Source organism: Klebsiella sp. 28, assembly GCF_018223905.1.
Classification (GTDB): Bacteria; Pseudomonadota; Gammaproteobacteria; order Enterobacterales; family Enterobacteriaceae; genus Klebsiella; species Klebsiella pneumoniae.
In genome coordinates this window covers 1-51,743 of the sequence record NZ_JAGRQY010000064.1, presented here as the reverse complement: position 1 = coordinate 51,743, position 51,743 = coordinate 1, and the positions used below count along the sequence as shown (strand labels likewise).

The following is a 51,743-nucleotide window of genomic DNA, read 5'->3' as shown; positions in this document are numbered from 1 at the left end:
AGATGATTCAGGTGCTGTGGCTGGGGGACCAGCCAGATCTGGCAGTGGAGCTGGCACTGGACGTGCTGATGCTGCGGGAGAGTAGGGCAGTAAAAACCCGGCGCGGTGGCCGGGTTTAGATTAGGTTAGTTAGTTCTAGATCAGGGATGGGCAAGTATTTTCTTCGCGAAATTAATAGTTTCATTATGATTATCAGCAGAAGTGTGATTAATCTTCTTCGCGTCCATTGTTCTCTTGATTGTATCAATTACTTTTCGCTGCCCAGAGCTTGGAGAGTCAGGAACCTCAAGAGTGAACAGAATGTCTTCTGTTGCCAGTAAGTTTTCTTCTGCCGCTCGGGTTATCCTCATTACCCATGTGTCACTGTGCTCCATCATTTTTCCTGGCTCGGATTGCGTGAAGGCCAATGGTTTGATTGCACACTGAATTTTATTCTGTTTTTTGGCAACTAATGGCATTGTGAATTTTGCATAAAACCCATCAATAGATTCTGGTTTGAAGGCGTTTTTTAACCCATCAATTCGATCGATGCTTCGCTTTATCTCTCTTGCCAAAACATCTTCCCTGCGCTCTTTGGTGTAGTCAGAGTGGTTTACATATCTATTGTAAATATGTTCCAGCTCTTCCTTAGGATCAGCGCTAAGCACCACCCTTGTGGAGCTAAACTGGAAAATTGACTCTTTCTTGGAGGTAAAGTACCGAAAAAACTGCGCAAGTTGTTGATGCCCAACAATTTGGCTAGCCTGAGCTTTTGCAAACTGCAACTCTCTCTGGATAGTATCTTTCGCTACAGGGAAAATACAATCGTCATGGAAAAAGCTTCGAACACGAGAGTCGTTGCGCTTAGTTATCTGAAAGTCAAAGAAGTTTTCTTTTGGTGCGCACATGACTACGCCAATGTTTGCGAATTCTTCAGTCTCCGCATAAGGCGCATATCTAACAATGCTATATAGGCATGGTGTGGTCATGCTATCGCACTCCAAAATTCATCACGGTCGCCTTTCTCTAAGGTGCCATTGACGAAAGGTAAAAAATCATCATCAACTACCCAGTCATCTGGTACATCGCCAAAAATCTCCGGGACTTTGCATAAACTATCAACAACTTTTTGGCGGTACTCTACGCGATCAATCAAATCATACTGCCACTTGCGATTACCCGGGCCATAGACATGAACAAGAAAATCATCTGGTTCTGCATTTTGATCAAAGGATAGATTATGGTCAATTAGATAATACTTATCGTTGCCAACATCATAAATGATATTGACGTTGCCGCCTTTATCCGTAAGTGTTCTGTCTGCATTTAATACCCATTTATCAAAAACATAGATTAATTTCTGCTGTTCTATGGGTATGATCGCCTCGTTTCTTGACTGAATAAATGTTAGGGCAACGGCGCCGTCAATGTACTGTGATGCAAACGCATGACCGGTAGAAATTTCACGTTTTAATTCAGGTGTATATTCTATTAGTTCTTCAGGAACAAACACGACTTTAAAGTCTGGTATCGGAAGTCCGATATCACTCGCCAAACAACCAGCAACAAACTCAGCAACAAGATTCTTTGGCGGCATTGAAGGTTTTGATTTCAAAACATACAGTTTCCCATCATCACACTTACAAAGAAACGGCTGAGTCGACCCCTCGTTGATACGGCGAATTATTTCAATGACATGGGGGATTGTACCATCATTATTTTTTTGGAGTTCCATCACCAGTCCTTAAAAGAATAATCACCCAAACACCCCGTTTATGCACCTAACTTAAGCTTTATTGCCCTTCTTGGCTGCAAGCCACCGGGCAACGGTCTTACCCATGCTTCCTGTACGTCTTCGGCATTACCAAAAACACATCGAACTACCGGTCTGGCTTATTCAAAGTCATCCCGCTCATCCCTTCGCTTGAAGAAAATCTTATCTAGCCTGAGCACGATCCCAACCAGTCCGATAATCAGCAAAGTAATGAGTATTGGGATAATCAGATCAGACATGCTTCCTCTGCGTGCTAAGGCTTTACCCATGCTTCCTGTACGTCTGCGGCATGCTGCCGATCACCTTGCCGAACACGAACACCCGGTTCATCTCGTCTTTTTCGATCGGGTCCCAAGCTGCATAGCTTTTGTTATCTGAGATAACCAGCAGCTTGTCCTTCATCTTCTGCAGGCGCTTGACGTGAGCAGTGTCGTCGTACAGGAAGGCGTATATCCCGTCGCCGTCGAAGCTCTTAACGCTGATGTCGACGAACAGCAGATCACCCGGCTCAATCGTGCCGGACATGCTGTCACCCCGGACGTTGATGATACGGATGTTCTCAGCCTTACGCCCATCGAACATGTGCCGGGCTTCCGCTGGCGCATACTCAACCGAGTGGAGGATCTCCACGAACTCCTGATTCACAATGCCCGGGCCGGCACTGACGGCCAGATCCAAAATGTCGACCCTGAACACATCATGATTTATGTGTGAAGGCTTCTTGTCATCTTCACCATCAGCCCTCATGGCGCCAGTTCCCGAAGAAAGCCACTCAGGTCTCACCCTTAAAGCCTTGGCTATATCGAGCAATTTTGTGGTCTGAGCAGCCCTTCCAGTTTCAATCTTCTGGATCGCAGCCTGACTAACTCCAACAGCATCTCCCAGAGTCTTCTGGGTCATGCTGGCAGCCTTTCTGGCTTCTCTTAATCGTTCTGCAAGTGTCGTTTTCATCTTCTCAATTTACAACCATGGTTTTATATCGGCAAACGAAAATGGTTGTTGACTAAATACAACTAAGGTTTTATTCTTTGTTTGTATTTACTACGGAGGTTGTCATGAACCCAACCATTAAAACCGCAATTAATATTGTCGGCTCTCAGAAAAAGCTTGGTGAAGCCTGCGATGTTTCTCAGCAGGCGGTTTACAAGTGGCTCCACAACAAGGCAAAGGTTTCGCCTGAACATGTAAACAGCATCGTAAATGCAACTAATGGGGAGGTTCAGGCGCATCAAATTAGACCAGACCTTCCAAAACTATTCCCTTCTCCGAAGGGCGTTCCGGCCGCCTAACCAGCGGCCTCCCAATCAACACCAGAGGAAGTATCACAGATGGAGAGTTCAACGACACGCAACAAAGTGGAGGCTCGCAGGATAGAAAGCTGGTTACACAGTCAGATAGCTGAACTGGGGACCACAAATATCGCCAAAGTGGCCGGAGTGAATAAGTCGACGGTGAGTCGCTGGCGGGAAAGCCTGCTGCCGAACATGTCGCTGCTGCTGGCCATCCTGATTTCTAACAGGCCGGGAGAGAAAGGTGATTTTGAAGCATGAGTGGGAACAGAAAGGCGAAAGCCGCAGTGCGCGAACACTGCGGCTTTCTACGCGAATTAACTGGATCAATTCACAGGAGTAATTATGCCTAAGAGCAACAGATTTTACCAGGCGCAAACACACAAAAATGTTACTCGTGACCGTTTTGTTCGCTCGGTAAATCCAGTGGTGGCCGAAAAGATGCGCGCCATCCTGGAAGAGCTGAAACGGAAGGAGGAAGGCCGTGAGTAACGTTCTCCGCATATCCGATTTTAGAGGGTCTCAGAAGCCCATGGAGAAACCTCAGCCATCAGGGCAGGGGTTGGTATTCCTGCACCGTAAAGTAAGAGAGCTGCCGTTCTACAAGACCGACAGTGAAGCCGTCCATCTGTGGATCCATCTCATCATGGAGGTGAATTCAGCTGACGGGATGGTAACCACAGAGTTTGGTGAGTATCCGGTTTCCCGCGGTCAGGTGATCACCGGGCGACATACCCTGTCGAAAGACACGGGAATAGCACCTGACAGGGTTAAGTACCTGCTGAACAAGTTCGCTAAAATGGGCATGATCACCACCCTGGCAAACAAGAAATTTACACTCTTAACCGTCACCAAATATGACGATTATCAGCAATTTTTTGTGCCAACAGAATGCCAACAAAGTGCCAACGCAAACCCAGTAACCACGCTGCGTACCGGGGAGGTTGTGCCAACAGAGTGCCAACAAAGTGCCACAAACAATATATTAAATAATATCTCTTCTACTGACGTAGAAGAGAGTGCATCAGCATCGCAAAAATCAGAACCGAAAAAACCGTCTCTCAGCTGTGAGCAGGTTGTTGAGGTTTACCACCGTGTTCTGCCAGAAGCACAAGGCATCAGGATCCTCACTGACAAGCGCCGCAACCTGATCCGCTCGTTTTGGCAGAAAGCCAACAAAATTACCCGTCAGCTTGATGGCCACTGCTTTACCCTGGCCGACTGGGAGTCTTACCTGAGCTACATCGCCAGTAACTGCCGCTGGATGCTTGAGAATCGCCCTGATCAGCGCACCGGGAAAACCTGGCGCCGCAAGTCGCTGGAATACTTCCTGAACGTCGATGTCTACGCCAAAACGCGCGAGGGGGCCTGTGATGACCTCTGATTTCATGACCCCTCCGCACAGCATTGAAGCAGAGCAGAGCGTGCTGGGCGGGCTCCTGCTTGACGATGACAACAGTGAGCGTACTCAGAAGGTGCTTTCGATTCTCAAGCCAGAATCGTTCTACGCGCGCCCTCATCAGGTCATTTTTGCTGAAATGCGCCAGATGTACCGCGACCATAAGCCTGTCGATCTGCTGACCCTGTTTGATGCTCTGGAAAGCAAGGGGCTGACAGAGACCGTTGGTGGCTTTGCATACCTGGCTGAAATGTCGAAGAACACGCCAAGCGCGGCGAACATCGTGGCATATGCGATGCGTGTTCGTGAGACCGCTATGGAGCGCTACGGCATCGAGAAAACAACGAAGGCGATCGAGTTGCTTTATGCCCGCAACGGCATGACGGCAGAACAGAAGTTTGACGCAATTCAGGGATTATTCACTGAGATAACCGAGCACGTAAAAACAGGGCGACGGACTGGGCTTCGCACGTTCTATGACGCTGTTACTGACTGGTCAGCAGAATTCGACGAAAGGCTCAAGCCGGATGGCCGTTCCCGCGGGTTGTCGACCGGGATCCGCTCTCTGGATGAACTTCTCGGTGTGAAGCGCATTGTGCGTGGCAGCCTGTTTGTTATAGGCGCACGCCCGAAGATGGGTAAAACCACGCTCTACACCCAGATGGGGATCAACTGCGCGACGGTCGAGAACGAGCCGGCCCTTATGTTCTCCCTCGAAATGCCGGAAGGGCAGATGGTGGAGAAAATCACTGCGCAGAAGGGGAGGATCTCTCCAAACCTGTTTTACCCGGACATGACTAAGGATGACTACGGCTATCGCGGGGACTGGAACAGCGATCTGCAAAAGGCCACCGGTGTAATGGGCGCCCTTATTGAAACCAACAATCTCCTGATTGATGACACACCGGGTATTTCACTGGCGCATGTCATGGCTGAGTCACGTCGCATCAAGCGCGAACGCGGCAAGGTCGGAATGATCCTTGTTGACTACCTGACGCTGATGACTGCCGATAAGGCAGAGCGAAATGACCTTGCTTACGGGCTGATCACCAAAGGCCTGAAGATTCTTGCTAAGGAGCTGGATTGCGTCGTCGTTCTCCTGACTCAGCTCAACCGGGATCTGGAGAAGCGAACCAACAAGCGACCGCTGCCGAGCGACTCCCGCGACACAGGCCAGATAGAGCAGGACTGCGATTACTGGCTGGCCATATACCGGGAGGGCGCCTACGACGAGAACGCAAACCAGAGCGACACAGAGCTCCTCCTGCGCCTTAACCGGCATGGTGAGACTGGTGTTGTCTATTGCGAGCAACGTCACGGAGCGATTTATGACTGCGATCAGGAGGCTGCCAGTCAGCGCCGGCGCGAGAAAGAGGAAAAGCCAACCAAGCGGGGTGGATTTTGATGAAAAAGAACTCGGGCAAACAAGCCGTAATCAATTACGTCGGCCAGAACCCTGGCTGCAGCTTTCAGGATATCCGCCGCGGTACCGGGCTTGACTCTTCAGTGGTCAATTCCTCCCTGTGGCAGATGCACCGTGACGGACAGGTTAAGCGAGAGGGTGAGTGCAGGAACTACCGCTACACCCTGATCGACACAACAGCCGTAACCGATAGCGATCCGTCTGTTCAGTATCGCCAGCGTCCTGGCGGTGTAAACCCAATGACCAACCTGTTTAACCAGTGCCTGGCGGGAGTAAGAAAATGAAAAACGAAGTCGAACAGATTGCACTGCAAAACGATATGAGCATTGAATTCGTAACCTGGTTCTTTAACGAGAAGAAGGTGGGGTGCGGGAATGTCTGGTTCATGATGATGGCTGCAATGTGGGAGGGCTGGAAAGGTCGTAGCATCGAAATGGATAAGCTGGCTACGGAGAATGTAGCGCTGAAGAATGTATTTAGCCAGAAGGAAATCCCATCCGAAGCAGTCGATGCATTCATGGAAACCGCAGTAATGGATCATGACTGGAATGAAACCTCCGAGTGGTCATGGGTTGAAAACGAAACAGAGGTTATTCACGCCGTTCTGGACGCACTTAAGCCAGGCACCCCCGCCACCGATCGCATCGTAGCCGGGATTAAGGCTGATGGGGTGGAGATGTTCGCTCTGGTGTTTGCTGAAGAGGCAATCAAAGACAACAACATCACAACCGGCTGGAAAGCCAGAGCAAGCAGAGCTGCCTCTGAATACGCAGAGTTGCTGCGTGAGGGGGCCGACAAATGAGCAACCGTTTGGAAATTCTACAATCTTCACTCGCCAAAAAAGAGAAAGCATTTAACGAGCGGCTTCAGAACCATTTCGACACTGTGAAGCAAGCTAATGGTCAACCTCTCAATGATAAGCGCAACGGGCGAGCAACATTGAACAAATGGGATAGGCAGAGCGACGCTCTTCGAAACCTGGAAAGCAGCATTCAGCGCACAAAAGATGCGATTGAACGCGAAGAGATGAAGATCGCATTGGTTGAGTCTGTAGATATTCCTGATTTTATGCTGCAGGCGATTAATGACGGTCGCATCACTCAGTGGCGTAAGCATCCGAGATTTTTCTTTGTTACCGGCGTTAAGCATGGGCGCATCGTCCTCGACGAAAAAACGGGAATGATAGCCCATCGGTATCTAAGCAAGGTCTCTAAGGATGAATACCCAATATTTCGGGATGTATTTAACAGCCTGAATAAGCAATGTCGGGAATTGCAGGAGCGTGCCGCATGACTGATATCACCGAACTGGCGCTGATTGCCAAAATTAAAAAACAGCTCGAAAACTTTGAAACAGTAGTGCTGAAAGAGGGTGAAGCCGTCGCGCTGGTAGAGGCGCTGGAGTATTACAAGTCACGTGAAGAGCGCGTGACAAGTCTGGTGCGCGACAACTCAAAAAGTTGGGATGAGCTGTATCGACAGGTTGAGGCCAAAGGAAAACGAAACGTTGAGCTGGTAGAGGCACTGGAATCAGAGAAACGTATTTGCGCAACGTGGAGAAAAACAGCTGAGGCTAACAGCGAAAAGCTGGAGAAGGCGCAGCAGCAAATGACTGAAAGCGAAAATCGCGTTCGCAAGCAGAATCGCCACATCTGTGAGCTGTTCGACGATAACACAGCACTGCGCCAGCGCATCGCCGGGCTGGAGGCCCGCACCGTGAAGCTGCCAGACTTACGGCAGATTGTATCTGGGGACAGATATGTCTGGTCTGATGGCGTTTATAACTACAGCCAAGACGTAAAGGTAGCGCTGGCCGCCGCTGGCATCAAGGTGGAGGCTGAGTGATGTTCAAAATCGAAAGTTCCGAACAGCGCCTCAAGCGGGTTCTCACAGAAAACGCCGGTAAATTCACCATCGACGAAGACGGCGGAATCCATACCAACTGGCAGCATCCAGAAGTGCAGGAAACCATGCGCAGGCACTTTGAGGCGCTCAGCAAAATTAAGGTGGACCGGAAATGAGCGAATTTTCACGAGAAACACTACTCAACATTATCGAGACTGACCATGTGCAATGCGGTGAGGCTTCGGCATTGGCCCGCATGGCGCTGGCCGCAATGGACAGCAGCGAGTCGGTTGAACTGCCTCTTGACTACCTGCAGGGACACAAAGACGGTCTGGAGTGGGCCGCTCGACTGGCAGAAGCCAATCACCCTGAGACCGGAGACTGGCTTTACGATGACCCTATCGAGCTGGCAAAAGCTATTCGCAAAGGTCCAGATATGCCGCCAGTGCAGCCGGCGCCGGTAGTGCCTGACGATGTGCTGAAGGCGTTGCAGAAGGTTGCGCGAATACGCCTCGATATGGATGGCTTCGACGGTGATCGCCGTGGCATCGCTGATTGCCTGTGTGATGCCGAAGAGGCGTTAATCGAGGTGGTAAACCGACGTGCCGCCATGTTTAACCATCCCGAGCAACACCTCGACATGGTAGACCATTCTGGTGATGTCAACGAAAAGGGTGGGGATGGCAACTCTCCGGTAATTCCGGATGGTTGGACATGCAACGATAAAGCAAACGCAGCGCTGATGATGCTTGATCGGATTGAAACGGTAGACCCTGTTGATGATGACCGTATCGACGGCATTAAGCGCATTGTTCGTGAGCTCGCAGCCGCCCCGCATGATACCCCCGCTCTCAACTCGATACAGAGCGTCGATACTGTTGCAGATAGATGGATTCCGGTAAGCGAGCGGATGCCGGAAAGCAACGGCGTGTATTTTGGCTGGGATGGAAAGCGAGTGCTGGAAGTTAATTGTTTCTTTGGTGGCTTCTCGGCAAATCAATTCATCCACGGAGAGATAACCCACTGGATGCCGCTGCCAGCCGCCCCGCAGGAGGTGAAGTGATGGAATGGTATTTCTCCATCGGTCTTGTTTTGTGGATTTTGGCGCAAATAACAAGAGTGGATGAAACAACTGGCATTAAGAATAACATACTGTGCTTGCTGCTCTTCATTGTGTTGTGGCCAAAGATCGTTGCGACCCTTGCTTACAAACTTATTGTGAGGGAGGAGTAATGCCTAAATCCCCAGCAGAACGCAAAGCCCAGCAACTACCCGGCAGTGACCTCGCTACCGTGCTGGGTAAATGGATTCCGGTAAGCGAGCGGATGCCGATAGAGTTTGAGGCAGTTATCGCTTTCGATGGAGATCAGGTTTATGGCGAGGCCATGTATAGCTCTGATGATGGATTTACCATTGATGGCTATGAGCCATGCGACAGATTGAATTTGCAAAACGTAACCCACTGGATGCCGCTGCCAGCAGCGCCGCAGGAGGTGAAGTGATGGGTCGTTCAAGTTTTGATGCTCGACTTGATAAGCGCGTTAATATTGAGAGGCTTGAGGAGCAAGGTCTTATCGCTGACAGCATGGATGTGCGCAAGAACCTTGTTGAGCGCGTCTTGAGAGGTGAAATAACACCTGAGCAGTCCAGGGAAGAGCTGAGGCGCATTCAGCGCAATGCTAAGCGGAATGGACTGAAAACACGCAATCAGGCATGGAGGGAAGGTTGATGCCTAAATCCCCCGCAGAACGTAAAGCCTCCAGTTGAAATCAAACCCCTCTCTGGAGGGGTTTTCTCGTATATGCTCATTTTGCTTTTATCCCCGTGACGGGCGATAATTACTTAGTCAGTCTGGACAACTGACAACTTTACCCCGGCGCCAAGTGGGGACACATGGCGCAAACACTGCAATTTGAGAAGAGTTATCAAAACGTACTGATTCCCGCAGAACCGGGAACCAGCGAATACCTGCAACTTATCCCCGTAGGGCAACTGCTTTGCGGTGAGTTCCGCAAGCCCCGGAATTACGCATTCCACAAAAAGTTCTTCAAGCTTCTGACTCTCGGGTATCACTACTGGACCCCTTCCGGTGGTCTCATTGAGCCCGCGGAGCGTACCCTCATATCCGGGTTTATCGACTTCCTTTCATCCGACTTCGATCAGCGCGCTGCGCTCCAGAACGCCTCCGAGATGTATCTCTCATCGGTCGGTATCTCCCGTTCCCGCGATATGGCGCTGCTGAAACACTTCGAATCCTTCCGCGAGTGGGCAACCATTCAGGCTGGCTTTTACGACGAATACCAGATGCCTGACGGTAGCCGTCGTCGTGTCGCAAAGTCGATCTCCTTCGCCAGCATGGACGACAGCCAGTTCAACGGCGTCTACAAATCAGTGCTGAATGTGCTCTGGAACTACATTCTGCGTCGCAAATTCCACTCGCCGACTGAGGCTGAAAATGCCGCCAGTCAGTTGCTGAGCTTTGCGGGGTGATGGCTATGCAATGTCTTCTCGCCAAAGTAATGGAGCGCGGCATCTTCCGCGTGCCGGCGCGCCGCAAGCGCAAGGTCGAAGTTAAGCCTTCCGACATCCCGACCCTGAAAGACTACACAGCCCGTCTGGTCGATAAGAAGTGGCTCCGCCTGAGAGCAAGGAGGCCACATGCGTAAACCTTCACGTCGTAAATGCGCTCACTGCCGCGAATGGTTCCATCCTTCCCGGGAAGGGCAGGTGGTATGCAGTTTTGAATGCGCCAGCGCGATCGGCAAAAAAAAGACAGCAAAAGCCCGGGAAGCCGCTAAGCAGAAGGAGGCTCAGCGCCAGCGTACCGAAGAGAAGGCGGGGCGCCAGCGCCGTAAAGCAAGATTGGCTGAGCTCAGACCTAACGGTTACTACAAAGCCCAGGCTCAGAAGGCATTCAACGCCTACATCCGCGCTCGTGATGCTGGTTTGCCATGCATCAGTTGCGGCGAGACCAACCCGCCTGATCTGCATGGCGGCCAGTGGGACTGCGGCCACTTCAAAACGGTTGGCGCTTACCCTGAGTTGCGTTTTGAAGAGCGCAACGCTCATAAGCAGTGCAAATCGTGCAATGCCGGGGCCGGTAAGTACACCGCCAAAGAGTCGACGGTTGCTCAGCAATACGAAGCTGGCCTGGTCGCTCGTTACGGACAGGAGTATGTCGATTGGCTTAACGGACCCCACGAAATGACCAACTACCGCCGTGAAGACTTTATTCGTATCCGCGATGAGTATCGCGCCAAGCTCAAAGCACTGAAAGAGCGGGAGGCCGCATGAACCACGACGTTATCGAACGCATCCGCGAACGCTGGCAAAAGCTCCGCCTCTGCCGGCACCGCGGCACCGTACTGGTTGACTACCGCATACTGAGAAATTTCGTTCGCATCTATCAGACCCTGGGAGAGACAGCATGACAGCTCAATACTTGGAATTTGTTCGCCAGCAGCTGATAGTGGCAACCGCCGATCTGAGCGGCGCGACGAAAGGGCAACTGGTGGCATTTGCAGAGAACGCACAATTCACCGCTACGGCGCGCAGCCGTGGCCGGAAGAAGGTATATAGCGAGGTGAAGCAAAAAATGGTTAACCCGGACGGGCCGCCGATGAGCGGCAGCCAGTCCCGCGCTAAGGGTTCGTCGATCGCTCTCGTTCTGCCTGTTGAGTATTCGACGGCAAGCTGGCGCCGGGCTCTGCTGTCGCTGGAAGAGCATCAGAAAGCGTGGCTGCTGTGGAACTACAGCGAGAACATCCGCTTTGAATATCAGGTAGCGATAACGCAGTGGGCATGGGAAGAATTCCGTGATCAACTCGGCGCTAAGAAAGTGGCCGGCAAGACGATGGTGCGGCTGAAGAAACTGATATGGCTGGCGGCGCAGGACGTGAAAGCAGAGCTGGCTGGTAAGTATGTATACCAACATCAGGATCTTGCAGCCCTGTGTGGCGTTAAGCCTGATAACTGGTGCCATAACTACGCTGATTACTGGCGGGCTATGTGCGCCATTTTTAAGCGGCTTGATAGCGACTCTCTTCTCTGTGCCGTGAGAACGCGATCACAACAAAAAGCGACTTTTTCGCAGCAGGGTCTTGCAAAAGTCAATTAAATACGTCATATTTGAGTCTACTTTTATATGCTGCCTTAACTTTAAGTGGCGGCATGAAGATGATAGTCACATACCAGTTTGTAAAATTAGCCTCGGCATCCCGCCGGGGCTTTTTTATGCCTGCGATCCGGTCAGGGCTCTTGGGTAGAGACGTGCTGCACGACACGTCGACACCCGCCGCGCAAGAGCCCTGAACCAGATTGAGGGTCGATCGTATAAAGGTAATTACGGCAGGCTGTTAACCTGCTTATCGTGGTTCGATTCCACGTCGTCCCGCCAAATTACGGAGCTCTGGCGTAGATGGTTCGCGCGGATGCCTGAAGAGTATCAGGAGATGGTTCGATTCCATCGGGCTCCACCAAATTAGCCGGCTTAGCTCCAATGGTAGAGCAGTCGCCTTGTAAGCGAATGGATAGCGGTTCAAATCCGTTAGCCGGCACCAATTCAGCGCCATTAGCTCAACCGGAGAGAGCAATAGCCTTCTAAGCTATCGGTTTCAGGTTCGAGTCCTGAATGGTGCGCCAGATAATGGCCTGACCTGATGACGGACTCATAATCCAATCCATCAGGGGCGATGCTGCAACAGCGTCGCAGGCCGCCAGACCCAGCCAGGGTATTTTCGGGCATCACCGACATTGCTATTACCCTCATGCTTATTGCCCGCCTTTTTGCGGGCTTTTTTATTTTCAGGGTCGCGGGAATCACCCTCGACGCTTTGTTGGTAAATCAGCCCGACGGCCCTGAACCTTTTCAAACACGCACAGCACCCGCTAACAACGCGAGGTGAGAGTATGTATCGCATGGAAAAGATAACCACTGGTGCTGCCTATGGCGCTTCAGCCGGGAGCATCCTTAACGGCATGCTAAATGCCTACAGCCCCGAGCAGTGGAATGCCATCGGCGTACTGGTGGGCATTGTCATCGCCGTACTTACGTATCTGACGAATTTGTATTTCAAGATTCGCGAAGACAACCGACGCAGCAGGAGCCGAGATGAACCCGACGCTGAGGAATAAGCTGATTGGTGCGATCGCCGGCGGTTCGGGCGCGATCGCAATTGCTTCTGTCATGCTTGGTAATGCTGACGGCCTGGAAGGAAGGCATTATTACGCCTATCAGGATGTTGTCGGCGTCTGGACTGTTTGCGATGGCCACACTGGCGCCGATATTCGCCGCGGACATCGTTACACCGACAGGGAATGCGATAACCTGCTGAAAGCAGATCTGCTAAAGGTGGCAAACGCTATTGACCCACTCATCAAAGTCCGCATTCCTGATCCTACCCGCGCCGCGCTTTACTCATTCACCTACAACGTTGGATCTGGCGCTTTCGCCAGTTCCACGCTGCTGAAGAAACTGAATGCTGGAGACGTTCCGGGAGCGTGCAAGGAGTTGCAGCGCTGGACTTACGCTGGCGGGAAGCAGTGGAAAGGCCTTATCTCAAGGCGCGAGATTGAGCGAGAAGTTTGTATGTGGGGGCAGAAATGAGCCGATTAACCGCCATTGTCAGCGCCGTAGTGATCTGCCTGATAGTCAGCCTCGGCTGGCTGGCCAGTCACTACCACAGCAACGCGACCGAGTTCAAAAGGCAGCGCGATAAAGCTACTGAGCAACTCAGCCTGGCGAAAGACACCATCGCTGACATGCAGGTCAGGCAGCGCGATGCTGCAACGCTCGATGCCAAATACACGAAGGAATTAGCCGATGCGAAAGCTAAAAATGATGCTCTGCAGCGCAAGCTTGATAATGGTGGTCGGGTGCTCGTCAAAGGCAAGTGTCCAGTGTCAGCCGCAACCCAAACCACCGGCGCCGCCAGCATGGGCGATGATGCCACCGTCGAACTCTCTGCAGTTGCTGGACGAAACGTTCTCGGTATTCGGTCCGGAATCGTCAGAGACCAAACAGCCTTGAGGGCGCTGCAGGAATACATCACCACGCAGTGCCTGAGGTAAGGCATTACAGAGCCACTCGGCAAATTTCTTTGATAATACTTTTCTTGGCTTATTCTTAGATGTAATCTGCAATCACAAACTGTGGAATGGAGATTGCAATGAAGCATGAAATTACCAAAATTGGCTATGATTGGTCAAAACTACATGAAAATGATCTGTATATTATATTCAGAGTAGTATGCAGTTTGGAAACGTCCAACAACCAGGCTAGCAGTGCCAGCCATATTTTCACGATGCACAAGAGCAGCGAATCGCGTAATGAAAATCGCGCTGAGCTTGAGGCATTTCGTAACGCTGCAGAACAGATCGGATTAGAAATTGAATAAATACTAGTCAGGTAGTACGATGTTTTTTCTTATTGCCATCACAAAGGCCACCTTCTGGTGGCTTTTTTAATGGCTAGGCAAAATGCAGACACACCGATCCCCGGAATGGAGGCTCCGTTCACGTGGCAGGCTGGTCTGGAGTTAAACGCGAAGCTTTACTCTGCGCTGGGGCAGTGCAATCTGGATAAGGCGGGGATTAGGAGCGTCGAGAAAGGTCGGCAATCAATTGCCGGAAAGCCAGAGTGAATTCAATCATTGCTTTAGCCATCGAAAAATATGCGGTGATTAATAAAACTACCTCGAGATGAGACATAAAACCTCCTTGGTTGGTTGATAGTGTGGTGCGTTCTATTGTGTTGACTAATCCTCCGCGTGGCTGTTCCTACTCCGGTAACTTTAAATTCCTACGCGGTGGTTTGCCCTTCTATACTGGCCACTATTAAATGTCCAACACGTTGGACAAGGCCTCTCTCTATAGTGAGTCGCATTAACTTCTGAATAGCTTTTGTCTCTTATAGGAGACAAACCCACTCACGCTGCCAGGCGAAAAGAAAGCAGCAATGGCGCTGCTCTTAGAGAGGTGCCGAGCAGATAAAATAAGGAATGGAGCATGAGAAAACCCGACTGGGAGGCCATCGAGACGGCGTACCGGGCCGGGGTGATGTCCCTCCGTGAAATCGCATCGCAGCACGGCATTAGCGAAGGCGCTATCCGTAAGCGTGCAAAGCGTGACGACTGGTCGCGTGACCTGAATGCGAAGGTGAAAGAACGAGCTGACGATCTGGTACGCAAAGCAGAGGTACGCAAACAAGTACGCAGTAAAGTCACTTTGAACGAACGCGTACTGATTGAAGCGACTGCAGAGGTAATCGCCAGTGTCCGCATGGAGCATCGCGGTGATATCAAGCGCGCCAGGCAGATAACGAACGCGCTGTTTGATGAACTAGGCGCTGAGTGCACTGATGTGGCCGCGCTGGAGAAGCTCGGAGAGTTGATGTTTGCCCCAGACGACAAGGGACAGGACAAGCTCAACGAGATTTACCACAAGGTCATCAGCATGCCGGAGCGCGTTAAATCGGTGAAGGCTCTCAGCGAAGCGCTGAAGAACCTGATCGGACTTGAACGCCAGGCCTATGATATCGACGGGCCGGAAGGTGACAATTCTGTTAAGCAACTCTCTGAACTGATGGATTCCTTGTCTCAGGGGGCGTAATGAAGCCTGAGCATCTCAAGCTGCTAGCTGATAAAGACTGGCGGCTGAACAATCTTTACTGGATCACCGACAAAGAAGGTAAGCCGACTCGCTTCAGAATGACGCCGGAGCAGCGGGAATATTTCGAGGGGATTCATACCCGCAATATCATTCTGAAAGCTCGCCAGCTCGGATTTACCACAGAGGTGTGCATCATCCAGCTCGATGCGGCGTTGTTCGAGTCGGCAAAGTGCGCGCTGATCGCCCACACGCTGAATGACGCAAAGCGCCTGTTCCGGGAAAAGGTGAAATATGCCTACGACAAGCTGCCGGCGGAGATAAAGGCAGCCAATCCGGCGAGCAACGACTCAGCCGGCGAGCTGGTCTTTAAGAAGGGCGGATCACTCTACGTAAGCACCTCATTTCGTGGCGGCACGCTGCGTTACCTGCACGTTTCCGAGTTCGGAAAGATATGCGCCAAGTATCCGGATAAAGCCCGTGAAATCGTCACTGGTGCGTTTGAGGCGGTATCAACAGGTTGTTTCGCAACTATCGAGAGCACCGCAGAGGGCCGGGCGGGTTACTTCTTCGATTATTGCCAGACGGCAGAGAAAGCACTGCTGCAGGGCAAGCCGTTATCTGCGCTGGACTGGAAGTTTTTCTTCTTCTCATGGTGGAAGAATCCGCAATACGCAATTGACCCGGTAGAACCTCTGCCGGCGCGCCTGCTTGAGTACTTCGCTGAGATGGAGGCGAAACACGGCATAGTCGTTAACGAATGTCAAAAGGCGTGGTATTACGCCAAAGAAAAGACGCTCGGCGACGACATGAAGCGCGAATACCCGACCATTCCGGCCGAGGCGTTCCAGCAGTCGGTCGAGGGCGCGTACTACGCCAAACAATTCCGCTGGCTCTACACCAACAAGCGGATCGGCCAAATTCCGGATAACTCACATCTACCGGTTCACACGTTCTGGGATATTGGTGTGGGGGACTCCACGGCGATCTGGTTCGTTCGCGAGGTCGGCGAAGAGTTTCACATCATCGACTACTACGAAAACTCCGGCGAGGGGCTTCGGCACTACATGAAGGTGCTGAAAGACCGCGGCTATGAGTACGGTGAGCACTGGGGTCCGCACGACATCGAGAACCGCGAGTTTGCAGCTGATGCGAAGTCTCGCAAAGAGCTGGCGCGCGAGGGCTACGAGATTGACGGCCGGATGTATTCGATGAACTTCCGCGTTGTGCCGAAAGCGGGGATCGACACCGGCATCGAGTCGGTGCGTGAAATCCTTAAGTCCTGCGTATTCGATGAGGAGAAGTGCGCTGTTGGCATCTCCCACCTCGAAGGTTACCGCAAGGAGTGGGACGACAAGCGCGGCTGCTGGAAAGACAAGCCCCTTCATGACTTCACATCGCACGGCGCCGACAGCTTTCGCTACTTTGCCGTGGCGAAAAACAACCGCAAGCAGGTCGGCACAGTATTCTTCTAAGGAGCATCGCCAGTGAGCGAACAAGATAACGGCCTTCAACTGGCTGTGAACAATCTCGCCACTGAGATGCGGCGAGCGAATTACCTTAACGCCATCGGTATCGGCGGAGGTAACACCAAACGCCCCACGCTCTATCAGGAGTTTGGCTACCCGCGCACCATTACCTTCCATGACTTCTACAACATGTACCGGCGCAACGCCGTCGGCTTCGCTGTGGTGCATCGCCTTCTGGACGGTTGCTGGCAGGACTATCCGGTCATCGTTGACGGTGATGAGTCCCAGGAGGCGAAGAAAACTAACCCGTGGGAAAAGAACGTCACAAGATTCATGAAGAAATGGTGGCCGAAGGTGAAGGATGCCGACCGCCGCAATATGGTCGGGCGATACTCCGCACTGCTGCTGCAGGTGAAAGATAACAAGCCATGGAGCGATCCAGTTGATACCAGACTGGTGAAATCCCTGGGCGAGTCAGCGCTGGTAAAACTTATCCCGGTATGGGAGCCACAGTTAACTGTCGCAGAATGGGATAACGATCGCCAGTCCGAGACGTTCGGCCAGCCGAAGATGTTCAACTTCAACGAGCAGCCGGTTGGAGACGAGGCTTTCGTCGGTCCTACGCGCGGTGAGCCAGTCCATCCGAGCAGGGTGATCCTGTTCTGCGAAGGCTCAGAGGATGACAACGTTCTGTCGGGTATCCCCCTGCTTGAGGCCGGATACAACAAAGGACTCGACCTTGAGAAGATTTCCGGCGGTGGCGCTGAGGGCTTCCTGAAAAATGCCAGCCGGCAGATCGCGGTCGAGTTCAGCAAAGAAACAGACATGGCTACGCTGTCCGATCTGGCGAAGAAAGCTGGTTATGCTGACCTCGGCGAAGCGATGGGCGACAAAGTCAACAAGCTTAACCGCGGCACCGATGCGGCGGCGGTCATGCAGGCCGGACAGATGCACGTCCTCAGTGTAACTCCTGGCGACCCGGGGCCGACGTGGGAGGTCACCGCCAACGAACTGGCGGCATCAGTTCAAATCCCGTTCACCATCCTGTTTGGACAGCAGACCGGGCGCCTGGCGAGCGATGAGGATAAAACCGACTGGGCCATTCGCCGCAACACCCGCCGCAACGGCTTCCTGACCGACCGAATCACAGCTTTGCTGGAACGCTTCTGGACCCTGGGCATTATCGATCCGCCGACAAATGGAGAGGTCACCATTTCATGGTCCGACCTGATGGCTCCTGGCGAGAAGGAGAAAATCGAGAATGCTTCGAAACTAGCTGATATCGTTCAGAAAACCTCAGGCTTCTACGGTGGCGAACCGCCATTCACGGCCAACGAACTTCGCGAGATTGTAGGCCTCGACCCTCTGTCTGAGCCAAAGCAACCACCTAACCCGAATGACAAGGTAACAACCGATGATCCACTGGCCGATGACACCGGAGCAGACGGCAAAGGTGGGGCTGCCGATAGTTCCGCGCAGCAAGGTTGACCCGACGCGCTCGGCGAAGCAGGTCAGCGCAATGTTCCGGGATATCGAGGACCGGTATCTCGGCATCAAGCGCGCACTTAAAGCGTTGTTCGACCAGCGCCTGACCGGGAGAGAGCGAGAGGTTAACAGCCATAACTGGCACTTCCTTTGCCATGACCACGGCGAGGATGTGAGGCTCTACCAGGTCAATGCCGGCAAGTTCATCTACGACATGTCGGCGCAGGAACTGGCGGACCTGCTGGAAGCGGTGCAGGCCATTCTCGACGATTACCTGCTGGATGGTGGCGAGCAAAACCTGTGGGCGATGGATTACGTCGCCAAAGAGGCGCAGCGCGGCACGCTGGAGGCATTCAACAACCTCTCGCAACAGTCGCAGGTATATGCCAGCCAGACGACGCTTCAGCAGCTTTTAAACAGCCCCGGTTATCTGAACCAGATAGCGGCGGCCAGGCTGACTACTTTTAGCGACTGGAAGGTCATCAGCGACACCGCCCGCGGCGATCTGACCAATATCATCACTGATGCGGTCGCGCGCGGGGTGAATCCTCGCGAGACGGCCAGCGTCATCAGCAAGCGCCTCGATGTTTCGATGTCGAAGGCCAAGACCATAGCTCAGACTGAACAGGTCGGTGCGCTGCGGCAGGCGCAATGGAACGAAACGGACTGGGCGGCTGATCGGCTTGGCCTGAATACCGGCCTTCTGTGGCTGTCGGCGCTCAAACCGACGACGCGCAGCTGGCACGCCAGCCGTCACGGCAAGGTCTACACCACCGAGCAGGTGCGAGACTTCTACGCAGAGAACGGCAATCGTTACAACTGCTATTGCAGCCAGATTCCGGTACTGCTAAACGACGACGGCAGCATTTTCAATCATGGGCTTGCTGAAAAACTGCAGAAAGAAAGAATAAATTGGAGTGGCAGGTAAGTTGCCTTTATAGTCCATTTGCACATGATTTCATATCTAAGTGGAGTGAACTATGGAAGAGGTTATCCAGGCAACACTGAAAAGTTTTATTTGGCTCGAGGGAAGAACCCAGTTTCGTGTAGAACTTTCAATTGATACTGGTGATGAAGAGATCTTTGATGTTTCGATTTACTTCAATAATGGAGAAGACGCCTTCTACACGAGATATTTTAAGACACTCACTGAAGCTTGCGCTGAATTTAACGGGATTGTAACTGCAGCGAAGGGCAAGATTTAGCTATCGTTATTTTATAAGGTCGCTCCGGCGGCCTTTTTTATTGCCTGAAATCCACCAATGAGGACCCAGCATGAAACGCAACCGCGTTAACGTGCTGACCGTCGTCAACTCCGCTTCAAACATCACAACTGAAACCATCGACGGCAAGCCACATATCGTGGTTCGCGGCATCACGCCTGTCGTGGACGATATCGTGATGAACCGGAAGTTGTACCCGGCAGCAGAAATCGAAAAGGCCTACAACACTCTTGAGCGTAACCCGATGCCGCTGGGCCACCCGAAGGTTGACGGCAAGCATGTGTCTGCTCGCGATGTTCGGGCGGTGAATGAATATCACGTAGGCGCATGGCTGCAGAACGTCAGCCACGAAGGTGGGAAGGTGACGGGCGATATGTACGTTAACCGCCAGTACGCCGAGTCAAGCGAGAAGGGCAAGCGCCTGATTAACCGCCTTGATGAGATGATCGCCGGTACCAACTCAGAACCCATCCACATCTCCACAGGGCTCCTGTATTCCGGCATTGCCGCTAATGGCGAGTCGAAGGGCAAGAAGTACAACGAGATCGCCACCAACATGATGTTTGACCATGTGGCGGTGCTGCTCGATGAGCCTGGCGCCGGAACTCCGGAAGAAGGCGTGGGCATCTTCGTTAACTCAGAAGGTCATGAGCAGCAGATCGAAGTTGCTCGCCTTGCTGATGGTATCGACTGCACACGCGAAGGCCTGCTCAACAAGACCAAATTCTTCTTCACCAATGCATCCAACTTCTCTTTTGACGACATTTCACGCGCTATCAGCGACAAGCTTCGCGAGGGTGACACAGAAGATAAGTGGCTATGGCCAGAAACGGTGTGGCCAGACAGCTTCATCTACCGCGATGACACCAGATACCTAAAGCAGAAGTACCTCATCGATGATGACGGCAAAGCCGTGTTCGTCGGCGAACCTGTAGAAGTCGTGCGCAAACCCATTGAGTACGAGATTAAAACCAACGGAGAGAACGATCCGATGAAAGAACTGATTATCAATGCGCTGCAAGCCGCGGGTAAGCCGACTGAAGGCAAGTCCGATGCCGAACTGATGGACGCTTACAACCAGCTAGCGGCAGAGAAGGCGGCAGCCAAGAAAGATGGCGGCGACGAAATCGATCCCGCCACCGGCAAGCCTAAGAAAAAAGAGCAGGCCAACAACAGCGAAGAAGCGCCGGCATGGTTTAAGCCATTTGCTGATGATTTGGCAGCCGTTAAGTCAGGCCTTGCCGTGAACGCTGACAAAGAGAAAGGCGAAAAACGCGCTGCCGTAAAAGCGAAATTCGGGCTGGATGACCTGGCGGTGAATGCGCTTGACGGCGCCGCCCTTGATGGCCTGTTTGCTCAGTGCCAGACCTCTACCGGCCTGAATGGTGCATTCCGTCCGGTCAACAACAACGATTCTTTCAGCGAAATGCCGGAGTAAAAAATGGCTAAAGACGGGAAACACGTAATTCACGCGGGCGGGATTTTCCCCAACCCGCAACTTAATCGTGAAGGTTCTGCGGCCGCAGCGTTTCTGCCGGGTACCGTTATCTTTTTCAGTGCAGCCAAGCCTACACCGTCTGTTGATGGCGCTGAAGACGCGATTCTTTACGTTGCTAACTACGACTATTTGCGCTGCAAAACGGTTGACGATGCCTATGCGATCGGTGACTGGGTGGTAAACATCCAGCCAACGCCGGGCGTTTTCCTCAACGTTCGCGCTGCCGCTGGTACCTACACCAAGGGCCAGCCGGTTTCTGTGGCCAATGGCCAAATTAAAGCACTGGCAGAAGGTGAAACCATCTTTGCCTATGTCGAAGAAGACAAGTCCCTGACTGCCACAGCAGGCGATCTGGTTCGCGTCGTGTTCAAGTAAGGAGAGACTGAATGTTTGTATTTTCCACCCGACGCGCGACTGAGACGGGCAACCTCGAAGCGAACCAGGCGCAGTTCAATGAGCTGCAACTGGCGCGCAATATGAGTGCTCAGGCCGTTGCTGATTTCGTATCCCGCACCCGCTGGCGTGGTGATGCGGCAAACACTCCGGCACTGGACGCGACGAACGCTGTCGACGATATCCGCCGCCTGTATCGCGCTTATGATCAGACTGTGCTGGCTGAATTCGAACCAACTACTGAATTCACTCTGCTTAACGACCTGATCCCGTTGTCCCGCTCTGTCCGTCTTGAAGAGTCCGTGTACGAGTATGCTCGCACCGGTGGCCGCGGCTGGGCGCATACCTCCATGTCCGGCCAGATTGGTGCGGCGCTTGATGCGCGCGCGTACACCTTCGACGGTACGATGGTTCCGATCCACGACTCTGGCTTCAAATTCCAGTGGCGTGACCCTATTTTCAACAAAGGCTCCGCTCTGGCTTCTCTGGCCGACGCTCAGCGCGGCTCTGTTGATGATGTTCGTCGTCAGTACGTTGATTACGTCTTCAACGGTTTCCGTGACTCTGCTGGCAACTATATCGCTTTTGATGGCAAGACCTGGAAGGGGGTGAAAGCCGATGAGCGGGTGCAGATTGTCGATCTCAGTGCTTCCGGCCTGAATATCGACTTCACCAGCTCAAGCGCAACGGCTGAGCAAATCCGCAATGCAGCCATTGCTCTGCGCGACGTGATGAAGCTGACCAACCTGCAGTATGCACAGCAGACCTGGTATGTTTCAGGCGAGATCACCTCAAATCTGGAACGCTACTTCAGCGACAACTACCAGTCTGACACCATCCTGCAGGAGCTGCTGAAGCTTTCTGGCATTGCAGCCATCAAAGAAGATGCGCAGTTATCTGGTAACCAGATCCTCATTGTTCCGCTTACCGCCGGCGTTATCGCTCCGATTGTCGGCCAGGCGGTCGGCACCGTTGCTGACCCTCGTCAGTTCTATAACAGTGACTACGTCTGGCGCACCTGGGGTGCGATGGGCTTGATGGTTAAGACCGACATCAACAATCGCAAATCTGTTATTTACGCGCACAGCTAAGGGGTAACTATGGCACTGGTAAAAGTGGTTCGCGATAACCTGCTTTCCGGTGCCAATCTCCAGAAACTGGAGGTTGGTGCTCAGGTTTCGGTAAGCGGCGATGTCGCTAAGCGCTGGGTGGCAGCCGGTCTGGTTGAAATCATCAGTGATGACGACCAGACACTGGAAGTGGCTACGCCGGGTAATGATGCTGCAGAGCAGGCAGAGCAGGCAGAGCAGGCAGAGCAGCAGGAAGAATCTGCCAGCAAATCGAAGAAGGCGAAATAACCATGGCTGACCCAATCACAGCGGCAGACGTGCAGGCGTTCCTCGGTGAATTGGGTTACGCCATTCCCTCCTCGCTGCTCGATCCGATTCTCTGCGTGGTGAACAAGATTATCCCGTGCCTCGATGGTGCGGGATATGACGACTGCACGGCAAAGCTCATCCTGATGTATGCCGCTGCGCTCATGGCGACGTCTTCCGGTGCCCGGCGAATAAAATCGCAAGGGGCGCCATCAGGAGCGTCGCGCTCGTTCGATTACGGTGACGATGGCATTACCTGGCTGCGCGACTCTCTGGCGAAACTGGATACCAGCGGCTGCACCGGTGAGTTGCCAATCAGCGCCGGCAACAGTGTGGGCCTGTTTATGGTGGTCGGGGGCTGTTAATGGCGTGGATTTCAGTTCAGCAACGGCTGCCGCGGGCGTTTACCCGGGTGTGGGTGATCACCGATACCGGCCAGCAAACTACGGCGTACGTGAAAAGCAATGGTGAGTGGTACATCAACTGCGACCGCATACGCGCCACAGGCGCCGTTGTGCTGCGATGGAGGGAGTGAGAATTGGTGTATAAAAAGCCAGCAAATGGTAAAATTAACGAGCCGGGGAATGCGTCAACATTGCCACCGGCTCTAACCATCATTACCTATTGCGGAGGTAACTCATGGCTCATCAAATCTTAAGCCATCAGCATCATAATGCGCCATCTTATAATGGCGTGGCAGGCGTTTATCAGATTACTAACACCATCACTGGTGAGGAGTATATCGGTTCCACGGTTAATATTTCAGGACGGTGGGCGAGTCATCGCTATAAGTTGCGGAAAGGAACTCATGGGAACAGAAATCTTCAGGAGTCATGGAATAAGTATGGAAAAGGCTTCTTTGAGTTTTCCGTTCTGGAAGTAGTGAGTGATAAATCCGAACTTATTGCAGCCGAACAGCGATTCTTTCGCGAATTAAACCCGTCTTTCAACATTGCGCCAAACGCTGGGAGTAGCCTCGGAGTTATACACACCGAAGAATCCAGGGCGAATATGGCGGAAAGTCGGCGTGGAGATAAGAACTGCTGGTTCGGCAAAGTTCCGGCCTGTGCAGGTATGAGCAGACAGCCTGAAGTCAAAGCTAAGATATCAGCCAAGAATTCAGGCTCTGGTAACCCTATGTTCGGTATTACCCCGCCACACGCCAAGTTCACTGATGAGCAGGTGCGCGAAATTCGTCGCGCCATTTCTGAAGGTTATTCACTCACTGTTATCGCTAGCAAGTATGGTGTTTCAAAAGCGACTATTGCTCATATCCGGCAGGGTCGATCCTATACGAGGGTGGTGTAATGTCGTCTACGGCTCTCTGGTCATACAACAAACCATGTACTTTTTGGAAGAATCTTGGATTTGATGAATATGGTGACCCATTGGGGTATGAACCTCCAATTATCATCATGTGTGATTACATTGGCGGAATGTCCGCAAAACTTGGCCAGATTGGTAAAGAGGTGGTTGCAAAAAATACTTTTTTTACAGCTTTCGCACTTGCTGAAGAGGGTGATTACATTCTTATTGGAACCAGTGCCGAACTTGATCCATTAAACACTAAGGCAGATGAAATACGAGCTTCTACGCGTTGGAATGACACACTCGATGGTCTTGAAGATGACTGGGCTATAATTACGGGAGTCTGATGATGGCAGGGCGAGTCCGCGGCATGAAAGAGGCTAAGTCCAAAATGGACATCCTCATTAAAGACATTACTGGACGAAAGGCAGTCCGCGGCATTCAATCGGCAATATTGATCCTTGGCGCTGCTTCCGCAAAAGAGGTGCCTCGTGATACCTCAACGTTACTGAATAGCCAATTCCGAGAAATTGACTTCAATGGGACTCTGATAACCGGACGGGTAGGGTATTCAGCGAATTATGCAGTTTATGTGCATGATGCTCCGGGTAAATATTTAAACACCCAGACGGATCGCCCAGTAAAGGCCGGAGAGGCTCCTGGTTCAAGAGGGGTTATATGGGGGCCTAATGGTAACCCTAAATTTCTCTACTGGCCTGCGAGAGATAACGAGAAAGCCATGTATGAAGCATTCAAGAAGGAAATGACCTTATGATGCCCATGATGCATGAGCGGGTGCGGAACATGTTTGTTGATGCAGGGCTAACCGCCGGTTTCACAGTGCAGCAGCTTATGTATGACGACCCTAGTGATCTGTCGAAGGCAGTCATGGTATTCAGGCCAAACGGTGGCTCGAATGTCCGCACCAATCTCGGAGCTGAGTATCATGTGCTCGTCGATGTCGTTGGCGCGAAAAATAATCGCAAAGACGCGCTCAGCGCCGTGCAGCGCATCGTCGATTACGTCCAGGCCAACCCCATGGCTGACGAGTGCGTCGGCTACATCCAGAACATGGGCGCAATCCCCGCGCCGGTGCTCACAGAAGAAGGGCGAATAGTCTTCCGACTCCAGTTCGCCTGTACTTACGGCGAATAGCCATTCCAACCAAATAACCCGCTTCAGCGGGTTTTCTTTTATACGTCAAAGAGGAGTTTCACATGGCTAATTGCCAGAGCTCTAACGAGCGCCTGTTCGGCGGAGCGGTCGTGCTGGAAGTCGCCGATGGCTGTCCGGATGTCAAACCACTCGAAACGGAGTGGATGGCGCTGGCTGCTGGTACGTCCAAGGGCTTCGACTTCAACCCGAACTCGGTTACCTCGGATGCGGATGACGGTGGCGGCTATGTCGAGACCATCATCACCAACAGTGACTTCACTCTGAGTTTTGAAGGCGAAGTCCGCAAGAAGGACAAACTGGATCAGTATGGCGTCGGAAAATTCATCAAGTATTTTGCTGACGAACTGAAGGCCAGGCGTCAGCCCGGTATTTGGGTTCGCATGGACTACGGCCCGGTCGAATTTATCGGCTACATGAACATCACGGCGCTGAGTTCCGACGGTGGCACCAACGACATCGTTACGTTCTCCACTGAGTTCAAGGTCGGGGATGCCAGCACTATTGAAGTTAACGAAATGACAACCGTTCCGGTTACTGGCGTTACGGTTTCTCCTGCTACAAGCACAGGTGCCGCTGGCGGTAGCAGTACCTTTACGGTGAATATCGCACCAACCGGCGCAACCAACAAAGACTTCACTGTTGCGACTACTGATGCGACCAAAGCAACAGCTACTGCCTCCGGCAATACCGTTACCGTGACGCGCGTCGCCACCGGCAGCGCGCAGATCATCATCAACACGGAAGACGGAAACTTTGCGGCCGTGCATACGGTTACCGTTACCTAACGGACATTCCAAAGGGTGGCGTGCTGCCCTTGATAATGACCATTATTGGAGTTAGCTATGGCGGTCTTGAAAGACATAGGAGAGCTCGGCATAAGCGATAGTCGCGAGGGCGGGAGGGATTATGTGTTGCGTCCATCTTTCGAGGCGATGTCGAGGCTTGGGGAGCCAGAAGAAATAGTAAGGTTGTATGCTGAAATAAATGGAAGTGATGTGCAGAGGGCTTTTTATGACTGCGATGAAGCCTTCGGTGGAGTACCGGACTGGATGTTGCCAGTAATAAATAACCTTTCTGACAAAATCCTGTCTGCCTCTATGCTGGTTTTGCAGGCCTGCTGTGAAGAGGATTTGACTCGCGCGATTGGCGAATGGTGTGAGAGGGAGGGTAAAATAGTGTACCTGCCGGGCATCATGCCCAAAGAGGATATCGTTACTCTCGCTAAAGAGTTAATGCTGCACGGCATTATAGGGAACGCCAAAGTTAGGCGCCTACAACGACATGAAGCAAAGGAAACTACAACTGAGTTTAATGCGGCTGAGTACATCGCAGCCGCTCAGACCCATTTCAACATTGGACTGAGAGAAGCTTCTCAACTGTCGATGACGGCTTTCCAGTTGCTGCTAGCTGCAAAATATCCTGATCAAAAAGGCTTCACTCGCGATGAATATGATGCGATCGCCAACGAATATCTTGCCAGACAGGCAACCAGGAGAGGGAAAGCAAAGGCGATCAGACAATCATCGGCAGCTGAAGGTTAGCAATTCGTGCGGTGGATAAAAATTTTTTCATTCATTCTGGTTCACCATAGTTAATCACATCTCATCATAGTTAATGATAGATAACTTAGCGTAACTTAATGAAATTTATGACCTATTTACATGAGCGAAGGCAGGCGCTTTAATGGCTCTGTCGTCGCTCTTTAACAGTCATGTTTGCTTGTTTTTTTTCCACTTGTTAACAATTGCTTCTATTGTCTTGGAGTCATGATTTTTCCACCAAGCTTGCGCATCAGCACTTAACTTGTCGTCTCCAGTTATATTCAATAGTTCAAGGTTTTCTTCGATATCACGTAGTGCCTCAGCCATTCTGATGCGCGCGATCATCGTTCTTCTCACAATAAGATCATGCCTAATTTGTTCTGGCATATTCTCAAGATTTTCTTTCGTAGCAATCTCACCAAAGAGACTGTTAGTTAAAGCATCTTGTAAGATTTGGACTATTTCGGCGTTCATAGATCTGCCATTGCGCTTTGCTCGTTCGGCTATAGCGTCTCGCATCCCATCCGGCATTCTGACGGTGAATCGCTCTACAAAGCTAGGGTTATCTTTTTCAGTCATTTTCATAAACCATAAATTTTAATAGAAACACGGTAGCATCATATTGACATTACCCACAATGACATCCTAATGATGTTAGGCATCAAAATGATGTCATCAATCATAAGGAGACTTGTTAATGAGTGATGTTCTTTATACCGGCCGTAAAAATGATAGCTTCCAGCTACACCTGCCAGAGCGAATGAAGGAGGATATCCGGCGCTTAGCTGAGATGGATGGGATTTCGATTAATTCGGCGATTGTGCAGCGCTTGGCAAAAAGCCTGCGTGAGGAACGCGTGAATGGCCAGTAAAAATAGCGAAGCCCAGAAGTGCGCTAACACCCTGGGCCTCTTATCGAACAAATCCCGCGAAGGAAATATCGACATGAACAGTGTACAGAACAAAGAACTAAGTTTCCACAATACCAATTTTGCTTACATGGAAATGGGCGGTCAGGTCTGGCTTACGGCTACCGAGGTTGGTCAGGCACTGGAGTACGCTGACGATAAAGCCGTGCAGCGCATCTACTCACGCCATGCTGATGAATTTACAGCACAAATGACAGGGGTGGTCAAACTGACCACCCCTTCAGGAAAGCAGGAAGCGCGCGTTTTTTCTCTGCGTGGCGCCCATCTTGTAGCGATGTTTGCTCGCACGCCAAAGGCCAAAGAGTTCCGCCGCTGGGTGTTGGATATTCTGGATCGGGAAGTGGCACATTCGCCGATTGCGAAGCAGTTCAGTGACGAAGAGCTTTGCTCACTGTCTTACCTGTGGAGATCAAGCGCAGTTATGTACGAAGCCTGTCATAACATTTACCCGTTATTGCTGGCCGCAGAGCACAAATTACTACCTCGCTTTGCCTCGATAGTGACCAACCATGCGAGGACTATAAACAGGACGCGAGATCTTCTTCGCCGCGAAACGAAACATATTGAAGAGCATCCATGGGGGGATACTAACTGGAAAAATGTATTTTCATACGGGACGGGAGTATTGCAGTGATGCAAAAAGAAAAACCGCCAGTTGGCGCTGGCGGCTTATGTCACACCCTTACTACCATATAAGGAATGTCGAATGACTTCTAAGAATGTAGCAAACGTAGGTTCAATTGTCACTGATAAAACCATTGACAGCCAGTCACTGCTTGAAATGGTCAATCAGGCGCGTAAGCAATGCGGAGAGAAGCCGGTACGTAATAACGTATTCATCGATCGCATTCGTGATGAGCTTGAGGGGGAGGGTTACAAAACTTTTGTAACCCCCATGGACAAGTCTAAGGGCGGCGCCGATCAGGTCGTAATCGAAATGACGGTCAAGCAGGCACTGCGCGTGGCTGCACGCGAGTCTAAGGCCGTTCGCCGTTCTTTGGTTGATAAGTTGGAAGACATGCAGGCTATCCAGGTGCCTTCTAAAAGCACTTCAGGGCTTACTGAATATCGGCTTGCCAAAGCTGAACAACTCAAAGCTCAGGCACTGGAGAAAAACATCGCATCGGCTCGCGAGCTGATGGCTATGTTCCCGCGGCTTGGTGAATCGGCTAACCAGGTGATCGTTGCCACCCTTGTTAACCCACTTCTCGGTCACGAAGTTGTGCCACTGCCAGCGATTGAAGAGCATTACTCTACGGCGGGTGAAGTGGCGGCGCAGCTCGGTTGCACTGCGAACAAGATCGGTCGCGTAGCCAATAAACACAACCTGAAAACTGAGCAGTACGGCAAGTTCTTTCTGGATAAGTCGAGACACTCGGATAAGCAGGTTGAGGCGTTTCGCTATAACTCCGAGGGGGTTCAGGCACTTCGCCACCTGATTAATGGTGCTGATGTGGCGTAACTAATTGTATAGAAGGCAGAGTGTAAATTTGCATTCTGGTAATCAAACCCGCTTAACTGCGGGTTTTGTCGTTCCCATTCATACCTGATAGGATTGTTCTGAACATTCAAAACGGATACATCCTAAAATGAAAAAGACGATCTTGGCTTTGTGTGTAGCTGCTATCCCTCTGGTATCAACCGGCGCTGAATATGTAACGGAAGGATCTTGGCAGGTTAAGAAAGAAGAAAACAAGATGACCGATATGACTGATGTTGTTGCCATTAACCGATCTCCTGATGTTTATACGCGACAGGGAATTGAAAGAAGCACATCTATGGTCATCAGGTGTAAGGAAAATAAAACTGAGGCATATCTATCTGTTAGCGAGTATCTGGGCAGCGACGATCCGGTCGTAACAGTAAGATTTGATGGTGGCAAACCGCAAAAGCGTACTTGGACTGGCGCAGAGGGTGGAGAGGCTGCTTTCAGTAACAAAGCTGTTTCATTTATCAAAGAAATGTCTTCTCATAAAAAGATGATTGTTGGATTCGAACCCTACGGTTCGACTATGCAAGTTGTTGAGTTTGACCTTACAGGTATAGATTCAATCGCAGCGGAAATTTCCAGTGCATGCAAATGGAAAGGTTAACCGACGCAATAATTTTATAAACTGTAAAAGAACAACCCGCTCCGGCGGGTTTTTTTATTTGAATGGGGACTGAAAATGGCCGGAGAGGAGCTCGCTGGAAGTGTTGTTTATGAGGTGCGCGCAGAAGTTCAGCCTTTATTGCAGGGTGGGAATCAGGTAAACAAGATCCTGTCTGAGATAGAATCCTCTCTGGATGCGAACATCGCACAATTCAAAAAGATGGACACTCAGGTTTCAGCGACCGCGCAAGGCGTTAACCAGTCAGTGCGTAGCTTTGGAGGATTTCAGAACGCGCTGCGCCAAAGTGGATATCAAATTCAGGACTTTATCGTGCAAGTACAGGGCGGCCAGTCTGCCTTAGTAGCCCTTAGCCAGCAAGGCTCGCAACTTCTTGGTGTATTTGGCACCGGAGGCGCAGTCGCAGGCGCACTCTTAACTTTGGGTACAGTAATCGTCGGATCTCTGATTGCGGGTATGGATAATGCGTCTGTATCTACAAAGGCCCTGACAGACTCGCAAAAACGATTGGCGGATATATTTCAGATTACGGCGAATGGTGTCGTTGTTCTGTCCGACAAATTTGCAAAATTGGCTGAGACAAGCGAAAACGCCGCCAGGGCTCAGCTAACGATTGCTCTTATTGATGCGCAAAATATTATTAAATCATCCGTACAAAGCGTTAATGATCTTGGAGACGCCCTTGGCACATGGAAAGCCCCGTTATCAGCAGCGATCAGCCAGCTTGATGCCTTAAAGGCAAGGGGAAGTGATGTAAACAGCATTCTGAAAGAGCTGGGTGGTACATATGAAGGGAATATCATTGGCCTTAACCAGTTAAACCAAGTCGTAGGCGAAATATCCACAGCCTTTGGGATTAGCGCCAACGATGCTGTTAAGCTTGTTCAGGCGCTGGCCGACGTCAGACATAATGCCAACCCGGATACTATTGCAGCTTTGCGAGATGTAACTGTCGACCTAAGCCAAAAATATGGATACGCGAATAAATCGCTATCTGAATTTACTGGCAAAGTTGGTGAATATTCGCTTAAGGCTGATCAGGCTGCTGAATCTACCCGCCTAGCAACAGAAATGCTTCAAGGTCATAAAGTCGCATCTGAAGCTGACACTGAGGCAATAGCTCAAAACACTCAGAGACTGCAAACCTACATCCAGATGATCAAGGATGAGGGTGCCACCATTGCAATGACAGCCAGGCAGAGAGCTCTTTATAGAGCGGAGCAGTTAGGGGCAACGGAAGAAGACAAAAAGGCGATCAATTCATCATTCGATAAAATTGATGCATTTAAAGCAGAGCAGCAAGCACAAAAAACTGCAGCTAAGGAAAGCCGCCGGTCTGCCTCGCAATCTGCTGGCGAGGCCAAAAAGTTAGCTAGTCAGCAGGACTCAATTGCTCAGAAGCTCGAACAGCTTCGGCAGAAAGCTATGCTCGCAGCTGATTCTTCTCAAGAACTATCGCGAGAACAGTCCATACTCTCCGCTCAGCAGTCTCTGGGCAAGGGCGCCACGCAGGAGCAAATTGCTCTGGCCGGGAAATATGCCGCTCGGGCATACGATGTTGCCGCCGCCATTAAGGCTCAGCAAAAAGCAGAGAAGGAGAAGCAGGATACTGAAAGCGCTTATGCCCAGGTAAGGCAGGCAGCATCACCTGTGGTCGCAGTGGATGATCAGTTTCAGAAGCAAATGGCTTCCCTGAATGCCTATGCCACGCTTTACCCGCAGAAAATTGCTGAGGTCGAGGCGACTCGCGCCCAGATTGAGGAACAGTACCGCCAGAAGCGGCAAGAAGCTATGTGGCAGGAACTCAGCCAGCAAAGCCTCGGCTATAACATGCTGACGAGTGCGGTGGATGCCTTTAGCGGGAATGCCTCCAATGCAATCACCGGCCTGCTAACTGGCACAATGTCGGCGCAGGAGGCAATGCGGTCGCTCGGCAACACCATCCTGAACAGCGTGATCAACAGCATTGTCCAGGTTGGCGTCGAAGCGCTGAAAAACTACATTCTCGGTCAGACGCTCGGCGCTGCATCGGTGGCGACCTCAGTCGGACTGGCGGCAACTACCGCTTCCGCCTGGGCTCCTGCGGCCGCGATGGCATCGCTCGCCTCGTTCGGTGCTAACGCTGGCCCGGCTGCAGCTGGTATCAGTTCGACAGTTGGGCTTGCCAGCGGGCTTGCGCTTGCCGGCGCTCGCTACAACGGCGGCCCGGTATCAGCCGGCGGACTGTATCAGGTCGGCGAGAAAGGGAAGCCAGAGATTTACCAGGCCAGCACCGGCAAGCAGTACATGATCCCTGGTGATAATGGAAAGGTTATCAGCAATAAGGATATGCAGTCAGGAGGAGGGGTCAGCGTGCAGGTGAACGTCATCAACCAGTCTACCGGCGCCACCGTACAGAGTGCCAACGGCTACATGCAGGACGGTAGCGCAGTTGTGGACTTGCTGATCACCGACATGGAAAGAGGCGGCCCGGTATCCTCTCAGATGCAGCAGACATTTGGACTAAGCCGCAAAGCGCAAGGTGCTTACTAAACCCAACCCGCTTCGGCGGGTTTTTTTATGCCCGGAGGAAACGTGGCAACTGTTCAATACCCTCCGTTCCTGCCGCTTCCCCAGCGCGCCGATCAGAACATGACGCAGGATACAGCCTGGCAGACGACGCAGACGGCAGTCGGTCCATTGATAATCACGCCGATCACTACGGACCTTAAAGCGACATGGACGCTGCAGTGGATATTCACGCTCGCGCAGGCCGAGAGGTTTAAGTCGTGGCTTCGCTCGCCGACGTACTGCGACTGCGGGCGCAACTGGTTCCAGATGCCGATCGACCTGGGTGATACGCAGGGCGTTCAGCAGCAGACGCTGCATTTCGTCGATATGCCGGTGCAGACCAGCAAGAACGGCAGCGTCGTCACCTGGACCGCAACGGTTATCAGCAACGGGCTCGAGGACATTACTGAGGACTACGACGACTGGATTGTTGAGGCCCAGCCTGGCTACGGATACTGGCTGGATTACCTGATCACCGAAGTGATGCCGAGGGCTGACTGATGCCAACATTACGAGAATGGAAAGAGCGGCGGCCGGCAAGCGATATCAAACAGACGGTGGAGTTTTATCATCCTGCGTTTGGTTATTACCGGGTGGTCAATAACCTGTTTCGCCCGGCGACGTTTGGCGGCAACTCGTTCGAGCCTGCGCGGTTCAGCGTGACCGAGCCGGCGCAGGACGGAACGGCGGTCATTTCAATGACGATCACTTTTGTCGCCGCGACGGAGCATGTCCGGCAGACACTGAAAAGCTGGCGCGGGGCGGCGCGCATGACACCGATAAAATGCCTGTATCAGCAGTGGAACGCGATCGGCGATGCATCATCCCTGAAAGACTGGACGCTTTACGTGAACGACATTTCCGCCGATGCCAGCAACGTCACTGTGACCGCCGGGAAAACTAACCCGCTGACGCTGGCCAATTCCATCATTTACACCACGAAAGACTATCCCGGGCTAATCACCGTATGACACAGAGCGACTTTATCGGGCTTGTTAATGGCAAGCCCTGGGCTAATCGCGCCTGCAGTTTTGAGCAGATGGATTGCTGGGGACTCGTCGTTTTGTATTACCGGCATGTGCTCGGCCTGGAGCTACATCACATCGATGGCTACGAATCGGGCGCGGATTTCATCACCTGCTACGAACAGGAGCACGCGCACTGGCGGCGTGTGCCGGTTGCCGCCATCGGCTGCATCGCGGTTTTTTACCGAGGCGACGTGCCGGCGCATATCGGTGTGATGATCAGCCCGGTTAAGTGCCTGCATGCCCGCGGCGAATTCGGCTTCGTACGCTGCGACAGCCCGCTGGCATTACTGAAGGTTTACAGCAAAGTGGAGTACATGGTGCATGGTGCGATATGAGTTACAGAGGCTGCCTGGCGCGCCGCTGCAGCGGGGAACGGTAGATGCCGGCACAACACTGGTGAGCCTGCTGGATTCCCTGCAGTTGCACCGCGATGTTATCGTGAAACTGAATGGCCGAGCGCTGCCGGACGATTACGATATCAGCCGGCCACTGCGATCCGGTGACGTGGTGTCTGTGTTCGACCAGCCAGAGGGTGGGGTTGGCAAACTCATCACCACGATATTGCGTCCGGTCACGAAAATCCTCTCTGGCGCACTGAAGGTGTTCGGCCTGTCAAATAAGCCCAGCGCGTCAGTATCGGTGGCGACAGGCGAATCCCCCAATAATGACCTGACAGGCCAGACGAACCGCGCGCGACTCTACAAGGGGCGCCCGAACATTTACGGCCAGTGCCGCGTCTTCCCTGACCTGATTCAGGAGGCGCTGTTTGAGTTCGTCGACAATAACAAACAACTGACGGAGTGGTTCGAGGTCGGTTACGGACGGTACACCATCTCATCGATCCGCTACTCGGAATCGAACCTCGGCAGCCTGGCGGGAGCCAGTTCTGCGATTTATAACCCGGGTGACGTGATCGGCACGATTGAAGTCGGGTATCAGTTCGATGACGTCGATAACGAGACAGTCCCCGGCCTGAATGAAAGCCAGGACTTCCCGGCCCAGACCGCTACCACGACGGCGCCGACATCGGTGGCGATCGAGAGTAATCAGCTCAAAGCCATTGTGCTGTCGAACGATGACAACTTCAGCTATTTTGCTGCGCTGGCGGTACCTCATCCCGTGTCATTCGTCATCAATGCCACCTGGAACGATGGCGGCACAAGCGTCACGCGGAATGTCACCGGCGCCGGGAATATCATCTCCTCCGAGAGCTTTATTGGCGACGACACGCTGTCGTACACGACGTTTTATATCGGCGAACTATCGGGAGAAATTACGTCTCTGCCGGGCAATGCAGTTATCAACCCGACGCTGTTCACTCTGAACGACCATACCCCCCTGGTTATCGGTCCATCAGTGTCGCCGATTGCCTCGACGCAGGTATGGGTGCATGTGCTGGTTCAGCTCGGCGCAACGGCCGGAACAACGCAATACCGGATTAAGTTCTGGCAGGTCGATGACGACAACAATCAGGTGCCGGGTACATCCGAGCAGCACGATTTCTTCTTCGATAACGACTTCCAGGTGACGACCCGGTATTTCCGCACAACGCACAAGTTCGTTCCGGCAGCCGGGGCAGGGCGCTATGCGGTGACCATCGAGCGCCTCGACAACAGCAATGACGCCAACGTCGTGACGCTGATGGCGATCCACGCAGTGAACGTGCGCGAAAACGTCGTGTATCCGGAAGACACGATTGCCCGCATCACGATTAAGGGGTCGAACGACAGCAACTCAAACCGCGAGCAGAAGTACAACATGCTGGCGCAGCGGCATACCATCAGCTACGACCGGACAACCGGCTCGGTCGATTATACGCTGCGGCCGAGTCGCTCGTTTGCCGACGCAATCCTTCACGAATGGGTGGTTGTCGGTAAGCAGGACGTGGCCAGTATCGACGTCGCCGCTCTGTATGCTATTGCCGATTCGCTGCCAGATGAGGCGCTTGGGTATTTCGATTACACCTTCTCGGATGAGAAACAGCCTCTTGGTGAGCGCATAGCGACGATCGCCAATGTAGCCCGCGTTGATGGCAATAATATCGGCGATGTGCTGACGTTCTGGCGTGATGAGAAAGTGACAAATCCCGACGCGGTTTTTGCGCGCTCAAACATGTTCTGGGACGAGTACAAAGTCGCCTGGCAAATGTCTCTCCCCGGTGGTTACGACGGCGTGGCGCTGGATTACGTCGACCCGCTGACGAACAAGAAGGCGTACATCTACCTGCAGATCGACAGCAGCGGCATCACTGAGGTTGAGGATGCCACTGTTAACGCGATGCAGATCAGCCTTGATGGCTGCCGAAACGCCACTCAGGCAACCGACAGGGCCTGGCTTGAGGCGAGAAAAATTCTCTACTCACGCCTGACCATGACGGTGAAAGTACTGGAGTCGACTCAGGTGGTGCGCGGTACGGTTGTGCAGTGTCCTGACATGTACGACAACACCCAGCAAACGGGCTATATCACCGGGCGCTCCGGGGATGTATTCTCGACGTCAGAGCGTATCGACTTTTCCCTCGGCGATATGTGGGTGGTGATGACCGACAGCCTCGGGAATTACCGCGGGCGCTGGCGGGCCTATCAGGTAAGCGGCAAGCCCAAAGCATTTCAGGCTGCAGCCGATACCTTCGATCTGGCCATTTATGACCGCAATACGGTGCAAAACCCCAGCCGGTATTTCATCGCTACCGACTCGGAACTTAATTCTACTATCTGGCGCGTCGACAGCGCCAAACCCAACGGTGATGACACACAGACGTTATCACTGATCGAATATTCAGACTCAATTTACCCATAATCAACTTTCGCGCACACCATCAGATTCGTTTCTGAGGGTTTAGTGCGCCTATCAAGGGCGACATGCACAATGGCAGAAGTTCCACTCCCAACACCGACGCAGGTTCCGGTACCAAGTACCGATATCCGTAATGCGGTATTTGCAGGCGCGAAGCTTGACGAAGAAGTTACTGGTACCGGTGAATTCTATACTGACCGTCTTGGTGTAAAGCGCCTGACGAACACCGGAAGAAATAATCAGTTCGATGCCGCGCAGCTGGACAGAGCTAATCGGTTTGAGCAATTCCTTCTGTCCTCCGGCTACGTTTTTCTTGGCGACTATGAGGATGGTCCTTTTCAGTTCAGCGCCCGTAACCAGTACATTCGTTACGACAACCAGTATTACCGCCTGAATGCTGCTACTGACGTCGGCTTTACGACCACCGGAACCGATGCGACCAGCTTTGCGAACGACGTTACTCACTTTGTTCTGATGGATGGTGACACGCTTCGCCAAAACCTGGGTTCAGACGAAGGCGCCGATTTAGTCGCAGGCAAAAAGCCATATACTGGCACTATGCGGCGCAAAGTAGCAGAAATGCTGTCGGAAACAATCTCCCCGTGGGATTTTGGTTGCAAACCTGATGCAGTCTTTGACCCGGTAACACAACGCCTGATAGACGGCACAGATAATACCGCTAACCTGCAGCGAATGTTCTCTGAGGCGCATTATCATGGCGTGGAAATTAACTTACCGTTCAGTGGCAAATTTGCCAGCAAGTCCCTTTATTTACATTATGATCCTGTAAAAAATCCAGACTGGACCGACCGCCCTGGTCGCCTGACAATTCGAGGAAGTGTTCTTGGTCACGCAACCGGAGATGTAGAGCGTCAGGGGACGGCGATTTATCATATTCCCGGAGAAAACTCGCCGTTAATATCAATGATTGGAGAATTCAGTATTTCCAACCCGGCAGCAATGGGCGGGTATTTTAAGCTGTCTTCATTGAATTTAATCGGCAGCCAGGACAGCTCAGATGTTCTTTTATTGCAGGGAAGTCAGGGGCAGATGAAGCTGGAAAGATACGATGTAAAAGTACTTAATCCAGCTGGTAACGGGATAACAGAAGCCACTACCTGGGAAACGCTTCATCTTCTTGGGTTTATACGTGGGCCAGCTACAGGAGATGGTTCATGTACCGGTATTGGTTTGAATATCAAATCTGATGGTACTATTGGTCAGATTAATATGAAGCAATATCTTCTCGTTAATGTGATGAAGATGGGATATGGCATCCGGGCGGGGCGTCGTGAAAAAACAAATGGAACTTTGGGCCCATTGGTGTTTACTGGTGGGCAAACTTCTGGTGCTGATCATCACGGGATGTGGCTGGATGGCGGGGTAATTTCTTTCACATCAATAGGTCAGCAGCATGAAGGATGTAGAAAAAATGGTATTAGAATAGATAATATACTTGAAGATGGGGTGGTAAGCTCTGATCTTGCACGTACCATTAAATTCCAGCAGAACTACATTACTGGCTGCGGCCGTATTGAGGATGGAAGTCAGGATAGTTATGGTGTAAATATTGTTAACGGCGATGGGATTGAACTGGATACTTTAACGTTTAATGAGGTGGGTAATGGAATCGCATTCGATGCCGCAAACGTAGATAACCTGTTAATTCGTCGCCCACATTTTCGCACTGTTCGAGCGTACGGAACATCTCAGGGCTTTGGTATCCGTTCATTCTCCGACGGAGTGCCGCAAAAACGTCAATACCTTGAACACCCGGTATTTAACCAAACTCCGGCCACACAGATTGATGATAAAGCCCGTGAAATATTTGGTCGCGGAGCGGCAGGAGGTCGAATCTCATTTTCGACAAACACACCGACGCCGAGTATTATTCACGGCTCAGGCTCAGGGAATGAGTCGTACCGCATCCTCAATTTTAACAACACGACAGCCACCACTATTACCAACATTACCGGAGGCACACCCTATCAGCGCCTGCTGATTACATTTTCAAACGATGCAACCACGATACAGCACAGTAGTAATATTGTTCTGCGTGGCGGTAAAGATGTTCAGGGGACGGTAGGGAAGACGCTGGAGCTGTACTACACGGGGTCATTCTGGCAAGAGGTGGGAGACCCGGTAAGAGCGCTCACTGGAACCAGCGCAAATCGACCATTCAGTACAGCGTTTCCCGGTATGGAATATTTCGATACCACGCTGAATAAACCCATCTGGCGTAATGCGGCCAATAACGGCTGGGTTGACGCGGCGGGTAATGTGGTCTGATTTATGTCCCGCCCCACGGGGCGGGTAATTTTATTTACTGAATGGGTAATCTCATGTCTTTTGTAATAAATAAAACGCTGGAGGCCAGCGTTATTGCGGACAGTGGCACGGCGATTGGCTCGGTTCAGGTCACGGTGGATGTGACCTATACAATCACGTTGATTCAGGTAATTGACGACAGTACAGCCTACGCCTCGGTATCGGCATCAGTGAACGGACAAGCGCCAAAACAGGTTGACCAGTTTGAGTTTAACTACACAATGGAAGGTGGGAAGAGCTTGTTTGAGCAGGCAGAAAGTAACCTGCTCAGTAGCGGAAAATATGCTGGCGGGATAGTTATCTGAAAAATACCGCCAGCTTATAACTGGCGGGATAGACTAAATGTCAAAAGTAAATGTGGTTTGTATTTCAGACTCTGTTTGTCCAGTTAATGCCATGCACTGATCTGCTGCCTGAAGTATGGCGAAGCGATCGAGGGCGAGTCCCTGGACGATGTTACTGTTATCGGCGTCGTGACGTTTACTATCTTCGATGTGCGCCAGGACAATGCGGTTGTTTAGTTGCCGTCAGCTCGAGGCTGCTGTGTCGTAGATGTGGCGTGACAGGAATGCACGATAATGACAGGGATGTATTCAAACGACACGAAACGACACAAAACCGGATGCGAACGCGGAAAACATGTGTGATTACAGTGTGTTATTTAACGCTCTACTTTCTTCTAAGCCGTAGGTCACAGGTTCGAATCCTGTAGGGCGTGCCATACTCACTTCTCTTAGCGTCCCCTGAAGTCTACTCAGCCCAGTATATACGCGGCATTTTCAAATATTCCATTACCTCAATGTCTTCTATGATTCATTGAAATCCACATTCATGTGGAGGGAGATTCCTGTTCAATGAAAGGAGATACCCCAGGTGAAGCTCGCAGCCCGCCAGGTCGATATATCAAAACTAAGGACAAACCCTATAAACTGTCTGATGGCGGTGGCCTTTAGCACCGTTTGATGCGCGTGAGCTGGAATGCATTATTGTCAGCCAACGACACGTAACAGCAGGGGCACTTCATTACCCGCATCATGTTTTCAGACCGATAATCAGCGAGCGCTAAGCATGGCGGCTGTGGTAGGATACAGTTGCTGTCAGGAGCCCTCCTCAAAAATATTAAGGCTTGGGTAATATATGAATACTCGTTCGTTATATTAAAGGAACAGGAGCCTGATTTCACATGTCAGATATTGAACTTGAAAGATTTAAGGCAATGCTTCGTGATGAGTCTATTGATGACCTGCTAACCGCGCTTGCGTACAAGATTCCTTTGTACAGATTAGACCCATTAATCATCAGGGGGCGAACAGAGCACATTACAAATGCGGAATTAATCGAGTCGTTTGACCGATTATATCAGGCCGGAATTTTGATGACTGGTAAGAATGGTCAAGTAGTGAAGGGGCCTAAATGGGTTGAACCAGAGTTCGTGAAAATGGAGAAATACTTTCCGCATCCGCGGTAATAGCAACATCCAGATTACCCGAAAATAGGTTCATGGGCACGACGTAACCGACTAACTCGAACACCTTTGCAGCTATGTACTTTTATCCTCTAGTTTCCGCTATCAATCCTGGATAGCACTCAGGGGTTTATTAAGTGGTAACTCATCAGCAAAGATGTGCATGCTGTCGATGACTTGGCATTCATTGAGTTGGCGCCTGGCGGAGCGTTAAACGGATTCATCAGTAGTTGATCGCCTGGTCTACCTATTGCAAGACAACGTTTAGCCTCGCCCTGCTTTTTGCAGTGATACTTACACTATCGCTGGCTTCTGAAGGGCGTCGGACATAACGCAAATTATGCATGGTTCGTTACACTGAACTATTCATAATAGTCGCGCATTACGTTGAATATCCGCAGGCTATATACCTGGTAGACTCCTCACTGGAGCGGGGCCCGTACTCACATTTTGCGGGCAGGGTAATACACCTTAAATATTTGAAGGGATAGGATACTTCAGCTCGATGTGCGGCGCATCGCTTAGCCGCCGGCCAGATTTTGCCATCAGGTATCCGGCGATTTCTTCAGGCGTCAAATCGACATGAAGCATGTCTTTATCCTGAAACCATTCATCTGGCCAGTAGATAAGGTCGGATGGATTGGCATCAAAGTTTTTCTCAAGCAGTCCCAGCGCGTAGCTTTGTTCAGATTCCTTACCTTCGGCCTGACACACAAACTGGATGATCTGAATCAGCTCATCCCAGGATAAATCCGCCACGTATTTTTCCTGATTAAACGCCATCCGGGTGAAGTCTTTTGCACTGGTCCATGAAGAGAAATCCCGGAAATCAGAGAATGCATACGGGTTAATAACCTGGCTATTCCAGTCATTTATCAACATTTTCAACCCGGCATCCTCTTCCTTAGCCCCGTTATCAATTTGCGCCAGTATCTCTTCGGCCATGTCCGCTAGCTGTTTCAGTTTCTGGCGGTTTACTTTGGCTGGTTGCAAACGTTCGGGTAATGGCATCAGGTTATTCCTTGTAAAATTGAGTGCATCAGTGACAAGCTATGCTCCCATCCTGGCCAAACATTTATCCAAAGTCTATATACAATCAATCCCTCTTCTGACAACGAGCGTCTAACGGTATAAATATCAGCGGTAGGTCCCGGACGTTCGTTACCCGCTATCCGGAAAAAATCTACTTTTCAAGATGAAAAGTGGCTTCGCAAACCATATCTGTTAGCCGACTTCTCTGTGCAGGAGGCCGCTTGCGGCCTGTTTCAGAGTACACCCAGTTGTACCATTCCCCGCCAAATAACCGCAATCTGATAACAAAAAGTTTAATTTTTTTCCCCGCCGCGCTGACTATAGTTAGGGCACTTTCACTTGCCCAATAAGGTTACGATTATGAAATTAGTTATCGCCTCCGTAATTTCTCTACTCAGCTTCAGCGCGCTGGCGGCGCCAGAGGGGACGCTCAGCGTACACATTCTTAATCAGCAAACCGGGCTCCCTTCACCGGGGGTGCAGATTGAGCTGGATAAACAGCAGGGGGAGAGCTGGCAGCATATCGCCACCGGTAAAACGGATGCCGATGGGCGGATTAAGTCGCTCTATCCGCAGGCGGAGAATATGGAGCTGGGGGTGTATAAAGTGACGTTTAAAACCGGTGACTATTTTAAAAGCCAAAATATGAATACGTTCTTCCCGGTGATTCCGGTTATTTTCAATGTCACAAAGCAAAATCAAAAACTGCATATCCCGCTGCTGCTCAGTCAGTACGGATACTCTACCTACCGCGGCAGCTGATGACCCAAGCCGCTATCCAGCCAACGCCTGCGCGGCTTCCGCAGGCGTCACACTTTTCTCGCACCACGATGTCCACGCCTAACGCTCGGTCTCTTTCTCTTTAAAGTGTTTAACGGCTTCGTCGTACATCGCCAGCAGGCCGGAAATTTCGCCTTCATATTGCGGCACGCGCTGGGCGCGAACGAGCTCAATCAGCAGCGCATAGGCTGCTTCTTCCGGGGCCGCATGTGGATTGATCAGTCCAGACATATCACCTCCTTAACAGTGGGCCTTTAGCCTACCCCTCGGCGGGGAAACGCAACAGCCTGATATGCAACCAGTACTTCTTATATGGCTCTTGTGAAACCTCAGAGGCGAAGACCACGGCGGAAATCAATTGAAGGAGGGGTTATCCAGACCACTGGCGTGGCGGTTAGCGGTGCATCTACACCGGCAGGAGGCTCATCATCAGCCAGGCGATGGCGATGCAGATAAGGGTCATCGACAGCACAAAATTCATGGTAGCTCCTCTTCATCCTTTCTTTACTCAACGTAAATTTTGACAGCGATGATCGCCTTTATCCTTGGCGATTTGTGCCGCTATCCGGCGGTGGGCTGGGGAAAGACGGCCTGTTTCCCCGTGAAGGCCAGCAAAATATCCTCTTTGTCAGGGTTATAGTGATGACATCAATGAACAAGCTGCATCACATTGGTTATGTTGGTCTTTCCGCCTGAAGAATGACTTCGGGTCGCTGATAAGCTTGCTGGGGGACTAACAGGATGAGCACTACACCGTTAACGCTTTCTTTTGCCGGACAACAACCGCCCATCGCCCTGCCGCAGGTGCCGGGAACGCGGGGGCCGGTGGGAGTCGATATGCGCGGGCTAAATCAGTCCGGATTCTGCAGCTATGACCCCGGCTTCGCCAATACCGCCGGATGCCAGTCGGCGATCTCGTGGATCGATACGGAAAACAGCGTGCTATTGCACCGCGGCTATCCGGTGGATCAGCTGGCTCGCCAGTGCGATTTTCTCGAAGTGGCCTACATCATGCTGAACGGTGACGCGCCGGATGAGGCCAGCTATCAAACCTTTCGCGAGACCATCACCCGCCATACTCTGGTCCATGAGCAGATAGCCCGCATGTGCAGCGGCTTTCGTCGCGACTCGCACCCGATGGCGCTGATGTGCGCCCTGGTGGGGGCGCTGGCGACGTTTTATCATGACGTCCTGGACGTGGAAAATCCGCAGCACCGGGCGCTGGCCGCCACCCGGCTGCTGTCGAAAATGCCCACTATCGCCGCCATGAGCTACAAGTACACCATTGAGCAACCCGCAGCGTATCCGCGCAACGATCTCTCCTATGCCGGTAATTTCCTGCAGATGCTGTTTGCTATCCCGGCGGAAAAATACGTTCTCAATCCGGTTATCGAGCAGGCGATGAACCAGATCCTGGTGCTGCATGCCGATCACGGGCAGTGCGCCTCGACCACTACGGTGCGCGCGGCGGGTTCCTCCGGGGCGAACTTATTCGCCTGCGTCGCCGCCGGGCTGGCGTCGCTGTGGGGGCCGATGCATGGAGGAGCAAATGAATCGAGCATGCGAATGCTGGAGGAGATTGAAAGCGTCGATCAGGTTCCGGCGTTTCTGCGCCAGGCGAAGCGCGATCCGCAGGCATTTCGCCGGCTGGGTTTTGGCAACTCGCGCTACCGTCACCGTGACCCGCGCGCCGATATCCTGCGTGAAACCAGCCATCGGGTGCTGGCGGAGGTAGGCATGTCCGACCGCCTGCTGCAGGTGGCGATGGCCCTTGAGGACGTGGCGCTGACCGACCCCTATTTTGTGGACAATGGCCTGTCGCCAAGCGTGGATTTCTATACCGCGGTGATCCTTAAAGCGATGAATCTGCCTTCGTCGATGTTTGCGGTGGTCACCGCGGTCGGTCGGACGGTCGGTTGGGTGGCGCACTGGAACGAGATGCACCAGGCACCGCTGACCATCTACCGGCCACGGCAGATTTACGTTGGCGAGGGCTATCGGGATTACGTCTCCCGACGCGGCGAGCGGTCTGCTGAGCTAAGGTAATGCCTTACAGGCAGGAGGCGCGCGGCGTCTTCCTGCCCAGGCGGGTTACTACTCAGAGATGCCGGGAGAGCTGATAGTGCTCGACGGCGGTATATTCGGTTAACCGGGTATACAGCGCCAACAGGGCGCTGAGAAAAGCGCCTACCTCACAGGCCTGCGGCCTGGGCGTGGCGAGTAATGGCTGTAGCGTAGCTCTCAGTTGATCAAGGTCGGGCTTCAGCACATACGGTATATGCAGGGTGCTGAGGATGGTTTCAGTCTGCTGGAAATCATGACGAGATGGCAACGCCTCGTCTGCGCTTAGCCAGCTCAGGATAATCAACATGAGGCGATTTTTAGCGTAGAGATACGATTTCATGGCCTGTCTCCTGTCGGTAGTGGCGCAACACTATCCCCTGAACTTTGTTCATCAGTTCCACGTTATTTTTCACCGCCAGCTTGCTAAGGACGCGTGAACGGTAGTAGTAGACCCGTTTGATCGTGAGCTGCATGGTGCTGGCCACGTGACACAACGGCATTCCCCCCATCAGCAGGCTGATTAAAAAAGTTTCCTTACGGGTCAGGTTATAGCTGTCAGGTATGGCGATATAGAGCTTGTCGGCGGGGGGCGATGTCAAGCGCGGACCGCGGGCAAGGGCAGCGCTGAGCCCGGCAAAACTGGTGATGAACTCTGCGCCGAGCACAATGGCGAGGCTGCGTTCGAGCTCGCTCAACGGGTAGCCTGATTTGGCAAAAATAAAGATCCGGATCAGGGGATTAAACGATTTTAAACTGAGCGCGACCTGCAGTACTTCGATGCTGACGCTGCTGTAATCAATAAGGATGGTGCTTAGCCGGGCTCCGGCATCGGTCGCAAAAAAAGTATAGAACATCTCACTCTGTCCACTAAACGGGTAACAGAGTATTTCTTTAATATCCAGAGGCTTGCTGTTTGGTTCATTAATATACGCTTTCAGGGCAATATTAAAATATTCTGAATCCGCAATGCAGATCAACATAATGACCTCCTGGCATAAATACGCTGTGCATGCTGTCCTGCCTGATTCGACAATTTACTGTAGAGAATACCCGCCTGAAATAACATACTCCCTGCGCTTTCAATCCAGGGGGGAGAACGTGGGAGGAGGTGGTTAATAATGAGGGTGAGATAGTTAGATCGCATTTCTCGAATGTTTTTTAGAAAATAAAAAATAAAAATTACCTTTTATTTACAGTGGGTTGTGTTTTTATTATGTGTCAGTTTTATTTCTTTTTCAAAGTGGTGTTAAGACTTTTCTATAAAAAGTAGAAATGGTCCTGGTGGCGAATTTGAATAATAAATAATGAAGTGAGTAGGATGTCAGTGCAGGGAAGGGGTTAAAAGATAACAGGCTAATCCAATGGACTGAGCATTAATAAATTGTACGTATAAAGTACGCCAGGGTATTTCCTGAACGATTCTCCATAAGCGTGGTGATGAGGAGTGAAGATGAAAAAATACAGCAGAGGAATGGCATCTTTCGTGGTGATGATGATGCTTTCTCCGGTAGCGGCACAGGCTGCTGATGGCAAAGTCACCTTTAATGGTGAAGTCATCGAAAATACTTGTACGGTAGTGAATAAAGACAAGACGGTAACCCTACCGACGGTCCAGCGTTCAGCGCTCAGCAGCGCGGGTGAGACGGCGGGCGTGGTTCCCTTCACCATCGATCTGACGAGCTGCACCCCAGGGGCTGATGTCTCGGTGTACTTCGAGAAAGATCAATACGTTTCCACGGAGGGTCGACTAAAAAACACTCTGTCTGACGGCACGGAAGCAGAAAACGTGGATGTGGAGCTGCTGAACACCCGGTTTACGCCGATTAACCTCGCGGAGACCCCGGCGGTCGCTGCAGACGGCAAAGTTGCTCGCCTGGAAGCGATCCCGGTGGCGGTGGCTGAGCAGGATGGTTCCGCCTCGCTGCCTTTCTATGCCCGCTACTATGCGACTGATGCCGCCAAGGCTGGAAAAGTCGCAGCCTACGTCAACTTTACGGTGGTCTATCCGTAACCCCTGTCCACGGCCCCGCTCAGGGGCCGTTTATCCCCCCGACAAGGAGGAGGTGAATATGCGGCGTATGGTTCTGGCACTGCTGCTGTCCAGCTATTTACCCTCGGCGGACGCCAGCATGGTTATTGACGGCACACGGATTATTTTTCCCGGCGACAAAAAAGAGATCGCCGTCCGGGCCACCAATATGGGGGAGACCCCCTCTCTGACGCAGGTCTGGGTCGACGATGGCCGCGTGCAAAATCAACCGGAAAAGGATGCGGCGCCGTTTATTGTGCTGCCGCCGATTGTGCGCATCGAACCGGGAAAAGGCCAGAGCTGGCGCCTGGTGTTTAACGGCAGCCGCCTGCCGCAGGATCGGGAATCGCTGTTCTGGTTCAATCTTCTGGATATCCCGCCTGAGCCGAAAAATGGCAAGACTGACAATTACCTGCAGCTCGCGATACGGTCGCGTATCAAGCTGTTTTACCGTCCGGCAGGCGTGGCGGCGGAAAAAATAGCCGCGGAAAAAGCCCTGAGCTGGGCGCTGGCTCCTACGGGCAACGGGCTGCGGGTGAGCAATGCCTCAGCGCGCTATATCACCATCGACAGCATCACCCTTAACGGACAAAAACACGCTGCCGGCATGGTCGCCCCGTTTTCCTCACTGGAGATCGCGCCTAAAGGGGTCGCGCTGCGCACGCTGCCAGCCAAATTCAGCTTCACCACCATCAATGATTACGGCGCGGTAGTGAATCATAATTATCCTCAGTAAGGACATTATTATGAAACTCAGGGAGATCAAGGTTGGGTTGATGCTGCTCCTTCCCTGGCAGGAGGCATGGGCGGCGGAGGCGTTTAGTTTTAACCGCGCCCATTTGCACGGCGCCGCGCAGGTTGATCTCCAGAAATATCAATACGGTAATCCACTGCACGCCGGACAGTACCGCAGCACGCTCTCGGTGAATGGCCGGGACCTGGGGGAAGAAACGTTTGTTATCCAGGAACACGATGGCCAGCTTGAGCCCTGCATCTCACCCTCGCTGTTCGACGCTCTGCAGCTGAAGGATGCCCAGTGGCCAACCGCGGCCACCTGCCTGCGTTTTTCGCAGATCGATAAGGCGATCGGCTGGGAGTATGACAGCGGGGAAAACGTCCTGCGGGTAAATATGCCCCAGGCGCTGCTGCAACCCCATTATCGGGGGGCGGTGAACCTGAAAAAGGTGGATAGCGGCGTGCCCGCCGCGGTGCTGCGCTACCAGGCCAATAGCTATCAGAGCATCGTCGACGGGGATAGCAGCAGCCATCATTATCTCGGGCTGGATGCCAGCCTGCGCTCCTTTGGCTGGCGGTTACATCACCAGTCCAGCTACCAGGCGCAGGAAGGGAATACGCACTGGGATAGCATTGCCGCCTGGGCTGAGAGAAGTGTAGTGAACTGGGCGTCCACGTTACGGCTGGGTCAGGGATGGACCGACGGAACCTTCTTTGACAGCGTCAGTTTTATCGGCGGCAGGCTGGCTACCGATGTGCGCATGCTGCCGGGCTCTCGCCGCGGTTTTGCGCCGTCGGTCAGCGGCGTGGCGCGCACCAACGCCCGCGTAACGGTCACCCAGAACGGCGCCCTGTTGTACGAGGCAACGGTTCCGCCGGGCAAATTCACCTTCGACGATCTCTATCCCACCAACGCCGGCGGCGATTTACAGGTGACGATCCACGAGGCGGATGGCAGTCAGGACACCTTTACCGTGCCGTACGCCACGCTGCCTGGCCTGGTGCGGGCAGGCGCGGTCTATTATGATCTGTCGCTGGGCTATCTGGATGAGGACGGGATCGCCGGGCGGCCGGGATTTGGCGAAGCCACGCTGCAGTACGGCTTCAATGACTATATCAGCGGCTATACCGGCGCTAACGCGACGACAGATTATTACTCGACGCTGGTCGGCAGCGCCTTCAATACCTACTGGGGTGCGCTGGCGGTCGATCTTTCCCGTTCTGCGGCGAAGGGCAGGGAGCACGGCTGGCAGGAGGGCTACCGCTGGCGGGTGTCCGCATCAAAATCGTTTACATCCGATACGCGAATGCTGCTCTCGATGAGCCACAGCAACGACGGCAATTATCGCTCCATTCGCGATGCCGCCTGGGAGCACGACCGGCACCCCAACGACTGGCGGGAGATGACCCGCTACAGCGCGACGTTGTCTCAGCAGGCCGGCAGCGGCAGTCTGTCATTTAACGGAATCTGGAGTGAGGATGTCCGCCACCACCGCTGGCGCTCATATCAGCTGGGCTATGCCAACCGCTATGGTCAGCTCAATTATTATCTGTATGCCCAGCAGAGCCAGGATATCCATCACCGCAATAATCAGGTGGTGGGCGTCTCCTTTTCGCTGCCGTTCGGGCAGGCGGGCAGCCTGACCACCCGCTTTAACCACGATAAAAACTACGGCAGCCAGCTGCAGTCCAGCTATACCGGCAGCGCAGGCGAGAAAAACGCCTTCAGCTACGGTTTGACCGCCAGCTACGACATGCCGCGGGAGAACCCAAATGAAGCCAGCGTTGCGGCCAACGGTAGCCTGCGGACGGATTATGCGTACCTGAACGCCAGCGCCAGCGCCGGTCGCCATCAGCAGCAGTACTCGCTGGGGGCATCGGGCGCCCTGGTAGCGCATCAGGGCGGCATGACCGCCACCCCCGAACTGGGGGAAACCTTCGCCATTGTGGAAGCGCCCGGCGCGGTGGGGGCCCGGGTGGCTAACCGCCTTGGACAGCCGATTAACCGCCAGGGTTTTACGATCATCCCTTACCTCGATCCCTTTACCGCTAACTGGCTGGATCTCGATCCGCAGGGTCTGAACGACCATGTGGAGATTGTCTCCAGCAGCACGACGGTGGTGCCCGATTCGGGCGCGGCGGTGAAGGTCAAATTTGTCACGCGTACCGGCTATCCCTGGTTTGCCCATGTCACGCTGCCGGATGGCGCGGCGCCCCCGCTGGGCGCGGAGGTGTTCGACGACAACGGTCGGGCGGTTGGCGCCGTCGGTCAGGGCGGGCTGCTGTATGCCCGAGTGCCGCAAGACCACGGCAGCGTCTCGGTAGTATGGGGCGAACGCAGCGGGCAACGCTGCCGGTTGGCCTATGCCATCCGCGACGACGCGGTGCAGCAGGTTAGCAGCGGCACGCCGCATCAGGTCTGCCGGCCGGGAATAAAGGAGAAGTAATATGAAAAAAATCATCGCATCAGGGGTACCTCTTCTGCTGGCCGGCGGGTACTGCACTTCGCTGTCGGCAGCGTGCCAGATGGTCAGTGGCAAAACTATCGAGTATTCAGTGAACGTCAGCCAGGCCAGTATCAACCTTGACGTCAGCGATCTCCCCATCGGCTCCCTGCTATACAGCTACGGAGGGATGATTATCACTAATAACGAACGCTGGGAGATCGCCTGCAGCGGCAGCGAGCCCGGCGGGTTTCAGAGCATTGGCGGTTCCCGGGTCGGCCCGGCGGGAGACGGCAAGCCGGGGGATATCTACAGCATCGACCGCCTGCCGGGCATCGGCTACAGCTTTCAGATGGGGGAACAGGATGGCATTAATTTCGATCCCCTGTTCACGGCCTGGCCTTCCGCGCCGGTATTTTCCGGCCAGCGCGCATTTCAGGCGGAAAATAAAAAACCGACCATCTATTTCTGGCGAATTGCCGATAACGGCGGTCTACCGCCGCCGGGCGAATATTGCCTTAATGATTACCTTGGCGATATTTATCTTGGCGGAGTACAGGCGATGCGCTTCAGCGTCAGCGGGCTCTGTATTCAGGTCAAATCACCCACCTGCAAGATTACTGACGACAGTAAAAACATTAACGTCTTCCTCGGACGGCATAACAAAACCGCATTTACCGGGCTCAACAGCACCACCGCCCCGGTTCCTTTTAACATCAACCTGACGAACTGTGAAAATGTCGGCAGCGTGTTTATGCAGTTTAACGCGACGGTGGACAGCGCTGTCGCCGCCAACGAAGTGATTAAAATCGATGACCAACCTGAAGGGGCATCCGGACTTGGCGTGCAGATCCTCAGTGCCGGCGGCTCGCTGGTGCCGCTAAACCAGGTGAGCCAGGTCTGGTCCGGGAAAAAAGGCAGTCAGACGAACTATCGTTTATCCTATCAGGCCCGCTATATCCAGACGCAGCCCGCAGTGACTGCGGGCGAAGCGAACGCCAGCGCGACCTTCGTGGTGACTTATAACTGATCTGCCTGGCGGCACAGCGCCGTCAGGCATGCGCCAGTAAAGGAAACATCAACTTCCTGTCTTTAAACAGGTTTTCCTTCTGGTCATAGACGAAGAGGATATCTTCTCCCTCTATCTTCTCATACTCGCCGAGCCGGTCTTCACTGGGGGTAAAACCGAGGATGGCCTGGTAAACGTGGTCATCGGCCAGTTCGTTGACCAGCGTCGACAGGCTCTTACCCACGTCGCAGAACAGATCAAAGCAGATCAGCACCGGACCGTTTTGCATGGCGATGACCACCGCCTCATTTTTTGCCGAGTAATAGACAAAATGCTTCATAAAGGCTGAGCAGTAAAACATCAGCAGGCCAAAGTTATGCTCCACCCGCAGCGGTGAGAACGGGTTGGATTTTTCATAGTAATGGCGGAGCAGGGCGACATCGTCAGGGCTGTCCATATCCAGTTTACGAAAATCACCGGCTCGCGGGGAGACCGGCATAATATATTGATACTCTTCGCTGCGGGTGAAGCCAAATTTGGGGTAAAAATCCACCGTGGTGGGATTGGCGAATAAAAAGAAGGCGTCCGCCTCCTGCTGCCAGTCCTGCAGGATGTGATGGATAAGCTGGCCGGCTAATCCCTTATTACGGTGGTCCGGCTCGGTCATCACGGTGCCAATCTGAATATAACGCCGGGGCTCGCCCTGCCAGCGCAGGTCGATGATGTTGGCCGAAGCGTTAGCGATAACTTTATTGCGTTCGACAAAAGCATAGGGGATATAGGCGTCGGTCCAGTAACCTTGCTGATACCACTCTTCAAAAGACAGGTCAAAAGTCTTAACGGCAAGGTCAATGAAGCTTTTTCTTAATGGGTTATTTTCTCTGACTTGCTTCACTAATTGATAATTCATTGTCATAGTTCCTTCTCACTATGGCTTCTGAAAGCGGCGACGTCGGCAAAGGCACTTGCGTCGAATGAGCGCTGTAAACGTAGCATATCTGGGAAAAGGATCCGCAATGTCGATGCTTAACCTTTGCCCCAGTCACAAATAACCGCATGCTGACCGTGTCAGACCGGTCTGAACGGCCTGTTTGCATTCGCTACCGCCATAATAAAGCGTGAGTAAAAGAGGTATTGGTCGAGAGGCTGAGGCAAATGTACTGGCTATTTTATCGACAATCGGCCGAGCCGTAGAGGTTAGGTTTATTTATTTATGCATTAAACAGGAAATTTTACGCGTTGCGTCTAATAATAGAGTAGTCCCCAGCGTAAGGGCTGAATTTATCCTGGAATCGGCTTATAATAACGCGCTTTGTGATTGAGTATTACCGCACGAATTGGAAAAATACTACGTGCAGGATCCGCTACTTTATTTCGCGGTTTTTGCTCAGCTATTATTGAGTGAATTAACAGGATTACTATGTCAAATTTACCCAAATTTTCCCGCGCGCTGTTGCACCCGCGTTACTGGCTGTTGTGGCTGGGAATTGGCTTTTTGTGGCTGCTGGTGCAATTACCGTATCCGGTGATCTACCGTCTGGGAACGGCGCTTGGGCGGCTGGCAATGCGGGTGATGAAAAGCCGCGCGCGGATTGCCAGACGTAATCTCGAACTCTGCTTTCCCGAGATGAGCGCCGCCGACCGCGAGGCGCTGCTGGTGAA

Annotated in this window: 67 protein-coding genes, 4 tRNA genes and 4 pseudogenes (1 of these 75 running past the window's edge); 65 read left to right on the top strand and 10 right to left on the bottom strand. The window is 52.4% G+C overall.

Going from position 1 to position 51,743, the window contains the following annotated elements; genetic code table 11:
• On the top strand, positions 1 to 119 hold the 3' portion of the coding sequence (locus tag KHQ28_RS11845; RefSeq protein WP_064147856.1) for a hypothetical protein. The gene continues 118 nt to the left of window position 1, outside the view; 119 of the gene's 237 nt are visible here — the last part of the coding sequence; its start codon lies beyond the left edge, outside the window; it ends in the stop codon at positions 117 to 119.
• 21 nt (positions 120 to 140) lie between these two features.
• On the opposite strand, the gene KHQ28_RS11840 is transcribed toward KHQ28_RS11845, so the two are convergent.
• The 4 genes and pseudogenes from KHQ28_RS11840 to KHQ28_RS29200 all read right to left on the bottom strand — a co-directional run.
• Complete coding sequence (locus tag KHQ28_RS11840; RefSeq protein WP_064147857.1) at positions 141 to 968, bottom strand: DUF3037 domain-containing protein; 828 nt, start codon at positions 966 to 968, stop codon at positions 141 to 143.
• Positions 965 to 1,714 (bottom strand): HipA family kinase, encoded by a 750-nt coding sequence (locus KHQ28_RS11835; RefSeq protein ID WP_032420809.1) that lies wholly within the window; start codon positions 1,712 to 1,714, stop codon positions 965 to 967. Before KHQ28_RS11835 ends, KHQ28_RS11840 begins: the two co-directional genes overlap by 4 nt.
• Positions 1,715 to 2,014: 300 nt before the next feature.
• On the bottom strand, positions 2,015 to 2,500 hold the full coding sequence (locus tag KHQ28_RS29205; RefSeq protein WP_004178809.1) for a S24 family peptidase: 486 nt from the start codon (positions 2,498 to 2,500) through the stop codon (positions 2,015 to 2,017).
• Positions 2,501 to 2,530: 30 nt separating this feature from the next.
• A pseudogene (locus KHQ28_RS29200) lies at positions 2,531 to 2,704 on the bottom strand (helix-turn-helix transcriptional regulator); the annotation flags it as partial.
• 104 nt (positions 2,705 to 2,808) lie between these two features.
• On the opposite strand from KHQ28_RS29200, the gene KHQ28_RS11825 reads away from it, so the two are divergent.
• The 44 genes and pseudogenes from KHQ28_RS11825 (at position 2,809) to KHQ28_RS11610 (ending at position 26,782) form a co-directional block, all read left to right on the top strand.
• Positions 2,809 to 3,042 (top strand): helix-turn-helix domain-containing protein, encoded by a 234-nt coding sequence (locus tag KHQ28_RS11825; protein ID WP_004178811.1) that lies wholly within the window; start codon positions 2,809 to 2,811, stop codon positions 3,040 to 3,042.
• Positions 3,043 to 3,081: 39 nt separating this feature from the next.
• On the top strand, positions 3,082 to 3,303 hold the full coding sequence (locus tag KHQ28_RS11820) for a CII family transcriptional regulator (protein ID WP_001548453.1): 222 nt from the start codon (positions 3,082 to 3,084) through the stop codon (positions 3,301 to 3,303).
• A gap of 84 nt (positions 3,304 to 3,387) precedes the next feature.
• Positions 3,388 to 3,534 carry a hypothetical protein gene (locus tag KHQ28_RS11815; protein ID WP_004194002.1) on the top strand — a complete coding sequence of 49 codons (147 nt, stop codon included), beginning with the start codon at positions 3,388 to 3,390 and terminating at the stop codon, positions 3,532 to 3,534.
• Positions 3,535 to 3,574: 40 nt separating this feature from the next.
• Positions 3,575 to 4,426, top strand: coding sequence for a DNA replication protein (locus KHQ28_RS11810; protein ID WP_074181084.1), 852 nt, complete (start codon positions 3,575 to 3,577; stop codon positions 4,424 to 4,426).
• A 4-nt stretch (positions 4,427 to 4,430) separates the two neighbouring features.
• Entirely contained in the window at positions 4,431 to 5,846 is a 1,416-nt protein-coding gene (locus tag KHQ28_RS11805; protein ID WP_074181083.1) for a DnaB-like helicase C-terminal domain-containing protein, read from the top strand.
• The gene (locus KHQ28_RS11800) at positions 5,846 to 6,148 is read left to right on the top strand and encodes a helix-turn-helix domain-containing protein (protein ID WP_064147859.1); all 303 of its coding nucleotides are present in this window, start codon (positions 5,846 to 5,848) and stop codon (positions 6,146 to 6,148) included. Before KHQ28_RS11805 ends, KHQ28_RS11800 begins: the two co-directional genes overlap by 1 nt.
• Positions 6,145 to 6,666, top strand: coding sequence for a hypothetical protein (locus tag KHQ28_RS29195; protein ID WP_227509742.1), 522 nt, complete (start codon positions 6,145 to 6,147; stop codon positions 6,664 to 6,666). The genes KHQ28_RS11800 and KHQ28_RS29195 overlap by 4 nt, the downstream gene beginning before the upstream one ends.
• Positions 6,663 to 7,157 (top strand): hypothetical protein, encoded by a 495-nt coding sequence (locus KHQ28_RS11790; RefSeq protein ID WP_064147860.1) that lies wholly within the window; start codon positions 6,663 to 6,665, stop codon positions 7,155 to 7,157. The genes KHQ28_RS29195 and KHQ28_RS11790 overlap by 4 nt, the downstream gene beginning before the upstream one ends.
• Positions 7,158 to 7,243: 86 nt before the next feature.
• A pseudogene (locus KHQ28_RS11785) lies at positions 7,244 to 7,708 on the top strand (ead/Ea22-like family protein); the annotation flags it as partial.
• A complete protein-coding gene (locus KHQ28_RS11780; protein ID WP_020804655.1) occupies positions 7,708 to 7,884 on the top strand; it encodes a hypothetical protein in 177 nt (58 codons plus the stop codon). The pseudogene KHQ28_RS11785 and the gene KHQ28_RS11780, both read left to right, overlap by 1 nt.
• Positions 7,881 to 8,771: a DUF551 domain-containing protein gene (locus KHQ28_RS11775; RefSeq protein ID WP_064147861.1), complete on the top strand. Its 891-nt coding sequence runs from the start codon at positions 7,881 to 7,883 to the stop codon at positions 8,769 to 8,771. Before KHQ28_RS11780 ends, KHQ28_RS11775 begins: the two co-directional genes overlap by 4 nt.
• A complete protein-coding gene (locus KHQ28_RS11770) occupies positions 8,771 to 8,941 on the top strand; it encodes a hypothetical protein (protein ID WP_164486760.1) in 171 nt (56 codons plus the stop codon). Before KHQ28_RS11775 ends, KHQ28_RS11770 begins: the two co-directional genes overlap by 1 nt.
• A 38-nt stretch (positions 8,942 to 8,979) precedes the next feature.
• Positions 8,980 to 9,210: pseudogene (locus tag KHQ28_RS11765) on the top strand (DUF551 domain-containing protein); the annotation flags it as partial.
• Complete coding sequence (locus KHQ28_RS11760) at positions 9,207 to 9,437, top strand: hypothetical protein (protein WP_198046903.1); 231 nt, start codon at positions 9,207 to 9,209, stop codon at positions 9,435 to 9,437. The pseudogene KHQ28_RS11765 and the gene KHQ28_RS11760, both read left to right, overlap by 4 nt.
• Positions 9,438 to 9,601: 164 nt before the next feature.
• A complete protein-coding gene (locus KHQ28_RS11755) occupies positions 9,602 to 10,198 on the top strand; it encodes a DUF1367 family protein (RefSeq protein WP_055314349.1) in 597 nt (198 codons plus the stop codon).
• Between the two features lie 5 nt (positions 10,199 to 10,203).
• Complete coding sequence (locus KHQ28_RS11750) at positions 10,204 to 10,374, top strand: NinE family protein (protein ID WP_032413853.1); 171 nt, start codon at positions 10,204 to 10,206, stop codon at positions 10,372 to 10,374.
• On the top strand, positions 10,367 to 11,002 hold the full coding sequence (locus tag KHQ28_RS11745; RefSeq protein ID WP_055314348.1) for a recombination protein NinG: 636 nt from the start codon (positions 10,367 to 10,369) through the stop codon (positions 11,000 to 11,002). The genes KHQ28_RS11750 and KHQ28_RS11745 overlap by 8 nt, the downstream gene beginning before the upstream one ends.
• Positions 10,999 to 11,139 (top strand): YlcG family protein, encoded by a 141-nt coding sequence (locus tag KHQ28_RS11740; RefSeq protein WP_055314347.1) that lies wholly within the window; start codon positions 10,999 to 11,001, stop codon positions 11,137 to 11,139. Before KHQ28_RS11745 ends, KHQ28_RS11740 begins: the two co-directional genes overlap by 4 nt.
• Entirely contained in the window at positions 11,136 to 11,825 is a 690-nt protein-coding gene (locus KHQ28_RS11735; RefSeq protein WP_055314346.1) for a bacteriophage antitermination protein Q, read from the top strand. Before KHQ28_RS11740 ends, KHQ28_RS11735 begins: the two co-directional genes overlap by 4 nt.
• A gap of 204 nt (positions 11,826 to 12,029) precedes the next feature.
• A tRNA-Asn gene (locus KHQ28_RS11730) sits at positions 12,030 to 12,104 on the top strand.
• Between the two features lie 6 nt (positions 12,105 to 12,110).
• Positions 12,111 to 12,186: transfer RNA gene (locus tag KHQ28_RS11725), tRNA-Phe, on the top strand.
• A gap of 5 nt (positions 12,187 to 12,191) precedes the next feature.
• A tRNA-Thr gene (locus tag KHQ28_RS11720) sits at positions 12,192 to 12,267 on the top strand.
• Between the two features lie 5 nt (positions 12,268 to 12,272).
• Positions 12,273 to 12,349: transfer RNA gene (locus KHQ28_RS11715), tRNA-Arg, on the top strand.
• A 267-nt stretch (positions 12,350 to 12,616) separates the two neighbouring features.
• The gene (locus KHQ28_RS11710) at positions 12,617 to 12,841 is read left to right on the top strand and encodes a class II holin family protein (RefSeq protein ID WP_019704119.1); all 225 of its coding nucleotides are present in this window, start codon (positions 12,617 to 12,619) and stop codon (positions 12,839 to 12,841) included.
• Positions 12,819 to 13,313, top strand: a complete 495-nt coding sequence (locus tag KHQ28_RS11705; protein WP_055314344.1) for a lysozyme — start codon at positions 12,819 to 12,821, stop codon at positions 13,311 to 13,313. The genes KHQ28_RS11710 and KHQ28_RS11705 overlap by 23 nt, the downstream gene beginning before the upstream one ends.
• The gene (locus tag KHQ28_RS11700) at positions 13,310 to 13,777 is read left to right on the top strand and encodes a lysis protein (RefSeq protein ID WP_055314343.1); all 468 of its coding nucleotides are present in this window, start codon (positions 13,310 to 13,312) and stop codon (positions 13,775 to 13,777) included. Before KHQ28_RS11705 ends, KHQ28_RS11700 begins: the two co-directional genes overlap by 4 nt.
• A 98-nt stretch (positions 13,778 to 13,875) precedes the next feature.
• On the top strand, positions 13,876 to 14,103 hold the full coding sequence (locus KHQ28_RS11695; RefSeq protein ID WP_055314342.1) for a hypothetical protein: 228 nt from the start codon (positions 13,876 to 13,878) through the stop codon (positions 14,101 to 14,103).
• 610 nt (positions 14,104 to 14,713) lie between these two features.
• Positions 14,714 to 15,316, top strand: coding sequence for a hypothetical protein (locus KHQ28_RS11690; protein WP_055314340.1), 603 nt, complete (start codon positions 14,714 to 14,716; stop codon positions 15,314 to 15,316).
• Positions 15,316 to 16,788 carry a hypothetical protein gene (locus KHQ28_RS11685; protein WP_055314339.1) on the top strand — a complete coding sequence of 491 codons (1,473 nt, stop codon included), beginning with the start codon at positions 15,316 to 15,318 and terminating at the stop codon, positions 16,786 to 16,788. The genes KHQ28_RS11690 and KHQ28_RS11685 overlap by 1 nt, the downstream gene beginning before the upstream one ends.
• A gap of 12 nt (positions 16,789 to 16,800) precedes the next feature.
• Complete coding sequence (locus KHQ28_RS11680; RefSeq protein ID WP_055314338.1) at positions 16,801 to 18,270, top strand: DUF1073 domain-containing protein; 1,470 nt, start codon at positions 16,801 to 16,803, stop codon at positions 18,268 to 18,270.
• A complete protein-coding gene (locus KHQ28_RS11675) occupies positions 18,197 to 19,195 on the top strand; it encodes a phage minor head protein (RefSeq protein ID WP_064147862.1) in 999 nt (332 codons plus the stop codon). Before KHQ28_RS11680 ends, KHQ28_RS11675 begins: the two co-directional genes overlap by 74 nt.
• A 52-nt stretch (positions 19,196 to 19,247) precedes the next feature.
• The gene (locus KHQ28_RS11670; protein WP_055314336.1) at positions 19,248 to 19,472 is read left to right on the top strand and encodes a hypothetical protein; all 225 of its coding nucleotides are present in this window, start codon (positions 19,248 to 19,250) and stop codon (positions 19,470 to 19,472) included.
• 70 nt (positions 19,473 to 19,542) lie between these two features.
• Entirely contained in the window at positions 19,543 to 20,928 is a 1,386-nt protein-coding gene (locus tag KHQ28_RS11665) for a DUF2213 domain-containing protein (protein WP_064147863.1), read from the top strand.
• A gap of 3 nt (positions 20,929 to 20,931) precedes the next feature.
• Complete coding sequence (locus KHQ28_RS11660; protein WP_004178846.1) at positions 20,932 to 21,363, top strand: hypothetical protein; 432 nt, start codon at positions 20,932 to 20,934, stop codon at positions 21,361 to 21,363.
• Between the two features lie 11 nt (positions 21,364 to 21,374).
• Positions 21,375 to 22,472 carry a major capsid protein gene (locus tag KHQ28_RS11655; RefSeq protein ID WP_004178847.1) on the top strand — a complete coding sequence of 366 codons (1,098 nt, stop codon included), beginning with the start codon at positions 21,375 to 21,377 and terminating at the stop codon, positions 22,470 to 22,472.
• Between the two features lie 9 nt (positions 22,473 to 22,481).
• A complete protein-coding gene (locus tag KHQ28_RS11650) occupies positions 22,482 to 22,739 on the top strand; it encodes a hypothetical protein (RefSeq protein ID WP_064147864.1) in 258 nt (85 codons plus the stop codon).
• 2 nt (positions 22,740 to 22,741) lie between these two features.
• Complete coding sequence (locus tag KHQ28_RS11645) at positions 22,742 to 23,122, top strand: hypothetical protein (protein WP_064147865.1); 381 nt, start codon at positions 22,742 to 22,744, stop codon at positions 23,120 to 23,122.
• Positions 23,122 to 23,292, top strand: a complete 171-nt coding sequence (locus KHQ28_RS11640; RefSeq protein ID WP_064147866.1) for a hypothetical protein — start codon at positions 23,122 to 23,124, stop codon at positions 23,290 to 23,292. Before KHQ28_RS11645 ends, KHQ28_RS11640 begins: the two co-directional genes overlap by 1 nt.
• 104 nt (positions 23,293 to 23,396) lie before the next feature.
• Positions 23,397 to 24,065, top strand: a complete 669-nt coding sequence (locus tag KHQ28_RS11635; protein WP_064147867.1) for a GIY-YIG nuclease family protein — start codon at positions 23,397 to 23,399, stop codon at positions 24,063 to 24,065.
• Positions 24,065 to 24,412 (top strand): hypothetical protein, encoded by a 348-nt coding sequence (locus KHQ28_RS11630; protein ID WP_064147868.1) that lies wholly within the window; start codon positions 24,065 to 24,067, stop codon positions 24,410 to 24,412. Before KHQ28_RS11635 ends, KHQ28_RS11630 begins: the two co-directional genes overlap by 1 nt.
• A gap of 23 nt (positions 24,413 to 24,435) precedes the next feature.
• The gene (locus tag KHQ28_RS11625; RefSeq protein ID WP_221928564.1) at positions 24,436 to 24,840 is read left to right on the top strand and encodes a hypothetical protein; all 405 of its coding nucleotides are present in this window, start codon (positions 24,436 to 24,438) and stop codon (positions 24,838 to 24,840) included.
• Positions 24,837 to 25,220, top strand: a complete 384-nt coding sequence (locus KHQ28_RS11620; protein ID WP_032737419.1) for a hypothetical protein — start codon at positions 24,837 to 24,839, stop codon at positions 25,218 to 25,220. Before KHQ28_RS11625 ends, KHQ28_RS11620 begins: the two co-directional genes overlap by 4 nt.
• Positions 25,221 to 25,282: 62 nt before the next feature.
• Positions 25,283 to 26,026, top strand: coding sequence for a phage tail tube protein (locus KHQ28_RS11615; RefSeq protein WP_064147785.1), 744 nt, complete (start codon positions 25,283 to 25,285; stop codon positions 26,024 to 26,026).
• Positions 26,027 to 26,083: 57 nt separating this feature from the next.
• Positions 26,084 to 26,782, top strand: coding sequence for a DUF6246 family protein (locus KHQ28_RS11610; protein ID WP_064147869.1), 699 nt, complete (start codon positions 26,084 to 26,086; stop codon positions 26,780 to 26,782).
• A 168-nt stretch (positions 26,783 to 26,950) separates the two neighbouring features.
• On the opposite strand, the gene KHQ28_RS11605 is transcribed toward KHQ28_RS11610, so the two are convergent.
• On the bottom strand, positions 26,951 to 27,361 hold the full coding sequence (locus KHQ28_RS11605; protein ID WP_064147870.1) for an Arc family DNA-binding protein: 411 nt from the start codon (positions 27,359 to 27,361) through the stop codon (positions 26,951 to 26,953).
• Positions 27,362 to 27,479: 118 nt separating this feature from the next.
• Between KHQ28_RS11605 and KHQ28_RS11600 the strand changes: the two genes are divergently transcribed.
• From KHQ28_RS11600 to KHQ28_RS11545, 12 genes are all read left to right on the top strand, one after another.
• Complete coding sequence (locus tag KHQ28_RS11600; RefSeq protein WP_064147871.1) at positions 27,480 to 27,653, top strand: Arc family DNA-binding protein; 174 nt, start codon at positions 27,480 to 27,482, stop codon at positions 27,651 to 27,653.
• The gene (locus KHQ28_RS11595) at positions 27,643 to 28,344 is read left to right on the top strand and encodes a BRO family protein (protein ID WP_064147872.1); all 702 of its coding nucleotides are present in this window, start codon (positions 27,643 to 27,645) and stop codon (positions 28,342 to 28,344) included. Before KHQ28_RS11600 ends, KHQ28_RS11595 begins: the two co-directional genes overlap by 11 nt.
• Before the next feature lie 72 nt (positions 28,345 to 28,416).
• Positions 28,417 to 29,172 (top strand): hypothetical protein, encoded by a 756-nt coding sequence (locus KHQ28_RS11590; RefSeq protein WP_064147873.1) that lies wholly within the window; start codon positions 28,417 to 28,419, stop codon positions 29,170 to 29,172.
• Between the two features lie 127 nt (positions 29,173 to 29,299).
• Positions 29,300 to 29,803 (top strand): type VI secretion system-associated protein TagO, encoded by a 504-nt coding sequence (locus KHQ28_RS11585; RefSeq protein ID WP_048291458.1) that lies wholly within the window; start codon positions 29,300 to 29,302, stop codon positions 29,801 to 29,803.
• Positions 29,804 to 29,878: 75 nt separating this feature from the next.
• Entirely contained in the window at positions 29,879 to 32,353 is a 2,475-nt protein-coding gene (locus tag KHQ28_RS11580) for a phage tail length tape measure family protein (protein ID WP_064147874.1), read from the top strand.
• 42 nt (positions 32,354 to 32,395) lie between these two features.
• Positions 32,396 to 32,872 carry a hypothetical protein gene (locus KHQ28_RS11575; protein WP_211777608.1) on the top strand — a complete coding sequence of 159 codons (477 nt, stop codon included), beginning with the start codon at positions 32,396 to 32,398 and terminating at the stop codon, positions 32,870 to 32,872.
• Entirely contained in the window at positions 32,872 to 33,342 is a 471-nt protein-coding gene (locus KHQ28_RS11570) for a hypothetical protein (RefSeq protein ID WP_032419293.1), read from the top strand. The genes KHQ28_RS11575 and KHQ28_RS11570 overlap by 1 nt, the downstream gene beginning before the upstream one ends.
• Positions 33,339 to 33,734, top strand: a complete 396-nt coding sequence (locus KHQ28_RS11565; RefSeq protein ID WP_064147875.1) for an NlpC/P60 family protein — start codon at positions 33,339 to 33,341, stop codon at positions 33,732 to 33,734. The genes KHQ28_RS11570 and KHQ28_RS11565 overlap by 4 nt, the downstream gene beginning before the upstream one ends.
• Complete coding sequence (locus tag KHQ28_RS11560) at positions 33,721 to 36,198, top strand: host specificity factor TipJ family phage tail protein (protein ID WP_064147876.1); 2,478 nt, start codon at positions 33,721 to 33,723, stop codon at positions 36,196 to 36,198. The genes KHQ28_RS11565 and KHQ28_RS11560 overlap by 14 nt, the downstream gene beginning before the upstream one ends.
• Positions 36,199 to 36,267: 69 nt before the next feature.
• A complete protein-coding gene (locus KHQ28_RS11555; protein WP_032419290.1) occupies positions 36,268 to 38,484 on the top strand; it encodes a hypothetical protein in 2,217 nt (738 codons plus the stop codon).
• A 53-nt stretch (positions 38,485 to 38,537) separates the two neighbouring features.
• On the top strand, positions 38,538 to 38,828 hold the full coding sequence (locus tag KHQ28_RS11550) for a hypothetical protein (protein ID WP_032419289.1): 291 nt from the start codon (positions 38,538 to 38,540) through the stop codon (positions 38,826 to 38,828).
• Positions 38,829 to 39,706: 878 nt separating this feature from the next.
• Positions 39,707 to 39,991: a hypothetical protein gene (locus KHQ28_RS11545; protein WP_032419288.1), complete on the top strand. Its 285-nt coding sequence runs from the start codon at positions 39,707 to 39,709 to the stop codon at positions 39,989 to 39,991.
• A gap of 468 nt (positions 39,992 to 40,459) precedes the next feature.
• Here the strand turns inward: KHQ28_RS11545 and KHQ28_RS11540 are convergent, their stop codons facing one another.
• Positions 40,460 to 40,999 (bottom strand): hypothetical protein, encoded by a 540-nt coding sequence (locus tag KHQ28_RS11540; protein ID WP_016946533.1) that lies wholly within the window; start codon positions 40,997 to 40,999, stop codon positions 40,460 to 40,462.
• Between the two features lie 381 nt (positions 41,000 to 41,380).
• On the opposite strand from KHQ28_RS11540, the gene uraH reads away from it, so the two are divergent.
• Positions 41,381 to 41,782 (top strand): hydroxyisourate hydrolase, encoded by a 402-nt coding sequence (gene uraH / locus KHQ28_RS11535; protein ID WP_032419287.1) that lies wholly within the window; start codon positions 41,381 to 41,383, stop codon positions 41,780 to 41,782.
• Between the two features lie 78 nt (positions 41,783 to 41,860).
• On the opposite strand, the gene KHQ28_RS11530 is transcribed toward uraH, so the two are convergent.
• The gene (locus KHQ28_RS11530; RefSeq protein WP_002892370.1) at positions 41,861 to 42,031 is read right to left on the bottom strand and encodes a hypothetical protein; all 171 of its coding nucleotides are present in this window, start codon (positions 42,029 to 42,031) and stop codon (positions 41,861 to 41,863) included.
• Between the two features lie 324 nt (positions 42,032 to 42,355).
• On the opposite strand from KHQ28_RS11530, the gene KHQ28_RS11525 reads away from it, so the two are divergent.
• Together KHQ28_RS11525 and KHQ28_RS11520 are read left to right on the top strand one after the other, a co-directional pair.
• Entirely contained in the window at positions 42,356 to 42,496 is a 141-nt protein-coding gene (locus KHQ28_RS11525) for a hypothetical protein (RefSeq protein ID WP_004142684.1), read from the top strand.
• A 45-nt stretch (positions 42,497 to 42,541) separates the two neighbouring features.
• Positions 42,542 to 43,846 carry a citrate synthase gene (locus tag KHQ28_RS11520; RefSeq protein ID WP_032419286.1) on the top strand — a complete coding sequence of 435 codons (1,305 nt, stop codon included), beginning with the start codon at positions 42,542 to 42,544 and terminating at the stop codon, positions 43,844 to 43,846.
• Positions 43,847 to 43,898: 52 nt separating this feature from the next.
• On the opposite strand, the gene KHQ28_RS11515 is transcribed toward KHQ28_RS11520, so the two are convergent.
• Both KHQ28_RS11515 and KHQ28_RS11510 read right to left on the bottom strand, forming a co-directional pair.
• Entirely contained in the window at positions 43,899 to 44,204 is a 306-nt protein-coding gene (locus KHQ28_RS11515) for a hypothetical protein (protein WP_032419285.1), read from the bottom strand.
• Positions 44,182 to 44,844, bottom strand: coding sequence for a LuxR C-terminal-related transcriptional regulator (locus KHQ28_RS11510; protein ID WP_032419284.1), 663 nt, complete (start codon positions 44,842 to 44,844; stop codon positions 44,182 to 44,184). The genes KHQ28_RS11515 and KHQ28_RS11510 overlap by 23 nt, the downstream gene beginning before the upstream one ends.
• 470 nt (positions 44,845 to 45,314) lie before the next feature.
• Here KHQ28_RS11510 and KHQ28_RS11505 point away from each other — a divergent pair, with 470 nt between their 5' ends.
• Genes KHQ28_RS11505 through KHQ28_RS11490 form a run of 4 tightly spaced genes read left to right on the top strand, consistent with a single transcriptional unit; the run spans position 45,315 to position 50,102 of the window.
• Entirely contained in the window at positions 45,315 to 45,875 is a 561-nt protein-coding gene (locus KHQ28_RS11505; RefSeq protein WP_009485574.1) for a fimbrial protein, read from the top strand.
• A gap of 58 nt (positions 45,876 to 45,933) precedes the next feature.
• Positions 45,934 to 46,629 (top strand): molecular chaperone, encoded by a 696-nt coding sequence (locus tag KHQ28_RS11500; RefSeq protein ID WP_004893746.1) that lies wholly within the window; start codon positions 45,934 to 45,936, stop codon positions 46,627 to 46,629.
• Positions 46,630 to 46,639: 10 nt separating this feature from the next.
• Complete coding sequence (locus KHQ28_RS11495; RefSeq protein WP_032419283.1) at positions 46,640 to 49,075, top strand: fimbria/pilus outer membrane usher protein; 2,436 nt, start codon at positions 46,640 to 46,642, stop codon at positions 49,073 to 49,075.
• 1 nt (position 49,076) lies between these two features.
• A complete protein-coding gene (locus KHQ28_RS11490; RefSeq protein WP_032419282.1) occupies positions 49,077 to 50,102 on the top strand; it encodes a fimbrial protein in 1,026 nt (341 codons plus the stop codon).
• Positions 50,103 to 50,124: 22 nt separating this feature from the next.
• Here the strand turns inward: KHQ28_RS11490 and KHQ28_RS11485 are convergent, their stop codons facing one another.
• On the bottom strand, positions 50,125 to 50,991 hold the full coding sequence (locus KHQ28_RS11485; RefSeq protein WP_002892397.1) for a GNAT family N-acetyltransferase: 867 nt from the start codon (positions 50,989 to 50,991) through the stop codon (positions 50,125 to 50,127).
• Positions 50,992 to 51,501: 510 nt separating this feature from the next.
• Here KHQ28_RS11485 and KHQ28_RS11480 point away from each other — a divergent pair.
• A pseudogene (locus KHQ28_RS11480) lies at positions 51,502 to 51,743 on the top strand (lipid A biosynthesis lauroyl acyltransferase); the annotation flags it as partial.

Coding starts and splice junctions, on each gene's coding strand:
- KHQ28_RS11495 (WP_032419283.1), top strand. CDS start 46,640: ATGAAACTCAGGGAGATCAAGGTTGGGTTGATGCTGCTCCTTCCCTGG.
- KHQ28_RS11815 (WP_004194002.1), top strand. CDS start 3,388: ATGCCTAAGAGCAACAGATTTTACCAGGCGCAAACACACAAAAATGTT.
- KHQ28_RS11790 (WP_064147860.1), top strand. CDS start 6,663: ATGAGCAACCGTTTGGAAATTCTACAATCTTCACTCGCCAAAAAAGAG.
- KHQ28_RS11695 (WP_055314342.1), top strand. CDS start 13,876: ATGAAGCATGAAATTACCAAAATTGGCTATGATTGGTCAAAACTACAT.
- KHQ28_RS11670 (WP_055314336.1), top strand. CDS start 19,248: ATGGAAGAGGTTATCCAGGCAACACTGAAAAGTTTTATTTGGCTCGAG.
- KHQ28_RS11595 (WP_064147872.1), top strand. CDS start 27,643: ATGGCCAGTAAAAATAGCGAAGCCCAGAAGTGCGCTAACACCCTGGGC.
- KHQ28_RS11710 (WP_019704119.1), top strand. CDS start 12,617: ATGTATCGCATGGAAAAGATAACCACTGGTGCTGCCTATGGCGCTTCA.
- uraH (WP_032419287.1), top strand. CDS start 41,381: ATGAAATTAGTTATCGCCTCCGTAATTTCTCTACTCAGCTTCAGCGCG.
- KHQ28_RS11610 (WP_064147869.1), top strand. CDS start 26,084: ATGGCGGTCTTGAAAGACATAGGAGAGCTCGGCATAAGCGATAGTCGC.
- KHQ28_RS11645 (WP_064147865.1), top strand. CDS start 22,742: ATGGCTGACCCAATCACAGCGGCAGACGTGCAGGCGTTCCTCGGTGAA.
- KHQ28_RS29205 (WP_004178809.1), bottom strand. CDS start 2,500: ATGAGGGCTGATGGTGAAGATGACAAGAAGCCTTCACACATAAATCAT.
- KHQ28_RS11565 (WP_064147875.1), top strand. CDS start 33,339: ATGACACAGAGCGACTTTATCGGGCTTGTTAATGGCAAGCCCTGGGCT.
- KHQ28_RS11605 (WP_064147870.1), bottom strand. CDS start 27,361: ATGACTGAAAAAGATAACCCTAGCTTTGTAGAGCGATTCACCGTCAGA.
- KHQ28_RS11540 (WP_016946533.1), bottom strand. CDS start 40,999: ATGCCATTACCCGAACGTTTGCAACCAGCCAAAGTAAACCGCCAGAAA.
- KHQ28_RS11740 (WP_055314347.1), top strand. CDS start 10,999: ATGAACCACGACGTTATCGAACGCATCCGCGAACGCTGGCAAAAGCTC.
- KHQ28_RS11825 (WP_004178811.1), top strand. CDS start 2,809: ATGAACCCAACCATTAAAACCGCAATTAATATTGTCGGCTCTCAGAAA.
- KHQ28_RS11500 (WP_004893746.1), top strand. CDS start 45,934: ATGCGGCGTATGGTTCTGGCACTGCTGCTGTCCAGCTATTTACCCTCG.
- KHQ28_RS11620 (WP_032737419.1), top strand. CDS start 24,837: ATGATGCCCATGATGCATGAGCGGGTGCGGAACATGTTTGTTGATGCA.
- KHQ28_RS11780 (WP_020804655.1), top strand. CDS start 7,708: ATGTTCAAAATCGAAAGTTCCGAACAGCGCCTCAAGCGGGTTCTCACA.
- KHQ28_RS11750 (WP_032413853.1), top strand. CDS start 10,204: ATGCAATGTCTTCTCGCCAAAGTAATGGAGCGCGGCATCTTCCGCGTG.
- KHQ28_RS11485 (WP_002892397.1), bottom strand. CDS start 50,991: ATGAATTATCAATTAGTGAAGCAAGTCAGAGAAAATAACCCATTAAGA.
- KHQ28_RS11545 (WP_032419288.1), top strand. CDS start 39,707: ATGTCAGATATTGAACTTGAAAGATTTAAGGCAATGCTTCGTGATGAG.
- KHQ28_RS11665 (WP_064147863.1), top strand. CDS start 19,543: ATGAAACGCAACCGCGTTAACGTGCTGACCGTCGTCAACTCCGCTTCA.
- KHQ28_RS11640 (WP_064147866.1), top strand. CDS start 23,122: ATGGCGTGGATTTCAGTTCAGCAACGGCTGCCGCGGGCGTTTACCCGG.
- KHQ28_RS11530 (WP_002892370.1), bottom strand. CDS start 42,031: ATGTCTGGACTGATCAATCCACATGCGGCCCCGGAAGAAGCAGCCTAT.
- KHQ28_RS11580 (WP_064147874.1), top strand. CDS start 29,879: ATGGCCGGAGAGGAGCTCGCTGGAAGTGTTGTTTATGAGGTGCGCGCA.
- KHQ28_RS11600 (WP_064147871.1), top strand. CDS start 27,480: ATGAGTGATGTTCTTTATACCGGCCGTAAAAATGATAGCTTCCAGCTA.
- KHQ28_RS11520 (WP_032419286.1), top strand. CDS start 42,542: ATGAGCACTACACCGTTAACGCTTTCTTTTGCCGGACAACAACCGCCC.
- KHQ28_RS11690 (WP_055314340.1), top strand. CDS start 14,714: ATGAGAAAACCCGACTGGGAGGCCATCGAGACGGCGTACCGGGCCGGG.
- KHQ28_RS11570 (WP_032419293.1), top strand. CDS start 32,872: ATGCCAACATTACGAGAATGGAAAGAGCGGCGGCCGGCAAGCGATATC.
- KHQ28_RS11810 (WP_074181084.1), top strand. CDS start 3,575: ATGGAGAAACCTCAGCCATCAGGGCAGGGGTTGGTATTCCTGCACCGT.
- KHQ28_RS11635 (WP_064147867.1), top strand. CDS start 23,397: ATGGCTCATCAAATCTTAAGCCATCAGCATCATAATGCGCCATCTTAT.
- KHQ28_RS11700 (WP_055314343.1), top strand. CDS start 13,310: ATGAGCCGATTAACCGCCATTGTCAGCGCCGTAGTGATCTGCCTGATA.
- KHQ28_RS11735 (WP_055314346.1), top strand. CDS start 11,136: ATGACAGCTCAATACTTGGAATTTGTTCGCCAGCAGCTGATAGTGGCA.
- KHQ28_RS11555 (WP_032419290.1), top strand. CDS start 36,268: ATGGCAGAAGTTCCACTCCCAACACCGACGCAGGTTCCGGTACCAAGT.
- KHQ28_RS11705 (WP_055314344.1), top strand. CDS start 12,819: ATGAACCCGACGCTGAGGAATAAGCTGATTGGTGCGATCGCCGGCGGT.
- KHQ28_RS11585 (WP_048291458.1), top strand. CDS start 29,300: ATGAAAAAGACGATCTTGGCTTTGTGTGTAGCTGCTATCCCTCTGGTA.
- KHQ28_RS11745 (WP_055314348.1), top strand. CDS start 10,367: ATGCGTAAACCTTCACGTCGTAAATGCGCTCACTGCCGCGAATGGTTC.
- KHQ28_RS11490 (WP_032419282.1), top strand. CDS start 49,077: ATGAAAAAAATCATCGCATCAGGGGTACCTCTTCTGCTGGCCGGCGGG.
- KHQ28_RS11510 (WP_032419284.1), bottom strand. CDS start 44,844: ATGTTGATCTGCATTGCGGATTCAGAATATTTTAATATTGCCCTGAAA.
- KHQ28_RS11560 (WP_064147876.1), top strand. CDS start 33,721: ATGGTGCGATATGAGTTACAGAGGCTGCCTGGCGCGCCGCTGCAGCGG.
- KHQ28_RS11770 (WP_164486760.1), top strand. CDS start 8,771: ATGGAATGGTATTTCTCCATCGGTCTTGTTTTGTGGATTTTGGCGCAA.
- KHQ28_RS11505 (WP_009485574.1), top strand. CDS start 45,315: ATGAAAAAATACAGCAGAGGAATGGCATCTTTCGTGGTGATGATGATG.
- KHQ28_RS11840 (WP_064147857.1), bottom strand. CDS start 968: ATGACCACACCATGCCTATATAGCATTGTTAGATATGCGCCTTATGCG.
- KHQ28_RS11835 (WP_032420809.1), bottom strand. CDS start 1,714: ATGGAACTCCAAAAAAATAATGATGGTACAATCCCCCATGTCATTGAA.
- KHQ28_RS11685 (WP_055314339.1), top strand. CDS start 15,316: ATGAAGCCTGAGCATCTCAAGCTGCTAGCTGATAAAGACTGGCGGCTG.
- KHQ28_RS11515 (WP_032419285.1), bottom strand. CDS start 44,204: ATGAAATCGTATCTCTACGCTAAAAATCGCCTCATGTTGATTATCCTG.
- KHQ28_RS11615 (WP_064147785.1), top strand. CDS start 25,283: ATGGCTAATTGCCAGAGCTCTAACGAGCGCCTGTTCGGCGGAGCGGTC.
- KHQ28_RS11650 (WP_064147864.1), top strand. CDS start 22,482: ATGGCACTGGTAAAAGTGGTTCGCGATAACCTGCTTTCCGGTGCCAAT.
- KHQ28_RS11630 (WP_064147868.1), top strand. CDS start 24,065: ATGTCGTCTACGGCTCTCTGGTCATACAACAAACCATGTACTTTTTGG.
- KHQ28_RS11775 (WP_064147861.1), top strand. CDS start 7,881: ATGAGCGAATTTTCACGAGAAACACTACTCAACATTATCGAGACTGAC.
- KHQ28_RS11755 (WP_055314349.1), top strand. CDS start 9,602: ATGGCGCAAACACTGCAATTTGAGAAGAGTTATCAAAACGTACTGATT.
- KHQ28_RS11805 (WP_074181083.1), top strand. CDS start 4,431: ATGACCCCTCCGCACAGCATTGAAGCAGAGCAGAGCGTGCTGGGCGGG.
- KHQ28_RS11625 (WP_221928564.1), top strand. CDS start 24,436: ATGAAAGAGGCTAAGTCCAAAATGGACATCCTCATTAAAGACATTACT.
- KHQ28_RS11655 (WP_004178847.1), top strand. CDS start 21,375: ATGTTTGTATTTTCCACCCGACGCGCGACTGAGACGGGCAACCTCGAA.
- KHQ28_RS11660 (WP_004178846.1), top strand. CDS start 20,932: ATGGCTAAAGACGGGAAACACGTAATTCACGCGGGCGGGATTTTCCCC.
- KHQ28_RS11590 (WP_064147873.1), top strand. CDS start 28,417: ATGACTTCTAAGAATGTAGCAAACGTAGGTTCAATTGTCACTGATAAA.
- KHQ28_RS11800 (WP_064147859.1), top strand. CDS start 5,846: ATGAAAAAGAACTCGGGCAAACAAGCCGTAATCAATTACGTCGGCCAG.
- KHQ28_RS29195 (WP_227509742.1), top strand. CDS start 6,145: ATGAAAAACGAAGTCGAACAGATTGCACTGCAAAACGATATGAGCATT.
- KHQ28_RS11675 (WP_064147862.1), top strand. CDS start 18,197: ATGATCCACTGGCCGATGACACCGGAGCAGACGGCAAAGGTGGGGCTG.
- KHQ28_RS11820 (WP_001548453.1), top strand. CDS start 3,082: ATGGAGAGTTCAACGACACGCAACAAAGTGGAGGCTCGCAGGATAGAA.
- KHQ28_RS11550 (WP_032419289.1), top strand. CDS start 38,538: ATGTCTTTTGTAATAAATAAAACGCTGGAGGCCAGCGTTATTGCGGAC.